We start from the raw sequence: 56521 nt of genomic DNA on the forward strand, positions 1-56521 counted from the left end.
GAAGTATTGATAAAAAGAGAAGCGTAGAGGTGATTCATGATTGAATCACCTCTACGCTATTATTCTGGGATTTATGTCCCCGACTCTCTCTTATTTTCTTATATATCAAAAATTCTTCATCTAGATATTAAGATTCACTATCTGTGTCTTCATCTTTACGTGGTAATGGATAGAATCCTTCATTGAATTGTTTCCATAAATTTGGTGGTAATTCATGGTTGTCTTCACGTTTTGGATCGAAGTAAGAGATAATCTCGTCTTCGTTACCTTCTTTAATTTTGCTCACAAAATTATAATCTAATAAGATTTCACGACCTAGAGCCACAAGTTCAATACCTGTTGTCTCAACTGCATCTAATGCATCGTCAGCAGTAAATACTGAGCCAATACCTATAACTGGCACTCGTCCATTAGTCCATTCATGAATTAATTTCAAGCGCTCTTGACCTGCATATTTACCTTCACGTGTTTCAGAGTGAATATCACCAAGTGAAATGTGAATATAATCTATCGCTTTTTCAGTGATAGTATTCACTAATTGTTCAGTGATTTCCATTGATATTCCTGGTGATTCCGCTTCTTCAGGAGAAAGTCTATAACCTACGATAAAGTCATTATTCGCATGTTGCTCTTTAGCTTTTAGAACTTCATCAATAACTGCTGTTGGGAATTTCATGTGATCTGCCCATTCATCATTTCTTCTATTGTAATAAGGAGATACGAACTGATGAATAAGATAATGGTTAGCACCGTGGATTTCCACACCGTCAAAGCCCGCTTCAATCACACGACGTGTTGCTTCACCAAAGTCTTTAATTGTTTGTTCAATTTCTTCTGGCGTAATCTCTCTAGCTTGATGTTCTTCCTGTTGTCCGAAACTTTTTAAAGAAATAGGACTTGGGGCAACAACATCGCCATTTGGTGTTAAATTAGGTAACGCTTGCGCACCGCCGTGGTGAATTTGAACTAGCGCTTTGGCACCATTTTTCTTCATTGCAGTAGCTAAACGTTTTAAACCGTCTAAATCTGAATCGTGTGCTACTGATGGTTGACCTGGAAAAGCTTTCCCAATGTCGTTAACGTTACTAGCAGCGTTAATAGCTAAGCCAACATCTTTAGAACGCTTTTCAATATATGGAATTTCTACATTAGAAATTGTACCATCGTCATTTGATGATACGTGGGTAAGTGGCGCTAATACGAAACGGTTTCTTAGTTCAACGCCGTTAGGTAATGTAACAGTTTCAAATAACTTCTCATATTTATTATTCATAACTATTCTCTCCTTCTTAATCATGAACACACTATAGCATGGAGAAATAATTACCCTCTAATTATATGCTTATATGTGCCTTACTACTAAACCTTTTCTTCCCGAAAATAAAAAAATCATTCATAAAATATAGTTTCTTCCAATATAAAAAAGCTAACACTACTGTTGATAAGTAATGTTAGCTAAGCGTGTTGACAGTCAATTAATTATTACGAATCGCACGTTTAGACTGCTTAATCCAGACCGGTAGGCGTTCTTCGAGTGTTTGAAACCCATACTTTTCTGTTTCTTTAATTTCATCTAATACTGACTGCTTTTCTTTTTTTCGTTCGTAGTTCTTAAAGTAATCATTATCTTTAAGTGACAAATTAAGTTTTCCTTCATCGTCAATTGATAAAATCTTCGCTTTAACAATTTGCCCTTCTGATAGAAATTTTTTTAGGTTATGGACATAATCATCCATGATTTCTGAAATGTGGATTAGTCCTTCAGTATGGTCAGGGGTCTCAACAAAAGCGCCATACGGTTGAATTCCAGTCACACGCACTTTAATATGCTGACCTTCTTTATAGTGATTATTCAACTTGATAACCCCTTATTTCGATTTCTTAACATAATAATAATAGCATAAATCACAAACTTGGACTAATCATAAAACGAGAAAACTCTATTATTTTTCAGAAATTTAATATTTTATGAATTATTTTAAAATTAAAAGTTCGCATTTATTATATTTTAAGAAGTTGATTGATTATACAAAATTGCATCTTTCACACGCGCTAGTAGCCATATTTACTCGATTTCAGTTTATGATTATTTTCAATAAAAAAACCTAAAATGATTCATGACAGTTAATGTACTTAACATGACATCATTTTATGATAAAATAAAATGAATATTTATATGTTGACTGTCTAACGCTATTGGCTAGACTTACACTTATTTTTCTTCAACGTCGATTGATTCGATGACAACATCATGAACTGGTTTGTCTTGAGCGCCTACTTTAGTGTTAGCAATATCTTCTAGAGTTGTTTCGCCTTCAATTAATTGACCAAATACAGTATGTTTTTGATCTAACCAAGGTGTACCGCCCTTTTCAGCATAAGCTTCAGCAATTGGTTTTGGCCAACCACCATCTTCTAATTGATTTAACATCGTTTCAGGTACTTCTTTCATTTGAACGACGAAGAATTGTGATCCGTTAGTATTAGGACCAGCATTGGCCATTGATAAAGCGCCATATAAGTTAAACGCTTCTAATGAGAACTCATCTTCAAATGATTCACCATAGATACTTTCGCCGCCCATACCTGTTGCAGTTGGATCGCCACCTTGAATCATAAAGTCATTGATGACACGATGGAATGTTATGCCATCGTAATAGCCATTTTTCGCATGTGTCACAAAATTTTCAACTGTTTTAGGAGCGATATCTGGGAATAATTTGAATGTCATATCGCCTTTATTTGTATGCATAATAACTTTAATTTCATTGTCTTGTATTTCTTTAGTTAACTGTGGATAGTTAGTCATTTAGATTCTCCATTCATGTTATGATGATATAGATACATCTTAACATATTTGAAAGGAAGTAATATAGCATGTTATATCGATTCTCACACAAGACAGGCACGTATGGTGTAAGTATTAAGGAAGAAAATGACAACCAAGTATTAGTCCAAGTGGAACAAGTGATTAAACACCCTAAACAAGGTGATTTACATAATCCTGGCAAAGTAGAAGGCGTGTTCTTTCATGAAAGACGTGCGTTAAGTCATTATGAAAAGCGTTATGCTACGCGTTCAAAACTTCGTGAGTTTAATGTTGAAGAAATGAAATATGAAGACTCATTACAACAAGCTATTACGCAAATGGAAAATGATTTAAAACAACAAGATACAGAATTTGCCAAATATGCTTTAAATAACTTAGAAAACTTAAAAAACGATTACTCAATTCAATATAAACAAAAATTTTTCTAGGCATTTTTTAACGTGTTTCTACTTATTTAATAAGTTCTGGAAAATCACTGTCTACAAGCACGATTGACGTTTTTCAGAATAATATGATTCATGTATAATGTATGCCATAAATATTTTTAAAGGAGGCCAACATAGTGAGTTTGTTACATATTGCGGTACTCTTACCGCTAATATTCGCACTCATTATTCCAATCCTTTATCGATTCTTTAAGAAGATTCATTTAGGTTGGTTTGTATTACCTATTCCTGTTGTCTTATTTATTTATTTCATAACTGATATTTCAACTACTCAATCAGGTAATACAGTAATAAAAACTTTGAATTGGATGCCTCATATCGGTATGAATTTTGATTTATATCTCGATGGCTTAAGCGTGTTATTCAGTTTACTTATTACAGGTATTGGGAGCCTCGTCGTATTATACTCTGTAGGCTACCTTAGTAAGTCTGAACAACTCGGAAACTTTTACTGTTATTTATTACTTTTCATGGGTGCAATGTTGGGAGTTGTACTCTCAGATAATTTAATTATGCTTTATTTGTTTTGGGAATTAACTTCATTTTCAAGTTTCTTACTCATCTCATTTTGGCGAGAAAAACAAGCATCAATTTACGGTGCGCAAAAGTCACTTATTATCACTGTATTTGGGGGCTTAAGCTTATTAGGTGGCTTTATCCTTATATCATTAGCAGGCGATTCAATGAGTGTGCATCATTTAATAGATAATGCATCTAAAATACAGCATAGTCCTTACTTTACGTTTGCCATGATATTAATCATGTTAGGTGCATTCACTAAATCTGCCCAAGTACCATTTTATATTTGGTTGCCCGACGCGATGGAAGCACCTACGCCCGTTAGTGCCTATTTACATTCAGCAACAATGGTCAAAGCAGGATTATATTTAGTAGCACGTGTGACGCCTTTATTTGCCATTTCACAAGGATGGATTTGGACAATTACTCTAGTCGGTTTAATCACCCTCTTCTGGGCATCATTCAATGCGACTAAGCAACAAGACTTAAAAGGTATCTTGGCATTCTCTACTGTGTCACAACTCGGTATGATTATGTCTATGCTAGGTACTGGTGCAGTTAGCTATCATTTTGAAGGTCAACAAAGTCAATTATATATAGCTGGGTTTACTGCCGCAGTCTTCCATTTAGTTAACCATGCGACATTCAAAGGTGCTCTATTTATGGTAACTGGTGCGGTTGACCATGCGACTGGTACGCGTGATGTGAAGAAACTTGGTGGCTTACTTACTATCATGCCAATTTCATTTACAATCACTATTATCACAGCATTAAGTATGGCTGGTGTACCACCTTTTAACGGTTTCTTATCTAAAGAAAAATTCTTAGAAGCCATGATTGAAGCATCTCACGCAAATCTTTTCAGTCTCAATACATTAGGGATTATCTTCCCAATTTCAGCTATTGTAGGTAGTATCTTTACATTTGTATATTCGATTAAATTCGTCTTACATATATTTTTCGGAAAACATCAACCCGATGCTCTACCTAAAAAGGCGCATGAGGCTTCAATATTAATGTTAATCTCTCCAATTATCTTAGCTGCACTCGTTATTATCTTTGGATTAGTCCCTGGATTACTAACACAATCTATTATTGAGCCAGCGACAACAGCAATTAGTGGAGCGACAAATGTACATGCAGAATTCCACCTATTCCATGGTATTACGCCTGCATTCATTTCAACATTAGTGATTTGGATTATAGGAATTATATTATTATTAACATTTGGCTACTGGATTCGTTTATTACAAGCGCAACCTACACGCCTTACATTTAACCATTGGTATGACTCAGCCGGAAAATGGCTTCCATCATACTCAGCAAATATGACGAACAGCTACGTCAATGGATATGTTAGAGATAGCTTAGTTATTATCTTCGGCATGTTAATTATAGTCACTGCTGTCACACTATTAAGCGTGCCTTTCAGCTTTGATTTTAAAGATATCAATACGATACATCTCTACGAAATTGTCATCTTAGTCTTACTCGTAGTAGCAGCATTTATGGTAGTGATTGCTAAATCTCGTTTATTCAGCATCATCATGCTTGGTGTAGTCGGATATACGGTGTCAGTGCTATTTGTATTCTTTAAAGCACCTGATTTAGCCTTAACACAGTTCGTAGTTGAATCAATCTCGACTGGATTATTCTTATTATGTTTCTACTATTTACCAAACCTAAATCGCTATAATGAAAAGACTTCATTTAAACTAACGAACGCAGTGATTTCAATTGGTGTAGGATTAGTCGTCATTATCTTAGGCTTAATTGCTTATGGCAACAGACATTTTACTTCCATTGGAGAATATTATAAAGATCACGTTTACGACTTAGCTCATGGTAAAAATATGGTCAACGTTATTCTTGTAGACTTCCGTGGTATGGATACGTTGTTCGAATCATCAGTATTAGGTATTGCCGGATTAGGCGTCTATACAATGATTAAACTACGTCGTAAACATAAAACAAGTGAGGTGAAGCGTGATGAACAGACAGAACAATAATTTAATGTTTCAATATGCTGCTGTTATTATCGCCTTTTTAATTGCCTTATTTGGTATTTCTTTATTCTTCGCCGGTCACTATACGCCTGGCGGAGGTTTCGTAGGAGGATTACTTTTATCTTGTGCGTTAACCATTATTGCAATAGCGTTTGATATTAAAACGATGCGCAAAGTCTTCCCTTGGGATTTTAAAATTCTAATTGGTATTGGCTTATTATTCTGCGTCGGCACACCTATTGCAAGTTGGTTCTACGGCAGCCAATTCTTTACTCATACAGAGTTCAATATTCCGTTGCCCCTACTCCAACCTGTTCATATGAATACGCCTATGTTCTTTGACTTTGGTGTTTTATGCGCAGTAGTTGGTACGATTATGACAATTATTTTAGCGATTGGAGAGAACGAATAGTGGAAATAATTATGATATTTGTATGTGGCATTCTCACAGCAATCAGTGTCTATCTCGTTTTATCTAAAAGTTTGATACGAATTGTTATGGGGACGACTTTAATTACACATGCATCAAATTTATTTTTAATTACAATGGGCGGATTAAAACATGGTGAAATGCCAATTTATGAAAAAGGCATCTCTCAATATGTTGATCCTATCCCACATGCATTAATACTTACAGCTATTGTTATTGCCTTTGCAACAACAGCTTTCTTCTTAGTCTTGGCTTTTAGAACCTATAAAGAATTAGGTACAGACAACGTAGAACAGATGAAGGGAGTGCCTAATGATGATAGAAACTAATTTAGTTGTTCTGACATTAGTAGTGCCGATTATTACTGCTATTATCCTTATATTTTTAGGACAACGTTATCGAATTAAACGCTATGTCACATTGATAGGCCTCGCCCTTACCTTCGTAGTTGCCATCATCAATTTAAGAAACGTAGTGGTCGATGGCCCATTGAAAGTCGAATTAGGTTCTTGGCCAGCACCATATGGCATTATCTTTTTACTTGATAGTTTTAGTGCCATGTTAATCGTAACAAGCATTATTATCACAATACTTATTACTGCCTATTCGATTACGACTGCTGGAATTGATAGAGAACGCTATTACTTCCACTTTTCAATAACGTTTATGTTAGTGGGTATTATTGGTGCGTTTACAACTGGAGATATCTTTAACCTGTTCGTATTCTTTGAAGTATTCTTAATGTCTTCATACGCCTTACTAGTACTAGGTGGCACACATATTCAACTACGTGAAACGGTAAAATATCTACTCGTCAATATTGTGACATCTACATTCTTTGTTATTGCAGTAGCGATTTTATATTCAATCGTTGGCACACTTAACATGGCTGATATTAGTGAGAAATTGACTAGTCTATCTAGTACACATGGTGGACTTTTAAGCATAGTATTTATTCTTTTCATCTTTGTGTTTGCAACTAAAGCTGGTGCCTTCCCTATGTACGTTTGGTTACCTGGTTCATACTATGCCCCACCTTTTGCTATTATCGCTTTCTTCGGCGCATTACTTACAAAAGTGGGTGTCTACGCGATTTTAAGAACGTTGAGTCTATTCTTCAACGATACGATGAGTTTTTCACACTACACAATTTTATTCTTAGCATTATTAACGATTATCTTTGGTTCAATCGGAGCCATCGCCTATTACGACACTAAAAAAATCATCATTTACAATATTATGATTGCTGTCGGCGTAATTTTAGTCGGTGTCGCAATGATGAATGAAGCGGGTATTGTAGGGGCAATTTACTATACGCTCCACGATATGTTAGTGAAGACTTCCCTATTCCTATTAATTGGTGTGATGTATCAAATTACTAAATCCACTAACCTTAAAGAATTCGGTGGTCTCATTAAAACGTACCCAGTCCTTGGTTGGTCATTCTTTATAGCTGCCTTAAGTTTAGCCGGTATCCCGCCATTGAGTGGTTTTTACGGTAAGTATTATATTGTACAGGCTACTTTTGAAAAGGGCTTTTATGTAAGTGGCGTGATTGTCTTACTTTCAAGTTTAGTAGTATTGTATTCAGTTATTCGTATTTTCTTAAAAGGCTTTTTCGGAGAGCCAAAAGGATATGACGTACAACGCAAAGTAAATGTTACACATGCTATGACTATTTCTATTGCAGCAGTCGTCATTACAGTATTATTCGGTTTATCTGCCGATTTACTCTATCCACTTGTTTCTGAAGCAGCTAAATCTTTCTATGATCCTAGCTTTTATATTAAAAGCGTATTAGGAGGTAAGTAATCATGGCCATTCAAATCATTTTAAATTTTATATTAGCTTTTATATGGATATTCTTAAGTGGTAGCTATACCCTAAATAACCTTTTATTAGGATTTATCTTAGGGATAGGTTTGGTCTACTTATTTAATAGAGTCCTACCTGGCAGATTTTATTTAATTAAAGTGTACAAGATTATTAAACTTGTGGTAGTCTTTTTCATCGAATTAATTAAAGCCAACATCGATGTGTTAAAAATCGTCTTACAACCTACATTGAAAAATCAACCTGGTTTCTTTATTTATGACACGGATTTAAAGACTGATTGGCAAATTGTATTATTATCTAATTTAATTACACTTACGCCTGGAACAGTAGTACTTGGGATAAGTGATGACAGAACAAAGATTTATATCCATTCAATTGATTTTAGTACTAAAGAGGAAGAAGTTGAAGGTATTAAATCTTCACTTGAAAAAGTAGTTAGAGAGGTGGGCGAAGACTGATGGTAAAAATTATAATTATTATTGCTTTAATCATTGTTGTAATATCAATGTTGGCAATGTTCATTCGAATTATCAAAGGCTCCTCTTTAGCAGACCGTATATTAGCACTTGATGCGATAGGTTTACAATTAATGGCATGTATCGCTTTATACAGTATTTTTATAGGCGCGCAATATCTACTTGTTGCTATATTATTAATTGGTATTTTAGCGTTTTTAGGCACAGCGGTCTTTTCAAAATATATGGATAAAGGTAAGGTGATGGAACGTGATAGCAAACATCATCATTAGTTTAGCGCTTATCTTTGTTATCTTAGGCGCTTTAATAAGTGCCGTGACAGCCATTGGTATTATTCGCTTAAAAGATATTTATTCACGTGGTCATGCTGCCGGTATATCTGCTACACTAGGTGCAATCTTTTTATTATTTGGAACGTTCTTATACTTTATTGGTACAGAGGGTTATATTAATATGCAGTTGATATTAGGTATTGTATTTATTTTAATCACTGGCCCACTTTCAAGCCATTTAATTATGAGAGCTTCGTATAATAATAGAACACCTTATACTAAAGATACGAAAATAGATGAATTTAAAGACGAATTTAAGGATAAGAAAATATAATTTAGTTTCTCTTTAATAATAAAAACAAGAGCTAAATCTCCATATAGGCGTAGAGGTGAATTCAAATATGAATTCACCTCTACGCTTTTTTTATCAATACTTCGTATTGTTTCGCTCGCATTTTCTGGGGGACTGGCTAAGCCACGGTCTTAGCCTAGCCCTGACCCTTCAAGAGTCTCGCCCACAATACTACATTGATTATGTGTAACTTTATATTGGCTTTAAGTTAAAAACATGTTATTATAAATCGTAATAATTACGTTTTATAAGAAAGAAGTGTTTTTATGCATTGGACTATTATTGGTGGTGGCATTCAAGGTACGACCATCGCACTAAAATTACGTGAAGCAGGTCTTCCTGTTGAACAATTAACTATTATCGACCCTTACAATTCTTTATGTGAACAATTTAATGACTTTACGCATAGGATTAGCATGCCGTTTTTACGCTCACCTATTGTACATCATATTCATCCTAATCCATTCCACTTAAAGCAATTCGCTAAAGTGCAACAATATACAAATGCAACATACGGACGTTATCAACGTCCTCAAACAGATATGTTTATGCATCACGTACACGAACAAGTGCATCATTATCATCTTAACGCTTGTCATGTTCAAGGCTACGTAAAGAAATTGACGCAACATAATCATGGTTGGTCGATCACTTTATCTAACGCTCAAGAGCTTCAAACTGATTGTGTTGTACTCGCACAAGGTTGTAATCATAAACCTTACATTCCTGACTTATATCAACATAAGGATGATGTATGCCACATTTTCAATGAGAATTTCGATGCTACTATGTATGATAAGGCATCGCATGTGGTGGGCAGTGGCATTTCGGCGGTTCATTTAACGTTGAAGTTATTGAATCGATCTCAAGATAAAGTGGTACATTTATAGATGAATAAAGATATAGCAATTCATCATTTCGATGCCGATCCTGGCTGGCTTGGACCTAAAAATATGACTTCATTCTTAAATACTAAATCTGCAGATGAAAAATTTGAAATTCTTTCAAAAGAAAGACATAAAGGTTCTATGCCTCAAGAGCTATATTTGCGCTTGAAAAAGCATGTTCAATCTGGACGTTTAGTGATTCATAAAGAGACAATCACCTCTATTGAGGACCACTCCATTATGACTGAAAATCAGAAGGTAACGTATGATTATATTTTACTGGCAACTGGTTTTGAACCTACATTTTTAAAACAATCAATGATACAGTCACTCATTAAACATGAGCAGGCACCTTTAACATCATGTGGCTTGCCGGACATAAGTTCAGAATTAGAATGGCTTCCTCAACTCTTTGTAGCGGGCGGCTTGGCAGATTTAGAACTTGGGCCGTTTGCGAGAAATATTATGGGTGGCAAAAAGGCTTCATTAAGAATTCATCAAGCTTATCAAAGATTGCATAATAGTAAACGCGACTCAGCATAATACTAGAAGAAAAGAGCGAGGACAGAAATTTAATGTAATTTCTATCCTCACTCATTTTAAAAAAACGCTTATTTATTTTTTAAGGGCTTAATGCCTATTGTCCCTCTCATAATACTAATTAATTCATCATGTTCGCTTTTAATTTCAATATTCCATACTTGTGTGGTCTTACCTTGATGAATAATGGTCGCAGTAGCTATAATGCGACCTTCTTTAACTGAATGGATATGATTTGCGTTCATTTCTAAGCCCAAAGGAATAGACTGTTGAGTATCAATTAGATTTGCAGCACCGATTGAACACGCTGTTTCTCCTAATGCGATAGTTGCCCCACCATGTAAATAACCAAATGGTTGTTTCACTTTATCAGTGACTGGCATCGAAATGACAACTTTACCTTCCTCGGTATCTTCTATCTTCATCTCAAAGGTTTCTAGTAAATTGGTCACGTATTTCACCTCATGATTATTATAATATCATCGTCGCAATTGTACCAAAGATAATTAACGGTACGTTATAAAATACAAAGTTAGGTATACATGTATCTCGAATATGATCGTGTTGACCATCTACATCTAAACCGGCAGTTGGACCTAATGTGGAATCACTTGCTGGAGAACCTGAATCTCCTAGAGCACTGGCTGTACCTACTAGTGCAATAAGCGCCATCGTATCTAAACCAATTGAGACACCAAGTGGGATGAATAACGTTGCGATGATAGGAATCGTCGCAAAAGACGACCCTATTCCTAAGGTCACTACTAGCCCAACAAGATACATTACAATGATACTAATTAATTTATGTCCATTTGTAATTTCGGTTAAACTTGAGACTAATTTTTGAATATCTCCCGTTGCATTCATCACGCCGGCAAAGCCATTTGCCGAAAGAATCACGACACCAATAAATGACATAATCTTAATACCTTCAACAAACTGACTATCTAATTCATTCCATTTGTATACACCTGAAATAAAGAAAACTAGTACCCCAGCTAATGCGCCAAAGATCATTGAATCTGTAAAAGTTTGTACTAAAAATGTTGCTAAAATAGCTACTACGGTAACTACTAATACATATGGTCGAATGGCTGGAATAGCCTCTTCCTTTTCAGAATAAGGTTCTGATTTATACTCACGAGGTTTACGGAAATAGAATATGCCTAATACTAAACCAACAATATAGCCTAATGAAGGGATAAGCATCGCTTTCCATATCATATTAAATTCGATTGGGTGATGTGCTTTATCGAATCCGTTTTGAATAATTTGGTGGAATATTTGTCCAAAACCGTATGGAAGTAAGACATATGGCCAACATAAACCGAAACCAATGACCAAACCAATTAAACGTCTGTCCATTTTCAAATCATTAAAGAGACTTAAAAGTGGTGGAATAACGATAGGTATAAATGCGATATGTACTGGGATTAAGTTTTGGCTCATGATGCTCATCATTAAAAGTGCCACAATAATAATGACTTTAACTTTAATCCTAGATAATCGGCTATTTTCAGAGTGAATTGCGCGTATGATTTTATTAACTAAATAATCCGTAATGCCACTATATGAAATAAGCGCTGCAAAACCGCCGAGTAATGCATAGCTTAAAGCGACTTCTGAACCATCCACAATATTTTTACCAAATACGCTGATGACTTTATTCAAACTCATACCTGAAATAAGTCCACCCACTAAGGAACTAATAAATAAACTAATCACTACATTTAATCTGTATAAACATAAAATAATCATTAAAATAACTGCAATAACTACTGCATTAATCATACACGCTCACCCTTTATCTCTCTACCGAACTAAAGTAAATAATTATGTGATTTATCATACCAACTCGATTAACTATTGTCAATGCGCCAATTTTCAAGAAAGCAAGCATCCTATAAAAAAACAGTAGTGAGGCTTAATCTTAAACACACACTACTGCTCTATACTTTTAATACTATTTAGGCCTGTTGATTAAAATATTTAGTTACGTAACCAATTTAGAACGGTTGTAATCATACTTCCTGTAGGACCTTTAGGCCCTTTAAAACTATTAGTATGAGTTGTAGCTGGTCCTGCAATATCAAAATGGATATGAGGTGTCGTGCCACTAAAATGTGTAATAAATGTGGCTGCAAATAAAGCTTTACCTTGACCATTTGTATGATTGACTAAATCGGCTACGTCAGAACGACGAATTAAACGTTGTTCAGTGTTTGTGATAGGTAACTCAAAGGCCAGTTCATCCATCGCTCTTGCACTAGCTAAAATCTCTTGAATTTCATTGTCAGCATGAGAATTAAACAATGCTGCTTTATCTTCTCCTAATGCTACAATGGCTGCACCTGTTAGCGTCGCAAAATCTAAAATAATTCGTGGTTGGAATTGGTTCGCATAGAATACAGCATCTCCTAATACCATTCGTCCTTCTGCATCGCTATTTAGCATTTCAACAGTTTCCCCGCTTAACGCTGTAAAGACATCGTCGGGTTTCATAGCATTATTGCTAATCATATTTTCAGCGGAAGCAATCACCCCTACAATATTAATTGGTAATTCAAGACGTGAAGCCGCTTCAATCATCCCCACAACATTCGCTGCGCCACACATATCAAATTTCATTGTCTGCATGCCAACTTTAGACTTAATACTGTAACCACCCGAATCATAAGTAATCCCTTTACCAACTAGGGCTATCGGCACCTCATCTTCTTTAGCGCCATTATACGTTAACGTAATCACTGCCGGTGGATTGATTGAGCCCTTACCTACTGCATGAATAAGACCAAATCCCTCTGACAACAAGGTTTCCCCATCTTTAATATCCACTTTGACTTTCGTTTCTTTAAAATGCTCTGCCACTTCCTCCGCAAAGTAACTTGGCGTTAAAATATTCGGTGGCATATTACTGAAATCACGCGCAAGATTGATAGATTGGCCTACAATTATGCCTTGTTTCAATTGCGTCTCAAGATGTGTATCTTGTGTAGTGATATGTAAGTCTAACTTGTACGGAACTTTTTTATCAGATTTATAATTATCAAAAGTATATATCGCTTGTTCACTTTGGAGACCTAATACCTCGATGATTTTATCTTGAGTGATTTGTTTAGAGATAAATGTATCAAATAATAATTCAGCATCCGTGACATGTTCTTCTTTTAAAAATTGGAACAAGTTGCCAAATACTTTTAATAAATCAGTATAATTTAACGTCTTTAAATTACCTAATCCAACTGTGATTAAGCGTTTAGTTTCATCTTCTAGTGGCAAGACGGTTGAAGCGACTTTACCTAGCGTATTGTGAATAATATGATGATGGCGATATTCATCAATACGTTGCGTTAAATCATGATTATTATATTGCACTGTACCAAGTTGGTTAATATGGTCTGGTACGCCTATAATTAATACTTCAGTGTCGATGTGCTCATGTTGATTAAAATTGAAGTTGATCATTGTGTAGCACCCTTTCTGTTGAATAGTAAATGTAATTTCGAAGATTTCGTCGTTCTACCCTAGTAAAGTTGATTATAGATGAATAAAGGATGGTTTCAAAGTCTCTTCATCTTATAAAATTCATACCTAAAAAAGCTGAGACATTTATATATAAACGCCTCAGCTTCTCTATTATATTGATTTTATTAAAACTTAGAATTTACCTTTTTTGAATGCTAAGCCTACGCCACCGATTTTGAATACGGCACGTGTATCAATAACTTTCTTCATGAAGGCAGCTTTTTTACCAGTAATATCTCTACCGTAAACGATACCTACACCGTCATGAGAACCTAATGAACATACTGTACCACGGTCAGCATATTCAAATTCTTCTGCAGCTTGACCGTTTAAGATGTTTTTAATATTTTTAGCAACGTGTTCACCTTGTTGCATAGCGATTTGAGCTGTAGTTGGTAATGGACGTTCTTCACCTGCTGGGATAAACGCAGAAACATCACCGATTACAAAGATGTCGTCATGACCTTCGATTGTTAAATCTTGTTTAGTCACGATACGGCCACGTTTAACGCCTTCAAATGATTCTTCCATTAATTTACTACCACGTACACCGGCAGCCCAGATAGCAGTACCTGCTTCTAATTGTTGTTCTTGATCGTTGATTTTTACAACGAAACCTTTTTCGTTACAAGCAACGATTGGTGTAGCGATTTTGAATTCAACGCCACGATCTTCTAAATAGTTAACTGCATAGTTAACTAATTCGTCAGAGAACATTGGTAACATTTTTGGAGCAGCTTCAACACAAGTTAATTTAACTTTGTTTTGATCTACGCCGTATTTGCTACATAATTCAGGAATTCTTTCAGTTAATTCACCTAAGAATTCAATACCTGTAAAGCCAGCGCCACCAACTAAGATAGCTAAGTCTTTATCGTCTTTTTCTTTAGAAGCTGCATAGTTTGCGAATTTATCTTCGATGTGACGAGATAAACGACGTGCAGTTTCGATGTTTTCAATTTGGAAAGCGTGGTCTTTCATACCGTCGATGCCAAATGTTTCACTTTCGAAACCTAATGCTACTACTAAAATATCGTAGTCATAGATACCGTGATTAGTTTCTACTTTTTTAGCATTACGGTCGATTTTAGTTACTTCAGCGTTGATAAATTTAACTTTATCTTCTTTAATAACACTTTCAATTGGATAAATTAAATCTTCATAATTTAATGTACCAGCTGAAGCTTCATGTAACCAAGTTGCTTCATAGTGATATTTGTTTTTGTTGATTAAAGTGATTTCTGCTTCGTCTGCAGAAAGTTCTTTTTGTAATTTAGTTACTGTTTGTAAACCAGCGTAACCAGCACCTAGTACTAGTACTTTTTTACGATCTTGTGCCATTTCATTCACCTAAGCTTTCATAATTATTTTCTTAAATGTAGATAAAGGCTACAAATTTCAGAACATAACAAAGCTCAGACCGTACATTATATTTCATTCAATATCTGTTAGTCTGATTTACCATAAACTTTGCACTTAACCTAACTGTTCATCCCTATTTATAGTCTTAGTCAACACTTTGTTTTTCAATTCAGTTTTATGAACTTTAGTTCACAAAAAAGACAAAGTTCAATCCATATTCAATTTTATAGCTTTTACACTACATTTTCAAGCAACAACAAGACTATATTTAAAATAATCGTCTTATACTTAAATCTAGAATATATAATCGAACTTTTTAAAATTTTTTCATTTTAAAATGGTTTAACAATTTTCAGGATTTCCTGCCACTTTAGCAGTTCTAAATGAACTACCACAACCACATGAAGCAATAGCATTTGGGTTGTCGATTTGGAAACCGCCACCCATTAATGATTGTTTAAAATCAACAGTTGTCCCATTTAATACAGGTACATCATATTTATCGACTAATACTTTTAAGCCGTAAAACTCTAAAACTTCGTCATTTTCGCCTGGTTGTTCTTCTGCAGACATTCCATATGTTAGTCCAGTACAACCACCGCCGTTGACTTTAATTTTTAAATAGCCGTCTTCCATATCATTGCTTTTTAACATGTCTTTTACTTCGTACGCAGCAGCTTCAGTTAATGTTACAGTTGGCATCATTGTTCCCCCTATAATAGATTTGTAAAATCATTGTCTTCTATATGTTTATAAATATTCTTTAATAAATCATCTGGTGTGTCACCTTCAACAGTATCACCATCTACTAACGCATACAACCCACATGAGCATGTACCACAATTGTTCAAGCATCCATATTCTAACACATCCACGTCCGGATCATTGTCTAATTTATCATAAACATAGTCTCCGCCTTTTGCCATATTCGATATGCAGAATTCAACTAATGGAAACATACTTCACCTTCTTCATGTTTTTAATTACATTATTATAACAAATCTTACTTTCTACTGCATTAGACTAGCTCAACTTTTCATTTGCCAAAGTGTAAAAAATCTAATGGTAAATGTTATGATTCCTTTATTATTGTACTCAGGACTTTGATTGTAGTCATTCTAAAAAACAGATATAATAAATTTATATAAATAATACATTTAATTGTAAGGGGCAATGAAATGTAATCTATAAACAACTTTATCCATTGGTTATTTTAATATCGATGATGAAGCAATTTAACACATTTTTTCTTATTTAAAGGGTAGTCGTTTTCGTTTCATAACGGAATCGCAAATCATATAAAAAGGGGTATAACATATGAAAAATTTAGTATTACTTGGTGGCGGTTATGGCAATATGCGCATTATGTCGCGAATTCTTCCTGAGGCTTTACCGGAAGACTATACATTAACATTAATTGATCGCATGCCTTTCCACGGATTAAAACCTGAGTTTTATGCGCTAGCTGCGGGCACAAAATCTGATAGCGATGTATGTATGAATTTTCCAGATTTCGAACGTATTAACACTATTTATGGTGAGATTAGCGATATTGACTTAGATTCTCAAATCGTTTCAGTTGGAAATACTAAAGTTGACTATGATGAATTAGTTATCGGCTTAGGTTGTGAAGATAAATATCATAATGTTCCTGGCGCTGAAGAATACACACACAGTATTCAAACATTATCTAAAGCACGTGAAACCTTCCATAGTATTAGTGAATTGCCAAGTGGCGCTAGCGTTGGTATTGTTGGTGCTGGCTTAAGCGGGATTGAACTAGCTAGTGAATTACGTGAAAGTCGTGAAGATTTAGAAGTGATTTTGTATGATCGTGGCGAACGAATTTTAAGAAATTTTCCGGAAAAATTAAGTAATTATATTGCGAAATGGTTCCGTGAAAATAAAGTTAAAGTTGTACCGAACTCACTTATCGACAAAGTAGAGCCGGGTAAAATCTATAATAATGGATCACCTGAAGAAGTAGATTTAGTCGTTTGGACTGCCGGAATTCAACCGGTTGAAGTAGTAAGACACTTACCTATCGATATTAATCGTAGTGGTCGCGTAATTATTAACCAATATCATCAAGTACCTACATATAAAAACGTCTATGTCGTAGGTGATTGTGCTGACTTACCTCACGCGCCAAGTGCTCAACTAGCCGAGTTACAAGGCGACCAAATTGCAGATGTACTTAAAAAACAATGGAACAATGAAGCATTACCAGAGAAGATGCCTGAACTTAAAGTACAAGGTTTCTTAGGTTCGCTCGGTGAGAAGAAAGGCTTTGCCTATATTATGGACCACACTGTTACAGGTCGTTTAGCCCATATTCTCAAATCAGGTGTACTATGGTTATATAAATATCATAATGGTTAAGGCATATTAATCATTTATAAGATTGAAAATGATAAAAGCGAGGTCTAGACAGAATAACTAAGATTTACCTACTTACGTTGTTGCTCAAATTTTGACGTAAGATAAAGCGTTTAAACGCTCTTCAGGTTTTAAAATCAAGGTTAAAAAGTCTAGCCTCGCTATTTTATTTATTATCTATTTATTTTCATTATTCGCAAAGTGTTTATCTACAAAGTTGGTTAATTGCTTTGTTTGAATATATCCGTCCGCAACATATTCATCGTTCATGGTAATTAATGGATAAAATAATTCATCTTCTTCTAGTTGCTCGATATAGTGTTGGTCATGGTCGCTAAGATTTTCAGTTTGCTTTTGAAAATCGATATACGTATATTCAAACTGAATATCTGGATATTTTCTTTCTAATAAAGATTGAATCCATTCAAATGTATTTCTAGATGTTGGTGCGTTCACACAACTGGCACAGACCACATCAGCACCGTACACTACTACACTCACTTTAGTCATACTTAAATCCCCCGTCTTGTTTTATAGATTTTTCTTACTTTATCTATTATAATAAATAAATAATGGAATTATGAAGTAATATACTTGAAAGGAGACATATCTCATGCCTACTGAGAATGCAACAATGTTTGATCAAGTAGCTGAAGTTATTGAACGTTTACGTCCTTTTTTATTACGTGACGGCGGAGACTGTACATTAATAGATGTTGAAGACGGCATCGTGAAATTACAATTACACGGAGCTTGCGGTACTTGTCCAAGCTCGACAATCACATTAAAAGCTGGTATTGAACGCGCACTACACGAAGAAGTTCCAGGCGTTATCGAAGTAGAACAAGTCTTCTAAGCGTCTCGTATTATATATTTATGGTAAGACCAATATGACTCCTATCAAAGTAACTTATACTTCGATGGGAGTCATTTTATATCTCGCATTTCTAAAATAATAGAATACCTTATATTAAAAAACTGGGAATGGGACATAAATCTAGGGAGCGGGACAGAAATCTAATGCAATTTCAAAGATTTCGTTGTCCCGCCCCGGCAAGGTTGACTAGAAATGAAGGAAGTGAGGCTCGAACGCATCTTCATTTCAGACAACTACTGCCATAAATAAAGGCTGAACCATTTTTTTATTAATGGCTCAGCCTCAGTTTTTTATTATTGTTGTTTATGTGACGTTTTAGATTCATCATCTTTCATATGTTGAGCGATATGTTCATTCATATATGCCCAACCTTTCCAACCAACGTGAACGACATCACTAAGAACATATTTTTCATAGTCTTTGTCTGACATGTCATAAACTTTACCACCATGATTTACTACAGTTTGATGGATTTTATTATAAACAGGTTCACGTGTTAAACGATGAATATTTAAATGATCATACCATTTACCATTAACAGGTAAAATCACGTATTGAACATCGGCACCCGCATGATGCATCGTATCTACAAGTAATGATAAATCATTAAATTCTGGAGAATTCATTTTAAATTCATATTTACGATGATTCATCGGTTTCTTATGCGTTAATTTGTTCCAATATTCATTACGGATACCATAGTCATTAGAAGAAGAACGTTTTTCACCAAGTTGAACTGCTTTATCTTGCATAGTTTCCCAAGATGCATCCGGTTTAGTCATCGGACTTACATCTGATAAAGGTGATTTATCTAAAGAGAAATATGTTTTTATCGCTTCAATTTTTAGAAGTTGGTTCTCTTTGAAACGAGAAACATAATTACCATCTACTTCTCCATGACTTTTAACAACTTCTTTTAAAAATGGTTTGTTCGTTGTACTTTTGAATTTCAATAGACGTTTCGCATATCTTTCTTTTAATTCAGAAGGCATATCTTTTTGTTGAAATAACTGATTAATTTGATTTGGTGTTGTACGTGCAGCAATATCTCTATCGTTGACGCCATGCGTACTAAACCATTGAGGTGAAATAATAAATGTCATCTTTTTCCCTTTTAACTGATCATATTGACCGGCTAATTCAATCGCATTAATTAAGTCTGTGTTCCCACCAGTCCCAACTAAGAAGACGGGTTTCGTATCTTTTCTATTATGTAATGCTATCGCTGGGTTAAATGGATCTTTTTTATTTAATTCACTCGATCCATAAACAGGATAATATTTATTACTACTGAACATTTTATTTTGAATGAGCGTACCTTTGAGTACTTGGTCAGTTAAAGAAATTCTATTATCAGCGACTGCTTTATTAGTTACTAAACCTGTAAACCAACTTGCAGGTAATAGTACAAACGCTAAAAATAACGCGCCGCTGATAATAATTGGTAAAAATGGCTTTATTTTCATCTTAGTTCTTCTAAAGCTTCAACAATTTTATTAGGAGTTGCCCACTCATCACGATCAAAGTCCATAATTGATACTTCGATACCTAGTCTATTTTGAATTTCAAGTAATAAACCTACTGTTTGGAATGAATCAATGATGCCCTCTTCAAAAATTTCAACATCAGGGTTTTCTTTTACCACATTATTTTCCGCAACATCAGCTAATAAATTTAATACTTCTTCTCTAAATTCCATAATTTATAACTCCTTTTATATTAATTTTCCTGAAAAGATTAAAAATCCAAATGCTACAAAATGGAATGTGATGATGATACTCAAAGCTGTAGTAAAACCATTTTGCCAACGAGCTGGATGTTTCTTTCTCCAACGTTCATAGTATCCATAGCCAATAAACATAAGGCCATGATAGATACCGTATACAATATAGAATAACTCTAGGCCATGCCATACGCCCATGATGAAAAAGTTTAACAAGAATGCGAAATTAGACATCGCAAACTGACTTTTCATTAATTTCTTACGTGACATGTAGAAGAGCGTACGCATATAGATACAATCTCTAAACCAGAATGATAATGACATATGCCATCTATTCCAGAAGTCTTTAATATTACGTGCTTTAAATGGTTGTTTAAAGTTTGGAGGCGTATTAATACCATAAAGATAACTAATCGCTACCGCAAATAAACTGTAACCTGCAAAGTCAAAGAATAAATAGAAACTATACGCATACATATATAACCATTTATGTGTGAAACCATGTAAATCCATTAGTAATGGATGAATTGCGTAAGAATTAATTAAATAAGCAAGAATATATTTATAAAGGAAACCAAGCATAATCATATGAATTGCTTTAGCTACTAACGCTCTATACTGTTCTCCTGTAGGAACCTTCTTATCGTCTTTAACAAAACGTTTGTATCGGTCAATAGGTCCAGAAGACACGGTTGGGAAGAAAGAAATAAATTGAAGTAACTTACCTACTTTAATTTCTTTTATTGAACCATCTCTAATTTCCATGATAAGTTGAACGCTTTTAAACGTAACGTATGAAATACCTAAGAAACCTACAAATTCAATTAATTTATGCTCATGGAAGTGAATTTGATGTCCACCTAGCCATGAACTTTGTAAAACCTTAACAATTGCTAATGGCAAGATAGATAATACCATAACAATAACAAATTTAGTGAAGGTATTATTCTTTTGTCTTGAATGATAATAACCCATGATGAGTGCTACTTGCCAAATCAGATAAATTACGAAACACAGTAACTGAATACTTAAGTATTTATTATCAAACAGGTTATGTTTATCTGATGAAAAAATAATGACTATCATAATTGCTGTACTTATACCGTTGTAGATATAACTTCGCTTACCTAAAAATCCGAGTATGATGACTGGTAAAAGTACTATAAAAGCAACTAAGAAGAAGGTAAACGTGCCATAAGGGATCATGCGTTAATATCCTCAGCTACTTGTTTACGATCAAGCTTTCCGTTTGAAGTTAATGGAAGTTGGTCCATCCAAACAAATTTTCTTGGAATCATATATTCTGGTAAGCGAGATTTGAGTTCGGATTTAATTTGTCTGGTCATTTCTAAATCATCTTTAACTTCTTCAGTAGGCACAATAGCCCCTACCAAGTGAACAACTTTATTATTTTTATAAATTGGTACGACGATTGTTTCTCGTACGTATTGTGATTGTCTAAGCTGTGTTTCAATTTCTTCAAGCTCCATACGATAGCCGTTGAGTTTAATTTGGAAGTCGATACGTCCTTGAATAAACCAAAGGCCATCCTTTTCAATAGCTTTATCACCTGTATGATAAAGTCGAATACCATCTTCAAAGTTAAATACCGCTTCAGTTTTAGCTTTATTATTTAAATACCCTAAGCTGACACTGTTACCTTTAATGATAAGTTCTCCTTCATCTGTTGTAGATAACGTCGTGTTAGGTCGGGCTACGCCCACTGGTAGTGGATTATACGTTTCAATGATGTCTGGCGTGATTTTGACACTAGTCACAGCTACAGTCGCTTCAGTCGGACCATAAGTATTATAAACCACTGCATGAGAATATCTGTCTAATAATGCTTTTGCTGTTCTATGCGGCAAGATTTCTCCACAGAAGAAGAAGTGATTCAAACTTGGATAGGCACTTTCATTAAGATTTGGAAGCAATAAACACATTTCCATAAATGACGGTGTTGATACCCAAGCATTAATTGGTGTGTTAACTAACATGTCGTTTAACAATTTAGGTTTATTAATCATATCTTTATCTACTAAGTTTAAAGTACCACCAGATGTTAAGCATGGGTAGATTGCCATTACTGATAAGTCAAATGAGAATGGTGCTTGGTTAAGCCACTCTTATGGTTCATTAGATTCATTTAATGAGACCATCCATTCTGCAAACTCTACTAAACTTGCATATTCAATTTGAACACCTTTAGGTTCTCCAGTAGACCCTGAAGTAAAAATAGTATATACCACGTTTGTAAGCGCCATTTGGCTATCAAACACCGTTGGATAGTCAGAGTTTTGAACATCTTGAATAGTGATTTCTTTAGCCTCATGATTAGCTATTGACGTTTCCGTTGTATTCAAAATAAATTCTGGTTCTACTTGCTTGATAATCATGTGAACACGATCAGTTGGAACCGACGTATCAATTGGCACATAGCCACAACCGGCTTTAATCGCACCTATCATTCCCACTATCATATAGGGTGACATATGACCATATAGAACTAGAGGTTTATGCGTATCTTGTAGTAAATGTGCTAATTTACTTGATTCATCTATTAACTGTTGATACGTTAATTCATCATCTTTATGTCTAATTGCAATACACTCAGGATTGTTTTGACTAAAGTCATTTATTAAATTTATGATATCTGACATAATTTGACTCCTTATTAGAATTCGTTATATATGAAATTATTGTGTGTGTCGCCGGATCCATAAATAAGATACAACGCAATAAATATAGCTAAATACAGTAGGGTTAATAAGTATGGTTTAGCTTTTTCGAAAAATAGCATTGCTTTGTTATTATTTTCTTTCAATGCAAAATTGCACCTCACTATCATTTTCTAGCGTATGAGTTTTAAGTTCTTAGAAAGCTTCATTTCCCAGAAGGTATTGTAAAACAAAGTTTTTAAATACAAAATTTATATTTTATTTTTACACCTTATTATAAGCAATACCTATTTCTATGGCAAATTAAATTTTAAAAAAGTTTATGTAGAGTCACTTAAAATTATTGTCAATCACTATTGTTGCAAGCATTAACTCTAAATATAATTTCTTGTTTTACCACTTTAATGATATTCATTATATTAGTACTTATTCGTCTACATCACAATGACATAGCGCATAACAAAACTGTTAGTTGAACCAAGATAGAAAAAACTTCTTATTGTTTTAGATGGAATATCTACCACTACAATAAGAAGTTACTTGCATGACTATTTAGTTTTAACTGGCGTTTCAGGTGCTTTCCCTTGGAGAACAGCTTTAATATTGTCTATACATAATTGAATCATTCGATCTCGCGTCTCTACCGATGCGCTACCAATATGTGGCAATATTACAACATTTTGCATTTTGAGCAATGGATGGTCGAGACGAATAGGTTCTTCTCGCAGTACATCAAGTCCACAACCACCAATCTCATTATTATTCAATGCATTAACTAGAGCTTCCTCGTCTACGATTGCCCCACGACCAATATTGATAAAGATGGCATCATTTTTCATTTTTGAAAATGCTTTTTCATCTAATTTATTTGCCGTTTCTGGGGTTAATGGAGCCGTACAAATTACAAAGTCGCTTCGTTCTAATAGTTCTTCAAATGAGACATATTGTGCATTTAACTGACGTTCAGCATCTTCATGTCTTGAACGATTATGGTAGAGAATTGTAGTATTAAAGCCTTGAAGTCTACGTGCAAAACTTCTACCAATATCGCCCATACCATAAATACCTACAGTCGAACCGTGAACATCCTTTCCGGATAATAAATACGGTCCCCAACTTTTCCATTGGCCATTTTGCACATATTGTTGTGCCTCAATTATACGACGCGCAACCGTTAACATTAAAGTGAATCCTAATTCCGCAGTTGTTTCCGTTAACACGTTAGGCGTATTAGTAATTACGATACCATTTTGATTAGCCAATGCTACGTCAATATTATCGTAACCTACTGCCATATTAGCGATTATTTTAACGTTCTTCGCATGTTCAATACTTTCTTTATCAATTTTTTCACTTAAAGTAATAAAACATGCGTCTGCATCTTCTAATTCAGTTAAAAATTGTGCGCGTGGCATAGGTTCAAATTCGTCATCCCACATGCGAACGTCACCTAATTGTTCTAATTGCTCGATAAATTGCTCAGGTATTTTACGTGTGACTAATATCTTTCCCATAAAAACGTCACCCCTTTGATTTATTTCAATGCTTTTTCTAATTCAGAAATAGCTACATTTAAATCTTTAAATGAATAAGTTGGTTGTTTGTCTTTTTCTAAAAGTTCTTCATATGATGTAACGCCAGTTTGAACATGAATCGTATCGACGCCTACGTTCATTCCAGACATAATATCTGTATCGTATAAATCACCAACCATGGCCACGTCAGATTTATCTAATTTCAAAATGTCTAACGCAATATCCATGATAACCGGTTCTGGTTTACCAATGAATTGTGGTGCTTGACCAGTTGAAACACTCACTACACTAGTAATGGCACCGTTACCTGGTAAGAAACCACGTTCTTTAGGAATTGAAACATCTGGATTAGTAGAAATAAATCGTGCGCCTTTACGAACTGCTAACGTTGCTACTGCTAACTTTTCATAAGTGACTTGTTCATCCAATCCAATAACAACATAATCTACGTTCTCATCATCTTTAACTGTCAAGCCTGCTTCAGTCAGCGCTGTTCTTAAACCACTACCACCTAGCATATAAACCGTCGCATCGCTTTGTTCTTGAGCGATAAAGTTAGCCGTCGCTAAAGCAGACGTTACTACTTCATCAGGTTTCGCATCAATATGCATCTCTTTTAATTTTTGAGTTACTTCCTCAGGCGTTTTAGTAGAATTATTTGTTACATATAAGTGAGGAATATTATTGTTATTTAAATAATCGATAAATTGTGCTGCGCCATCAATTTCATCTGTGCCTAAATACATTGTTCCATCTAAATCGATTAAATAACCTTTATAATTTTTCATTACTTATTTTCTCCTTTTCCAAAAGCAGTAACTGGAACACTCTCTTTCTCAAGAAATTGAATTACTTCTTGAATAAATTGTTTATAATAAGGGAGCGTTTTATCGAAAAGTGGTCGAATAACATTATTATCAAGTTCAGTATAATTATGAGCAAACTGTTTTCTAACTTCTACAGTTTCATTGATATGTTGCTGTGTCTCTTTAGTAATAACGTCTTCTAACTCTAAGATATCAATTACGTCTTTATAATTTCCGGGGTCTCTTAGTATAAAACCATCAATAATCATATTGCCAATATCAACAGAAGATTCAATTAACATTTGTGCAATACGTTCAAATGCATAATGGTTGGCTTTGTGCTCTTCATAATCTTTAGTTAACTGGTTTAAATATTCAAGTTTTAACGTTAGTTTATCTTTATCTACAAAATACATGTCTGTCACCTCTTAATATGTCTATCATATCACAGTTTTGCATAGGTATTCATTTGTCGTTATACTAAATTTAATCACATTAATAGAAGGAGTTTTATCTCTTATGATAGATATGTATTTATATGACGACGAGGAGCAAAGCCAAGTACAATTTGTAGGCTTTGTAGGTGAACATAGCCGTTATGATTTAATGCTAGTTCAAACCGATCGTCATTATGGCAAAATGCTAGTTCTCAATATGCAAACCAATAAATTTGGAATTATAGGAACTGATGATATAGAAGAAGAAGGTTATATTGCACATATTTTAGGTGTAAGCCAAGAAGAAAGTGATGAAATTATTGAATACTTAAACCAAGTGATTCAATAGCCTTCTTAAATTTTTTAAAATAAAAGCTTTTAAACCACGAGATTGGATGATATTGTACGGTTAACCTATGAATGCTCTAGTCTCTATTTGGTTTAAAAGCTTTTTTAATTAGTTAATATTTAGTTATTGTTTTTCACTTCTTGAATACTAGGTTTTATCTTTACATCTTGCAATTTATCTTCTGCTTCCCCTAATACGAGGTCATCATTCTCTTGTTCTATTCTCTGTATCTCTTTATTTGATAAATGTCTTAATACAAAGTAAGGGCACCCAAAGTTACAATATTCTAAAATGTAATCTTGTATACTTGAGAAACGCTTAGAGATTTCCGCTTTTTTATTAGCATCTTTATAGAATCCTTTTAAACGTAGCTGATCATAGCCGAAATCGCCTACCACATAATCATACTTGTCTAAAATATCTGAGTATCTTGTCGCAAATAATTCTTCATCAAAGCAATCTCTATAGTCTTCAATTATTTCAAAATACTGTTGATCTACTTTAATCATAATTTGTCACCTTTAATTCGTATAATAAAAACTTAGATCACACCATTTCATTTGAAATATGCAACCTAAGCTTTAAATAATCAGTTTAAATAAACTATATTAGTTTTGTTGTAATTGTTCTTCGCCTAAACGGTGTTTTTCTTTAGCGGCTTCATTAACTTGTTCATCTGCGTGGTATGAACTACGTACCATTGGTCCAGCTTCACAATGTTTGAAACCTTTATCCATAGCTACTTTTCTTAATTTACCAAATTCTAATGGTGTATAGTATTTTTCAACTTTTAAATGCTTACGAGATGGTTGTAAGTATTGGCCAATTGTTAGAATGTCTACATCATTTGCACGAAGATCGTCCATTGTTTCGTAGATTTCTTCTAATGTTTCTCCTAAACCAACCATGAAGCTTGATTTAGTAGGGATATCTGGTTGTAATTCTTTAGAACGACGCAAGAATTCTAAAGTTCTGTCGTAAGTCGCACGTGCACGAACTCTTGGAGTTAATCGACGAACTGTTTCGATGTTGTGGTTTAAGATATCAGGTTTAGAAGCCATTAATGTTTCAAGTGCTTCATAGTCACCACCCATATCTGATGGTAAGATTTCGATTGTAGTGTATGGATTACGCGCACGTACTTTACGTACTGTTTCTGCATACACGTTTGAACCTGCGTCTCTTAAATCATCACGCGCAACAGCTGTGATAACTACGTGTTTAAGATTCATTAATTCAACTGATTCTGCTACACGTTCTGGTTCGTTTAAATCTAATTCATTTGGTAGACCTGTTTTTACTGCACAGAAACGGCAAGCTCTTGTACATACCGCACCTAAAATCATAAATGTAGCTGTACGTCTAGCTCCCCAACACTCATGTATATTTGGACATTTTGCTTCTTCGCAAACTGTATGTAGATTTTTTTCGCGCATCATTTTCTTGAGGCCAATATAGTTTTCGTTCGTGTTAAGCTTAATTTTCAACCAATCTGGTTTACGTAAGATTTCTTCATTTTTAGTAGCCATAACAACGTATACCCTCCTGTATAATCTATCTTTAACTATTATAACGAAATTTACATTAAATTAAAATGTAATAACTTATAATTTTCAAACTCTCTTCAATATTCTCTGTCTTAACCGCTAATCACATTAACAAAGCAACGTTTTACATTCTTACTAATTTGTCTTTAAAGATATCTCTTAAAAATTGTGGCATTAAATAATCGATGGATAACCCTTTTAACATTGGGAAATATCTGCCGAACGTGTACATATCGACTGTACCGAGCGTATACGTTGCATTGTCTTGGATTTCCTCTCCATTAACGAAGAAACGCTGCTCAGATTCGATAAATCCACAATTATATAAAATATAACCGCCAAAAATATCGCCTCTGAAACCAAGACCTTGTGCATGTTCTCGCATATATTCTTGTTTCTGACTTTTAATAATCACATTTTTAAGTTCTGAACCTTTAAGTCTTATTCGTACTAAATTAATTGGATGTGGTAGCATTCTGTGAATATCATATTCTGTTAATTTATCCGCTTCGACACCCTTCACGATAAGACCAGCATTTACTATTGTACAGTCTGCGAGCGTAAATTCATATACACTTTCTGCTAGTAAATATGACGTTTTTGTGATGACATCTGTTTTACTGGTTAAATTTACCGGATGATCGATGACTGGCTCACTCATTAACGCCTTGCCTTCAACGTCATAATCGGTTTCAACTTCAGGTAAGGTATCAACTGGATAAAGTGTAGCTGTCTTATTAACAACTTGCTTGTTTTCAATGGTTAAACTCACTTCACCTAGGTAGTAACCATATTTTCCGGCCGCTGCCATGAGTACACCATTATTCACTTGACCATGATCAAAATGGTGATGTGTATGGCTACCTAATATGACATCAATTTCAGGTATTTCTTGGCATAACTTTTCATCAAAAAAGACACCTACATGACTCATCACAATAAGGATGTCGTAGTTACCACGTTGATTAGCAATTTCGTCTTTAATCGCTTCTAAAGGATCAGTGACAATCCAGTCTAATGCGCGATAAAACGGTGTAAATGGCGCAGTAGCAGCTACAAATAAAAAGCGTACGCCTTCAATTTCTTCTATATGAGAGGTCGCAATATTATGCGGTAAATGTCCTTCTTCATCGATGACATTTGTACATATCACTTTAAATTTCGCCTCATTATATAAATTGTTTAAGGCTTCATGAGAAATAGTCATGCCTTCATTGTTACCTATCATAGCAATATCACACTGCGATTCATTAAGAAGTTCTACATTTTTTCTACCTAATGTCGCTTGTGTGACTGGCGCTGATAAATCTACATGGTCACCAATATCTAAATAAAGTGAGGGGTGTTGAAGTTTCGGTCTATGATCTGCCATATATGATGCAATACGCGCATATTCGTTTAAATGACTGTGAATGTCATTAGTATGATAAATTGTTAACTTCAATTAAATGCCCCCTATATATATTTAAAGAAAAGATTTAATGATTAAATAAACACCCATAATTAATAATACTGTGCGTAACAATGTAACCACGGTTTCCGATTTAATTGAACGGTTCACTCTAACGCCAATTTGGGCCCCTATATAACTAGAGATTATCAGGACAATTGAATATGACCAAGCCACATGCCCTTGGAAGATATGTCCTATTGAACTCATCACGCTTGAAAAGAAAATCATCATCATGCTTGTACCCACTGCCACATGAGGTGGGAAGCGAAATACTATTAACATGAGTGGCGTCATCAAAGCGCCTCCGCCAATTCCAAAAAGACCTGTTAAAATACCAATCAATAATGTAGCACAAAAGGCAAATACAGGTGGCACGCTATAATGATAAGTTACACCCTCAGCATCGATATACGTTCTACGATATTTTTCTTTATCAAAAATTTTAAATGGTTTAATTTTATGTCTGACCATTAATAATATCGATACTATAATCATAAAAATACCAAAATATAAGTTGAATGAATCTAGCGTTAGATATCGACTTAAAAAAGAACCAAGTAATGACCCAGGTAATAAACCAAATAGAAAAATAGAACCATTTTTAATATCAACTTGCTTCGTTTTTAAATAGCCTATAGATGATGACAAGCCTGTAACGATTAAGATGACAGATGACGTCCCAATAGCTATTTGTGTGGTAATACCGTGTAATATATGGTGTGTTACACCTAAATAAACAAGTGTCGGAACAATAATAATTCCTCCGCCTATGCCTACTAATGAACCTAAAACTGCTGACAGTAGCCCAATGATAACTAATAAAATAATTGTTACTAACATTATATTTCGCCTCTTAGAATAATTTTAATTGTTGTGGTGCTAATCCTGTATATTCTATATCTAATAGATCTTGGTATGTTTTCGCATTTTGGGCAGCATGGCCTCCGGAATTATTATTAAACACTACATAAACTTGTTTAGCTTTATGTTCTAGTATCTTTACTTTATTCGCTAAGTCAGTCAGTTCTTGTTTATTATAATTGTATAAATATCGCACATCGCGCCATTCTTGGTCGGTCATATCCTTTTTAGTCCAACCTTGTTTATTTCTACCGTGGTAGCGAACAAACGCTTTCTCAGTGGTAATACGGTTGATTAAAGGAACGGAACCTTCTTTAACTTGAGGTTCATCTACTACCGAATGAATAATTTGATGTTCTGTTAAAAATGCTAATGTCTGCTCTTTAAATTGCTCATTAAACCAAGATTGATGTCGGAACTCTACACACATCGGTATATCTGCTAATTGTTGTCTTACATATAAAATGTATTTAATATTTTGAGCAGTACAATCAAACCAAGGTGGAAATTGTACTAATACCATTGCTAACTTTTTGTGCTTAATCAGTGGCTGAAGCATGAGCCTAAACTGTCCAAATAACTCCGCCCGTGACTCAGCAAATTCTTTATAATCTGCGTGTAGCGTTAACGCTTGATGAATCTTCACTATAAATTCAAATCGGTCAGGTGTTTCTTTGATCCATTTTTGTATATTTCGTTCTGGTTGGATGGCATAATATGAGGCATCGAGTTCAACAATAGGAAAGTGACTGGCATATGTCTGTAATTTATCCGACTGTCGCTCCATATCTTCATATAAGGAGTAGTGATCTCCCCATCCGGTAAGACCTATGTTAATCATTTTTATCACCAGCTATATGATACCACATTCATTTTTAAGTTATCATATGTTCAATACAATCTTTACATAACTTAAACTTTAGGGACTCGAATAGTGTTTGTTATTTCATTTTCAAAAAAATAATTATTAATGCATTGTTTGTAATAGAGACTCAACTTGAGAGACGAGCCCATCAAACAATTGGTTCCCTTGTTGACGCTTAGCTAAACGAGGTGATTGACCACTCCACATATGCGTCCATTCGCTATTCCCTTTCGCAACAGCTGTCTTTCTAATCGTATTAGTCAATTGATTCTGCACTGGATAAGGTGGTATCTCACCGTCATATTTAGACAATGATTCTGCAAATTCATTATTAATCCCACGTGCTAATTTACCGCTAAAGACATCTGTCACGCGTGTATCTGTTTCTTTACTGTTAAGAATTCCATGTTTCACTACTTCATTAGCACCACTTTCTTCAGTTGTTAAAAATGCGGTACCCATCTGAACGCCTTGCGCACCAAGAATTAAACTGGCTAATATACCACGGCCGTCCATAATACCACCTGCTGCTATCACAGGTATTGAGACGTGTTCAGTGACCTGAGGTACTAATGACATTGTGCCTATTAATGGTTGAGTCTGTTGATTCTTAGATAAGAATGATCCTCTATGACCGCCAGCCTCACTACCTTGTGCCACCACTACATCCATACCTGCACGTTCATTCTCAATGGCTTCTTCAACCGATGTAGCGGTGCCGACTAATTTCACATTAGCTTGTTTAAGTTTAGAGATAGTTTCTTGACTTGGAAGTCCAAAGGTAAAACAGCAAATCGGCACTTTATGTTTAATAACCATATCAATGGCGTTACTAAATTGCTGTTCTTCAGTAATATTTACGACCGGTTCTTCAAGGTCTAGTGCTTTACGATACGGTTTCAGCCAAGCATTCATATATTCAACTTGATCCTGGGTATAGTTATTGCGACTTGGCACAAATAAATTTACACCAAATGGTTGAGTGGTCATTGAACGAACTTCCTGTATTTCTTGCTCTAACTTATCGGCAGTAAAATACCCTGCTCCGATACAACCAAGCCCGCCTTTATTACTTACTGTCGCTACTAATTCAGGCGTTGTGCTTCCTGCCATGCCTGCTTGAATAATTGGATATTTAATATTTAGCGTCTCTGTTAATGCATTTGAATGCCACATATAATATTCAACTCCTTTGTCTCTCTTGCGATTATAATATGTACATTTTATTAAAATATTCCCTACCCTATTTTTTCATAAACTTTGAGAATTAGAGAAGATTGGGACATAAGTGTTTAGGATTTAAGCAAAACTAAGTGGTGAGCAAAAAAACTGAGAGGTCGATGTCTACTAGTTTATCATCTCATCTCAATTAACTACTTCCAAAATTAAAAGTTATACAAATTTTATATTAATGTCTCACTCTTGATTTTATTACCTTTGAAAATCAATGCTTAATCACATTTACATAAAATTAATTGGTTATTTACAAAAAGTTTCAAACAATACATCGTAAATATATAAAGGTTTGCTTATAATATAGTTATGCAGAAAAGCAATATTATAATTTTATTTTAAAAAGTATTGAAATAAATAGTCATTAAGATTAGCTAGTTTGCACAAAATAACAAAGGGGACAACGTAAAATGAAAAAGGTTTTAGCTTTAATATTTGCTAGTTTATTAGTTTTAGGGGCATGTGGTCAAAAGGATAATGAGGCAAAATCCAGTGATAATCATAAAAAATCCAGCGACCTAGTGAACAACGCCGATGATGAAAAAACTGAAGATAGCAAATTAAGTAAAAAACATAAAAAAGACAAAGAAGTGGAAGAGAATAACGAAGATAAATCAAACAGTTCAGAAGATACTCAATCTACAGATGATAGTAATAATAATGATGATAAGCAAGCTAATAATACTGAGGAAGAATCCAATGACGATTCGTCTAATACAAATAATACGTTAAATAATGATAAAGATAATAATACGGAACAGTCTAATACAAATAATAATTCACAACAGAATCAAAATAATCAACAGTCTAATGCTCAAAACACTTCTACTAATAATCAATATATGAGTCAACAAGATATAGATGAATGGAATAAAACTAAAACTACTACTCATGATGAAGGTCAAATGGGATATGGGTATAGTGATTATCTCGCTGCAAAAGAAGCTACTGAGCAAGGCAAAGCTCAAAACGGAGGTAAGATAGAAGGCGTAGGAGGCTCTTGGCCGGTACAAGATGGACAAAATTATAATTCATGGAAAGACGCCCAAATAGAATGGCAAAATGCCGTCAACTCTACAAGCCAAGCAGTTGAATAATGTTCAAGGGTACACTTATGCTCTTTTTATACTTTTTAACAAATATTCACTAACCTTATTGAAATAAATTTCATGAAAAAGGTGTCCATCGATAAACGATGGACACCTTTAACTATAACTCTATAAGCATATTTGAAAAGTAGATAATATCGATAGATTAACCGATAGAACCTTCCATTTCAAATTTAATTAAACGGTTCATTTCTACTGCGTATTCCATTGGTAATTCTTTAGTGAATGGTTCGATGAAGCCCATTACGATCATTTCAGTCGCTTCTTCTTCAGAAATACCACGGCTCATAAGGTAGAATAATTGTTCTTCAGATACTTTAGATACTTTCGCTTCGTGTTCTAATGAGATATTGTCATTAAACACTTCGTTGTAAGGAATTGTATCTGATGTAGATTCATTATCTAAGATTAACGTATCACATTCAATGTTTGAACGTGCACCTTTCGCTTTACGTCCGAAGTGAACGATACCACGATAGATAACTTTACCGCCATTTTTAGAAATAGATTTAGACACAATTGTTGAAGATGTGTTTGGCGCTTTGTGAATCATTTTAGCACCAGCATCTTGAACTTGTCCTTTACCTGCGAAAGCGATTGATAATGTACTACCTTTCGCTCCTTCACCTAATAGTACACAGTTAGGGTATTTCATTGTTAACTTAGAACCTAAGTTACCGTCAACCCATTCCATGTTACCATTTTCATGAACAAACGTACGTTTAGTAACTAAGTTATAAACGTTGTTAGCCCAGTTTTGGATCGTAGTATAACGTACGTGAGCATCTTTATGAACGATAATTTCAACTACTGCTGAGTGTAATGAACTAGTTGTATAAACTGGTGCAGTACAACCTTCAACGTAGTTTACTGATGCGCCTTCGTCAGCAATGATTAATGTACGTTCGAATTGACCCATGTTTTCTGAGTTAATACGGAAGTACGCTTGTAATGGCGTATCTAATTTAACGTTTTTAGGTACATAGATGAATGATCCACCTGACCATACAGCTGAGTTAAGTGCAGCAAATTTGTTATCAGCAGCTGGAATAACTGAAGCGAAGTATTCTTTGAATAAATCTTCGTTTTCACGTAAAGCACTATCAGTATCTTTAAAGATAATACCTTTTTCTTCTAATTCTTTTTCCATGTTGTGATAAACAACTTCTGATTCATATTGTGCAGATACACCTGCTAAATATTTTTGTTCAGCTTCAGGGATACCTAATTTATCAAATGTACGTTTAATCTCTTCAGGTACTTCGTCCCAAGAACGTTCAGTATGTTCTGAAGGTTTAACGTAGTATGTGATGTCATCAAAGTTTAATTCTGATAAGTCGCCACCCCATTGAGGCATTGGCATTTTATAGAATAATTTTAAAGCTTTAAGTCTGAAGTCAAGCATCCATTCTGGCTCTTCCTTCATATTTGAAATTTCTCTAACGATATTTTCTGTTAAACCACGTTCTGATCTGAAAATGGAAACATCCTCATCATGGAAACCATATTTGTAATCTCCAACATCAGGTGCTTTTTTAGCCATTTCAATCACTCCTTAAATATATTTAAACGACGTGCGCGAGATTTTTAATAGTTATGTTATTGTCTATTGTCATTGTAACAATATGCAACCTTCATAAAAAGTCACAAGTGTAAAAAGTTAAATGTGTAAGAAAAAAGAGCTTAAACTAACTGTGAGATTGGGACAACGAAATCTTTAACTTACATTAGATTTCTGCCCCACATCCTAAGTTATTTGACTACTCTTCAGTAGTGCCCTCTGTTTTACCTTCTTTTTCTACCGTACCTTTTTCAAGAGCTTTCCAGGCTAATGTTGCACACTTAATACGTGCTGGGAATTGAGATACACCTTGAAGTGCCTCAATATCGCCCATTTCTTCAGTAATTTCATAGTCTTCACCAAGCATCATCTTAGTGAACTCTTGACTCATTTGCATAGCTTCACCTAATGAATGACCTTTAACTGCTTCTGTCATCATTGATGCACTGGACATTGAGATTGAACAACCTTCACCTTCGAATTTAGCATCATTGATAATGCCATCTTGAATATCGAACGTTAATCTAATACGGTCACCGCAAGTTGGATTATTCATATCTACAGTCATTGAGCCATTGTCTAAAACGCCTTTGTTTCTTGGATTCTTATAATGGTCCATAATTACAGATCTATAAAGTTGATCTAAATTATTAAAATTCATAAGAGAAAAACTCCTTCGTTTGTTTCAATGCTTCAACAAGTTGGTCTACATCTTCTTTAGTGTTATAAATATAGAAACTTGCACGTGCAGTAGATGAAACGTTTAACCATTTCATTAGTGGTTGAGCACAGTGATGTCCAGCTCTAACCGCTACACCTTCTGTATCTACTGCTGTAGCCACATCGTGTGGGTGAATATCAGTTAAATTAAATGTAATCACGCCAGCACGACGCTCTTTAGGTGGCCCGTATATTTCAAGCCCGTCAATGGATGACATTTGATCGTATGCATATTCAGTAAGTTCTTTTTCATGTTGATGAATCGCATCGAAACCTAATTTTTCAATATAACGGATAGCTTCTGCTAGGCCAATTGCTTGTGCGATTAATGGCGTACCTGCTTCAAATTTAGTAGGTAAATCAGCCCATGTGGCATCATATTTACTTACGAAATCAATCATGTCGCCACCAAACTCAACTGGTTCCATGTTTTTAAGTAAATCTCGTTTACCATATAACACGCCAACACCAGTTGGACCTAACATTTTGTGTCCACTGAAACTAAAGAAATCTGCATCTAAATCTTGTACATCAATATCCATATGTGGCGCAGATTGAGCACCATCAACACTTATAATCGCACCATGTTCATGTGCAATCTTAGCGATTTCTTTCACATCATTGATTGTACCGAGCACATTAGATACATGTGCAATAGCGACAATTTTAGTATTATTGTTAATTGTCGCTTTAATATCTTCAAGTTTTAATTCGCCTTCATCAGTCATTGGAATGAATTTTAAAGATGCATTTTTACGTTTGGCAAGTTGTTGCCAAGGAACAATATTCGCATGATGTTCCATTTCTGTTACAACAATTTCATCGCCCTCTTGTACATTCGCATCGCCATAACTATGAGCTACAATATTAATTGATGCAGTTGTACCTCTTGTGAAGATAATTTCTTCAAAATATTTAGCGTTAATGAAACGACGAACCGTTTCACGTGCGCTTTCATAGCCGTCAGTAGCTAGTGAGCCAAGCGTATGAACACCACGGTGAACGTTTGAATTATAGCGTTTATAATAATCATCTACTACATTCAACACTTGTACCGGCGTTTGGCTTGTCGCTGTTGAGTCAAGGTAGGCTAAGCGTTTACCATTAACTTTTTGTTCTAATATTGGAAAGTCTTTAATGATTTCCTCAATATTTAATGAAGTTTCGGCCACTTTGTTCACGACCTTTCTTTTATTAAAAATCTCGTATGATTTATTTGTTTACTTTAAGTTCGATTACTTCTCTTAATTGACGTTTAACATCTTCAATTGGTAATTCACGTACAACTGGATCTAAGAAACCATGAATAACTAAACGTTCAGCTTCTTTTTGTGAAATACCACGACTCATTAAGTAGTAAAGTTGTTCAGGGTCTACTCGGCCAACTGATGCTGCGTGTCCAGCTTCTACATCATCTTCATCAATTAATAAGATTGGGTTGGCGTCACCGCGTGCATTTTCAGATAACATTAATACACGTGATTCTTGGTTAGCAATAGATTTTGTACCACCGTGTTTAATATGACCAATACCGTTAAATACTGATGATGCACTTTCAAGCATTACACCGTGTTTTAAGATATAACCATTTGTTTCTTTACCGTATTGAACGATTTTAGAAGTTAAGTTAATTTTTTGTTCGCCAGTACCAACGACTACTGATTTAAGTTCACTTGTAGAACGGTCACCAATTAAGTTAGTAGTATTATCAATAATTTGACTACCTTCGTTCATTAAACCTAACGCCCAGTTAATAGAGGCATCAGCTTCAGTTGTACCACGGCGAATAATATGACCAGTGAAACCTTTATCAAGGTAATCTACTGAACCATAAGTGATATTTGAGTTTGCGCCAGCAATAACTTCAGAAACAATGTTAAGTTGGTTACCTTCACCACTTACTGTTGATAGATAGTTCTCAACGTATGTGATTTCAGCACTTTCTTCAGTTGCGATGATTACGTGGTTATAGAAACTAGCGTTTTCATCGTCGTGAAGTACGACATATTGAACTGGGTCTTCGACTACTACGTTTTTAGGTACGTAGACGAATGCGCCACCATTAATTAATGCTGCGTGTAACGCTGTTAAACGATGTTCATCAACTGTCACTGCATCAGTCATTAGATATTTTTGTACTAAGTCACTATGGTTTACTAATGCTTCGGCTAAGCCTTCAATAATAACTCCATTATTTTTAGCTTGTTCTGATACTTGAGCATATGCTAAAGCATTGTTGTGTTGCACGATTAAGTTTTTAGAGTTTTCAACGTCAATGATTTCTTTAATGGCTTCAGGAAGCTCAGATAAATCATTAAATACTTTTCCTTCAACGCTATGTTGTTTGAAAGTATCGAAATTCCATTTTCTTAATTTAGTTTTATCCGGTTTAGGCATTTCTAAAGTTTCTGTTAATTTTAACGCTTTTTGACGTAATTCTGTCATCCAAGAAGGTTCATTGTGCGCTTTAGAATAATCAACAAGTTGTTCTTCAGAAATGTTCAAAGTTTCGGTTGTCATAACTCTTTTTCCTCCTACTTGATGAAAATTTTAACGACTGTAGGAAGTTCATACCTTTTCTCTCATACCTTAAAGTATTATTCCTCAGTCTTATATAATTCGTTGCGTTTAATTTAGCAAGTATATTAAGTAAGTTATGTCTTGTTTCATTATTTAAATGAACAATTCATAGACTATTCTGTAGCACCAAATTCTTCTTTAACCCATTCATAACCTTCTTCTTCAAGGCGTTTAGCTAATTCTGGGCCACCTGATTTAACTACTTTACCGCCATACATTACGTGTACTTTATCTGGAGTAATGTAGTTTAATAAACGTTGATAGTGAGTAATCATTAATGCGCCGAAGTTTTCCCCACGCATTTTGTTGATACCTTTAGATACTACTTTTAATGCGTCGATATCTAAACCTGAGTCGATTTCATCAAGAATCGCAAATTTAGGTTCTAACATCATTAATTGTAAGATTTCGTTACGTTTTTTCTCACCGCCAGAGAATCCTTCATTTAAGTAACGTTGAGCCATATCTTTATCGATATCTAAATAGTCCATTTCTTGGTCTAATTTTTTAATAAATTGCATTAAGTTAATTTCTTGTCCTTCTTCACGTTTCGCATTGATTGCTGAACGCATGAAGTCTGCATTAGTTACACCAGTGATTTCTGATGGATATTGCATCGCTAAGAAAAGACCAGCTTTTGCTCTTTCGTCAACTTCTAATTCTAAAATGTTAACGCCATCTAATAATACTTCACCTTGTGTTACTTCGTATGTTGGGTGCCCCATAATTGCAGATGATAATGTTGATTTACCAGTACCATTAGGTCCCATAATTGCATGTATTTCGTCTGTCTTAACAGTTAAATTAACACCTTTTAAGATTTCTTTATCTTCAATAGATACATGTAGATCTTTAATTTCTAATGTTGATGCCATTTATATTCCCTCCGTCATATAAAGTTTCTTAACTAGTTTATAATAATTTTAATGTGTAGTCAAAAAGCTCTGTATACTTTAATACACCTCATTATAACGCATATATCCCGTAATATAAACTTATTAAAACTCCAAATTAGACTTATTATTTATCTAAAATGATTTTTATCTAGCAAACATTAATCGATTTCAACTGATAATGATGCGCGCATTGTTCTCAATAGAAACAATTTAGACACAAATGTGCTTGGCTAAGGCTTTGTATATTTTTAATAACTTCTCATCCCCTTTCGTTCGAATTCTGCAGATTATTGGATGACATTTGCTAAGAAAATTTAATTTTGGAGTAAAATAAATCAAACTTTCAATGTTATTGAATTTTATAATTCAATTATTTTCTTATTTTTGAGAATTTTGTTATGATTTTCTTTCAATTAACAATAGAAAGGAAATGCTCATGAAAAATTTTAGGTGGAGCAATATTTTAAAAGGATTTGGTATGGGCACGTCGGATTTAGTTCCCGGAATAAGCGGAGGTACAATAGCCCTATTATTAGGTATTTACGATGGCTTTATTTCCTCAATAAGCGGACTATTTTCTAAAAGATTTTGGCCTAGTTTAAAATTTATACTTCCTATATTAATAGGTATGGGCTTAGCAATCGGGGTATTAAGTAACTTAATCAATTATCTATTAGAACATCATCATGTGGTAACTATGTTCTTCTTTACTGGATTAATTATCGGTATCATTCCCTACTTATTAAGAACTGCCCATGTTAAAAAGACATTTTCTGCTAAACACTACATTGTAATGATTATCGGAATCGCTATACTAATTGCAATAACTTTATTAAATTCAGGTGACCAAAGCGCAGACACATCACTTCATTTATCTTTTGGTCTTATTATTAAATACTTTATAGCTGGTGTATGTGCTTCTAGTGCTATGTTATTACCAGGAATTTCTGGTTCATTTATGTTATTAGTATTTGGTGCTTACGGAACAGTTATGTATGCAATATCAGATTTAGTTAAACTTAACTTTGACGGACTTCCACTACTTCTAATTGTAGGACTTGGTATTTTAACAGGTTTCTTACTTTCAAGCCGTATTATTAAGTATTGTTTAACACATTACTTTTACACTACATTCGCCTTAATTATTGGCTTCGTGGTAGGATCTATTTTTGCGGTTTTCCCTGGCCTACCAAGCTCAGCAACCGAGTGGATTATTTCTATTATCACTCTTGTTTTAGGCTTTATCGCAAGCTATGTTTTAGGCCAAGTAACAAGTAGTGTCGATACTCCAGAATAATATTTAGTTATAATTTAAAGGTCAACAAAGCCCAATTCTTTGTTGGCTTTTTTATATGGAAAATGTGAAGTGTTGAGTGGTTATAACATGAGTATGCATTAACACACGAGACGTTTAAACTTTCTCTTTATAAACACAAAAAAACGCATGTGCAATGCACATGCGCTCGTTCTATAACACGACTTTATTTATTGTTATCGCCTTTTACTTTATCGATTACATCATTAGCTTTGTCTTTTACATTATCGACAACTTCTTTAGCTTTACCTGATGCTTTATCGTTTTGACCTTCTTTTTCTAAATCTTTATTGTCAGTTGCGTTACCAACTGTTTCTTTAAGGTTACCTTTTGCTTGTTCAAATTTATCTTCAGCCATTTAAAATTCCTCCTTGGTAGACTGTCATTTACATAGATACTATACCCCGCCAAATTACTTATAAACATAAATAACAAAATATTTTAATTAAGCTCAACGGAAATATTCTACTAATAATATCATTTAGCACTATGCTACACTTAATCATAAGAAGGAGTTGAATATTATGAAATTTATAAATTTTAGTGCTATGACAGAAAATGGCTTAAATAAAAAAGTAAATAACTTTTTAGAAGAGCATCCTTATATTGAAATTATTAAGTTTGAGTATGCCGTCGCTCAAAACAAGTTTGGCGTCGGTATCCTCTATAGTGATACGAAAACGATTTAAAACATACTAAAGCTCCGTAGCCAATAAAATCACTACGGAGCTTATTTCAATATTTATTATTTAGCAGGTACAACGGCACCTTTGTATTTATCTTTGATGAAGTCTCTAATTTCTTTAGATTGTAATACTTCAACTAAAGCTTTTACTTTTTCATCGTCTTTATGACCTTTTTGAACGGCAATTAAGTTTGCGTAAGGGTTGTTGTTCGCTTTTTCAACTGCAATTGAATCTTTTTGAGGGCTTAAGCCTTGATCGATTGCATAGTTAGAGTTAATGATTGCTGCATCAACATCTTGGTTTTGATAGATTTTAGGTAGATATTCAGCTGATTGTTTGTTGTTAAATTTAATGTCTTTTTTGTTTTCAGTAATATCTTCAAATTTAGCGTCTTCAATTTTAACGCCTTTTTTAATTTTAATTAAACCTTCGTCAACGAAGAATTTTAAGAAACGACCTTGTTCAGCTGGGTTGTTAGACACGTAAACTGTAGCACCTTTAGGAAGGTCTTTTAAGCTTTTATATTTTTTAGAGTAAACAGCCATTGGTTCTAAGTGAACTTTACCAGCATCTTCAATTTTATAGCCTTTTTCTTTACTTTCTGTTTTTAAGTAAGGAACGTGTTGGAAGTAGTTAGCGTCAATTTCACCTTTATCTAATAATTTGTTTGGCGTAGTGTAATCATTGATTGTTTTGATTTCTAAGTCATAGCCTTTCTTTTTAAGTAAAGGTTTAGCTTTTTCTAAAATTTCAGCATGAGGCGCTGGCGATGCACCGACTGTAATTTTTTTATCTTTTCCACCATTGCCATTACCACAAGCTGCTAAAACGACTGTTAATGTAAGTACTAAAAATAGACTAAAAAGTTTTTTCATTCATTCCATCCTCTTTTCTTTAACGTTTGTCAATTTTATTTGTAATCCAATCCCCAATAAATTGAATTATAAATACAATAATTAAAATAAATACTGTTGAAACTAAAATGACATCATTTTGGTTTCGAGTAAAACCAGTTAAGTAAGCTAAGTTACCTAAACCACCGGCACCAATAACACCGGCAATTGCAGTAGAGCCAACTAAAGCGATGGCAGTAACTGTAATACCTGATACTAGCGCAGGCATTGCTTCTGGAATTAATACTTTACGAACGACTGTCCAAGTATTTGCCCCCATAGACCATGCCGCTTCAATAACACCTTTATCTATTTCTTTAAATGCAATTTCAACTAATCTTGCGTAGAATGGTGCTGCCCCAATAACTAAGGCAGGTAGCGCACCAGTCGGACCACTAATTGTTCCTAATAGGACACTTGTAAATGGAATTAATAACAAGATTAAGATGATAAATGGTATTGCACGGAACAGGTTAACAATGAACGACACAATACTATAGAACACTCTTGCGTCTGTAGAATTACTTTTAGCAGATAAGAATAATAACACCCCTAAAATTAGTCCAAAGATAAACGCAAAGATGGTAGACACAATCGTCATATAAAGTGTTTCGTAAATTGCTTGCCATACTTCTGGCCACTGAACATTAGGCATTGTGATCATCTCGTGGAAAATATCACCATAAGACTTATCCATGTTTAATCACCTCCACATTGACATGTTGCTGATGTAAGTCGTTTTTGAAATTTTCAAAATCTTTTTCCGCAATATGTGGGACGTGGATAACTAAGAATCCTAATGAACTACCACGCGTATTTTTAATATTTGCTTCAAGAATATTAAAATCAATATTATGTGTTTTAGTTATGTAAGAAATAACTGGTTCTGTAGTATTTTCACCATTGAAGTTAAGTCTTACGATGTAAGCGTCTGGATCTAAAGGCTCTAAATGTTTAATTGATTCTTCAAAATCATCATCTAAGTCTTCTTTTACAAAGCGTCTTGTCACTTCGTGTTGTGGATTTTCAAATACTTGAGTGACATTGCCTTGTTCAATCACGCGACCATTTTCCATTACTGCTACTTCATCACACACACGTCTGATTACATGCATTTCGTGGGTAATGATAACAATCGTTAAATTCTCGCGTTCTTTAATTTTCAATAATAAATCTAATATTTCATCAGTCGTTTGTGGGTCTAGCGCACTTGTGGCTTCATCACACAATAATACGTCTGGTTCATTGGCTAATGCTCGAGCGATACCTACTCTTTGTTTTTGACCACCAGATAATTCTGAAGGGTAAGCACTTTCTCTACCTTTCAAGCCAACTAATTCTACGAGTTCTAACGCTCTCTTTTTAGCTTTATCTTTTGAAAAGCCAGCAATTTCAAGTGGGAACATAATATTACGTAAGACGGTACGCGACCATAATAAATTAAAATGTTGGAAAATCATGCTTACTTTTTGACGTTTTTGTCGTAAGTCTGATTTAGACAATTTATTTATATTGTCACCATCAATAATGATATCGCCTGACGTAGGTTCTTCTAAATGATTGAACATACGCACTAACGTACTTTTACCAGCACCAGAGAATCCAATAACTCCGAAAATTGTGCCAGTTTCTATTTTTAAATCAACGTGATCAACAGCGAGTACATCTTTATTCTTTGTGTGATAACGTTTAACAACTTGATTCAACTCAATCACGTTAAATGCCTCCTTAAACCTTTATGTAATTAAAAAATGCTTTCCCCACTTTAGTCGGTGGAGAAAGCATTGAATCATCTTTCTCTCATCTTCTAAAGTGTGGCACTTTATGTGAATTGGCACCATTTCTATAATAAGACGGTTGCCGGGCTTCATAGGGCACATCCCTCCACCTCTCTTGATAAGAGTTTTCGCACTATTTAATTAATTTATATCCTACCATTGCACTCTAGTTTCGTCAACAACTATTTTAAATTTTCTAACAAATAAGGAACCGATTGAAAAGCATAAATTCTATCGGTTTCCTGATCTTTGTTCATGACTATGAGTACAGGCACAGACATAATTTTATTTTTTTCACTAAATTCTGGATGATAATTTAAATCTATCTTCTTAATTGGTAACTGTAAAATTTCATTCGCTATATCTAACATCCGTTCTGAAATTTTACATGTTCCACACATTGGTGTGTAACCAAAAATTAAATGTTTATCTTTATTATAATGTTCACTAATATCTTCAATTTCTATAGAATTATTCATGCATAATTACTAACCTTTCAGTTCTTAAATTAGGAATTAGACTTTTTTCTTTACGAACTGTAAAGCCATGTTTACTTAATACGTGAGCAAGATAGTTCTTAGGGCATCGTGCTACTTCACAATACGTTTTATCCACGTAGATGTGTTCACTTTCACTAAGATAACGTTTAAACCATTTTCTAATCTTCTCGCCTTCATTATCCGAATCTGCTAACACATACACTTGCTTATCATATAAAGTTTCAATCATATCGTCTAATTTATCGATACTCATTGTACCATGTGTGCAAATGATATTCACAGGTTCAGCAACGACTTGTTGTACTCTCTTCTTATCAGATTTACCTTCAACAATAATAACCTTATTTAAAATTGCCATGTTCATCCACCTTCTAAGTCGATAATAAACAATCATTTACTTCTTCACAGAAACTCAAAAAGCTAAACATTTATTATAATTCAATACTTTTGAAAATGAGTAAAAATATAAAGCTAAGACATTATTAGTTAGAACAACACGCCATAAAATATAAGATAAAACAAAAATTAAGCTATTTATGTATAGCTATAAGTACAATTTTATATTTAAAGGTTTAATACAAAACCTAATTTTCCAGAAATAAAAAACTCCCAGATATATAATCAAGGAGTTTAAGTAAATTATTCACCAATCATTTCTTTATATTGATCAGCAGATAATAATTCGTCTAATTGACTTTCATCGCTAAGTTCAACTTTAACCATCCATGCTTTTTCGTATGGTGATTCGTTAACGAACTCAGGGCTATCTTCTAATTCGTCGTTAGTTTCAACAACTTTACCAGATACTGGCGCGTATAATTCAGATACTGTTTTAACTGATTCTACACTACCAAATGTGTCCCCTTCATTAATTTCATCATCAACGTCTGGTAATTCAACGAATACGATATCACCTAATTCACCTTGTGCGTATTCAGTGATACCGATTGTTGCAGTGTTGCCTTCAACTTTTACCCATTCATGTTCTTTTGAATATTTAAATTCGCTCGGTACTGCCACGAAAATCCCCTCCTAAAAATAATTACAATTTAATGATGCCATACCGTTAAGTTTCATTCAACTATTAATATAAAAATTCGAATAATTTATAAAATTAAAATTTGTAAATTTAACCTATAACCACGTTTCTTTATATTGGTCTTCTTTGAAACCTAAAGTAATTTTTTCGCCTGAAATAGCTAATGGTCGTTTAACCAACATACCATCAGAAGCTAATAAATCTAACTTTTCATCTTTAGATAAATCTTTCAATTTATCTTTTAGGTTTAATTCTCTATATTTTGCTCCGTGTGTATTAAATAATTTATTTATTTCAACACCTGTTTTATTGATAATTTCTTCAAACTCTTTTTTAGTAGGCGTGTGTTGAACAATGTCGATAGGTTCATAACTTACGCCGTGGTCATCTAAAAATTTTGCAGCCTTCTTGCAAGTCGTGCAATTTGAATATTGATAAAATTTAATCATGCAGATGTAACCTCCTAATTAGACTTATCCTAAATATATCAGATAATTTATGGAAACGCTCTATCTTTTAAGCTTAATTTTTCAAATAAAGTAATAATTTAGTTATAATACCTTTAGCATTTATTAAAAAAGGAGCGTTATATATGGAAAGTATTAATACAAATGAACAATTTAACTCTACAATTCAAAGTGATAAACCTGTTATCGTGAAATTTGAAGCAGGTTGGTGCCCTGACTGTAAAGCGATGGATATGTGGATTGATCCAATTATGGAGAAATATAATGACTACGAATGGTATACAGTTAACCGTGATGAGTTAGAAGATGTTGCGGCAGATAACGATGTAATGGGTATTCCAAGTTTATTAGTTTTTGAAAATGGTAACAAACGTGCACATTTACATTCAGCAAATGCTAAATCTCCAGAACAAGTTGAATCGTTCTTAGACGAAACATTTAATAAATAAAGAACACAACTCACAAATCCAATAATATATGAAAAGTTAGGATCCTTGTATATCAGGGTCCTAGCTTTTTTTACATTTAATATTCAGAAACTAGATTTTTATTTTTACGAGGTGCTTTTGTTGGCACATCTTCTAAATCAGTTAAGTAGAGTAATCCAGCAATAGCTTCGTCGCCCTTAATTCCATATACTTTACGTACTTTAGGGTCGAAGATATATGGTGGAGTCTTCCAGCATGTGCCAATGCCTTTTTCATGTAATAACAACATTAAATTTTGAGCATAGGCACCCATCGCAAAGAAATTCTCACTATTTTGGCGTTGTCTTGGATCAGTTTTAACTACTAATACCAACATTCCGCCTAATTTAGTTACATTGTTATAATGATCTTCTTGTTTTTCAGGACTATTTGGAAATGCAAAATACGTTACATCTCTACTCATTTCTCCTAATTTCTCTTTAGGTATATGAATAAATCTCCATGGTTCTCTCATTCCATGGTTAGGAGCATCAGTAGCTTTCTCAATAGCCTCAAATAAGTCATTATTATCTATCGTCATATCATGTTTAAATTTCTTAATACTTCTTCTTGAAGAAATTGCTTCTTGTAGTTCCACAATTATCGCTCCTTCATATTGATAACTATTATCAATTATAAAGCCTCACACTACTAAATTCAAATAGTTCCTACGTATTTTCGTAAAATGCCAACTGCTCTTTTAACGCTTTTACATGAATTTGACCTGGTGCTTGTGGCTCACCTAAACATCCATAAGATATAGAACCTCCAAACACGCCTTGTGCAGTTCGGCTAACTAATCCTAAATCAGACATTGAAATACCTATCATGCGACAACTCACTGCATCCACGCTAGAAGCCATCGCTTCCAATAGAATAGCCACATCTTCTCGAGAATTAGGCATAACCGCAATTTTAATAAAGTTAGGGCTCAACTGATGCATTTTATAATAAATAAATCTTAATTCATCTATACCAGGCGTTTCTGAAAAATTATGATACGACACTATAACCTGTTTATAATTTTGTTGTGCCAAACGAACGATATCACGAAGTGTTTGAGGTGGTATATCGCTATCCCACTCTATATCAAGCATATGGAAGTCATCTACTATGGCTATGTCTCGTAATAGTTCAAGATAATCTTCAGATGACAAGTTCCCTTTACCGCCTTGAGATGCGGTACGATATGTCACTAAAACTTTAAAGTCAGAATCTACTTGTTTTAATAAAGAAAGATTTTGTCTTAACAACTGAAGATGATGATGTGCCCATTGATCTATACGTAATTCAATAATGTCTATATTCGATTCATGTTCCTTAATATCATCAATAGTTGTATTTTCGAGTAATCCCTCTGGCGCTATGGTTGCAGCTACATCTACAGTTGTCATGGGTTTCCCTACTTTCTTAGTATAATTTGTTTATATTTTAAACTATTGCACTACTCTAGCCAATCAATGTGAGCAATACTTTTCAAAAAATAAATTTAAATATGGTTTAAAAATTGTAAGTTGGGTAAACAATAGTTGTATTAGATTTATAGGAGGTAATAATAATGGCAGTTCAATATGAAACAAAAGCGACAAACGTTGGTGGACGTAAAGGACATGTACACACTGACGATAAAGCAATCAACGCAGATGTATTACCACCACAACAAGCGGACGGCAATGCGACAAACCCTGAACAATTATTCGCAGCAGGTTATGCTTCATGTTTTAATGGTGCATTCGACCTTATCTTAAAACAAAATAAAGTTCGCGATGCTGAACCTGAAGTAACATTAACAGTACGTTTAGAGGACGATCCAGATGCAGAAAGTCCTAAATTAAGCGTAGCAATCGACGCAAAAGTTAAAAACGTCTTATCTCAAGAAGACGCTGAAAAATATTTACAAGATGCACACGAATTTTGCCCATACTCAAAAGCAACTCGTGGCAATATCGATGTAGACTTAAACGTTCAAGTAGTAGACTAATATAGCTTTTACTTGTAATTTAATATATTTAGAGGGACAGAAAGATTCTTGGAATTTTTCTGTCCCTTTTTTTGTATATTTTGCGATTTTAAGTTATTCTATAAATACAGTAATTAAAAAACTTTATAAAACATTTATACTTATAGAAATGGAAATCATTTTACATAAATTGTTTTTTACTCTATCAAATTTTCTTTTATTAAATTTTAAATTTTCGAGTACTAATCATTTAGATTAAAGTTATCTGTTTTATGAGGAGGATAAAATGGCAGAAATAAGAATATTAAACACAAATGATTTAGATGACTATACCTCATTATTATCAAGCAATTCACATACTTATTCTTGGGATAAACTATATTTAGAACACGTGACACACGATTGTCTTAATTATATTTTATCTCCAGAAACTGACTATTGGAATATCTTTGGAAGTTTTAAAGATAATGAACTTGTCGCTTGTGTGACACTTCGTCAGCTGAAACAAGTAGGAAGTCAACATAAAGCAATGATTGAAAATTTATTTTTAAAAGATAAGGAAGAGGAAGATTCAGTTCGCGACTTAATACGTGAAGTGATTGAATTCGCTAAATCTCGTGGTGTGGAAAAACTAATGACTAGTGTAACTTCTAATAACATTAGTGGTAAGATATTCTTCTCTTCTTTAGGGTTTGAAACATTAGGCTTAGAAACTAAATCAACTAAAATTGGAGACGAATACTTTGATGTGCATTGGTTACAACATGATATGGTTTAAATATCAGTAAATAATGCAAAAACTATTTCCCCGTTTTATAAATGCCTTTAACTATTATCCACGTAAGTTGTATATTTTACATTTTAATTTTTAGAAAATTAGCATTTTATTATATTGTTTATTCATTTAATAAATATGCTCCTTACAAAGTGATTAGATGTTCACGTCAACTTTGAAAGGAGCATAATATTAGCTATATTTTCAGTTATTACTCTGCAATGGGATCTACTTTTTCAATTAATTTAAATTGATGATGGTTGTATTCAAATTTTAGAATATGACAATTTCCGATAAAATAATCATTTCCTGCGCTAACCCCTATCCATTTTCCTAAAAAAGCGTGAATCGCTGTTCCGTGCAACACGGCTAAAACCGTATCGCTATTTGATTTCTCCATAATATCAATTAGCGTACGATTCAAACGTGTTTCAACCTCTTGATGAGTTTCTCCACCGAAAGGTACTAAGCGTTCGCCAAATATATCTTCACTTTCCCACAAAGCATCAAGTAATTGCTTACTATCCCCTTCGAATAGTCCAAAACTCCATTCTTTAAGTCCTTTTACCCGTTGATATAACGTATTAGGTACTGCATTCTCTAACGTATCACAGGCGCGTTCGGAACTTGAAGCATATAAATGATCGAAGATGATATTGTTATTTTTGAAATATTGTCCTGCTTTTTGAGCTTGGGAAATTCCTAATTCGGTTAATGGAGAGTCGCTGGCCCCCTGTACTTTGCCTCTTAAATTAAACATTGTTTGTCCATGTCTCATTAAATAAAGTGTTTTAGACATTGATTGCACCTCATTTTTAGATAAAAAAGCTTATGCTTAAGATAACTTTTTCATTTTACTAACTATTAAAACTCTCGGTTTCATAATTATTTATTCATATAATAGTATACATTAATAGCTTAATTTTCAAAAAGTAGAAAAAAGAAAATCGCGAAGAAGTAGTTTTATCCCGAATGTGTTGGGTATAAAGATTATAGGATTTGGAATCACTAAAGGAGTGTTAATTATGAGTGATTATAATGAATATAATTATGTCAATCCTAATAAACTCTCATTAGATTGGGAATGTTTAATAGTTAGTAAAACAGACATGGTACTTGATGGCGTTCCTAATGAACTTATTAATTCATGGATGGACAGAGAAATTATTCAGCCTTTTTCAATAAAAAATAATGAAATTAATTTCAGAACAAAAGATGTATGGGATGCGCTTAACACCCAAAATTGGTATTAATATTTCTTAAATTAATTTATATAAACTAATCGCTCTATTGGCGCTTTCAATAATTTGATGGTCTACGTAGTTAGACATAACGTAAGCTCTTATAGCTTTGTTGTTTTGCTCGTGCTTTGGAAATTGGCAATCATTAGCGATATAGTTCGCTAATCTTCCAAGAGGCGTATCATCATTTATAAAACCTATAATAAAATCATAAAATGTCATAATTATCCTCCTTAGTATCTCTAGCTGGGGCTTTGGAAACGTTGATTGTTAAAACATATAGGATTACTCGTAATTATATGTAAATATTTTGGTATATTCAATAAAATCAATCTATGTGGAAATGTTGATTATTGTTTATTACTTAAATATATAATGCAAAACTATTTGCTATTTAAAATAATTAAACCATTTAATTTTTAAATAAGCACTAATTTATTTTTTGCTAAATGTGACATTTTTGTGAACTTTATCTATTTGTATATTTAGTTTAAAATTGAATTATTTATACTAATTGTCGAATTTCACTATTTACAATTCTTCGATTGTGGCTAGGATTTATTAAAACAATGTCGTACTGTCGGTTTAGACTTGGTCTAAGCAGGCAGTTTTTTTATATTTTTATAGTTAAAGACATTATTGTTACTAAACGAATAACTCATTTTACCTTTAGAAAATAAGTGATATTATTAAATTAAAGATTTTACTTAAAATGAGGAGAGACCTATGAAAATAAATAAAATATTTTGGCTTAATATTTTTATGACAATTTTATTTTTAGGTTTTAATGTTATCGTCACCTACTATCCTGAATTAGACGATTATTTCTGGCTCGTACCAGAACTAGTAATCAGTGGCATAGCCATCATTTTAAGTTTAACTATTGCTATAATGTGTAAGAATCTTATTAATGAAATCATTTTTCTAGTTAATGTGATTTTACTGTTATATTATGTATATCCATTGATATACACTTTTTTCTAAATTAACCATTAGGAGGCTTGGAACATGAGTATGCATTTAACCATTTTATTATGGCTGGGTATCATTTTCGTAGTAGCAGCCTCAATTATATTAGGCTTATTACTTAAATCTAAAAAAGAAGAACGCAAAGAATCATATTTAGGTTTTACAGTGATCTTTTACATTTTCGGCTTTGCATTACTGATTTATGTGCTAATATTTGGCGTATTATAACCTTCATTTTTGAAAATGAGCTAAAAGGCTTGTTTAATTTTGTCGGAGTGAGAGTATGAAATCTTTAAAATTACATTAGATTTCTATCTTGCTCTTTTTTTATTTATTGAATATAAGTGTTCTTTTAGATAAATTAGTAAATATCAAGTTTTAAAAAACTAGGGAGACATACATTGAAATTCATAAGAACCTATATATACAAAGTTGTACTTATCATGCTACTTACTTTCTTGTTTATCTCGCCACTAACTGAAGCTAACTCTGACTACTCAGAACTTACTACCACTACTAACGATGACTTTGATTTAAAACCAGGTGACATTATCCTCACAAAAGGCCCTGTGTTATTCGGATTTTTTGGTCACTCTAGCATTGCCCTTGATCATGACACTGTATTACAAATTGAAGGGCCTGGCGACAAACCTATTACCGAATCTTTCGAATCGTTTAAACAAAGATTTGGTGAAGGTGAAGACGATTGGATTAAAGTTTATCGTTGTGCTAAACCCGGAGCTGGTCAAAAAGCGGCCGATTGGGCTAAAAATCATTATAAAGATAGCGATAAAACCTATTTAGTAACATTAAATCTTAAAAGCGAGCGCTTTACATACTGTACAAAAATTATTTACCAAGCATATAAATATGGCGTAAGCAAAAATGCAATTAATGATCATGGATTGCTCATTATTTCACCTTATGCCTTAGTCGATAATTTTACAGATGAGTATCAATTAAAATTAGTTAAAAAATATTGAGGTTGAGAGATTAGTAGCTCAAGTTTTTAATCTTGAGTAATTATCTCCAACCTCTTTTTCTATTTAGCCTTTTAAACCGTCTCTTTAAAGTAATTTACAAAAAACTCATTTTCTTCTAATAAATCAATATAAGAAATAGAACTAAATGGGATGATACGCGTACAATTCTTTAATGGATAAATGATAATTTCATTTTCGTAATCTACATGAATATCGTTCTCTAACACTATCTTCTTAGAACCAAATACAATCGCAATTGCTTTGAAATCATTGTTATTAAAGTACTTTTTCAAAATTTCCTTTTTCATTCATATCACATCCTATTCACTTCATATTTATCATATCTATGTAAATAAACCGTGAAGTGAATGTGTGATTTATGTAAACGCTTTTACGATATTTTATAAATTTATAAAGATTTATGTAATTATTTTATAGTAAAATAATAATATCTGGTGAACAAGGAGAGATTAAATTGAAAAAAGTTTTATTTACATTATTTTTAAGTTTTTTAGTATTAACAGGATGCAGTCAAGTTGAGGACACCAAAGATAATGGTAACGATGATAAAAAGTCTAACTCAAAAACTACTTCTTCATCTGATTCAAAAGAACAAAAATCTTCTAATAAGAAAGAAAACAGTAAAAAAGAGAACAGTAAGAAAGATGAGGATAAAAATCAAGCATCATCAAATACTAATGATGACAAACAAAATCAACAAGAGAATGTAAATACCTCAAATAATGAGAACGAAAGTAATAATTTACAAAACACTACTAAAGTAGATGTAAGTAATATTACTGACCGTGCCACTTTAGCTTCGATCATTAATAGTAATAACTATTCAGAATCTGATAAAATTCTTGCATATAATAGTGCAGTTTCAAATGGTGTGATACCTCAAGAGAATGTCATGGAAGGACCAGCAAGTGCAGCTTATGCTAGCTCATTACGCGTAGAAAGCGGAAAAGAAAAATCAGTTTATGAACGTAGCCAAGATAATTCTAATGTTTCTTCTCAAGATAATGAAAATCAAGATCCTAATGCTGAAATTAATGCTGCCACGACTGAAGATGAATATGTAGATGCGTTACGTAAAAAATATCATGGTGGTTTATCGTCAGCTGAACTCCAAACTAAAACTGCAATAGAGCAAGGATATTATGATGGTGATGATGCCGACGAAGTATATAAAACAATTCAAGAACGAGAGCAAGATATAGCAAACGGCAAATATGATCAATATAAACAATAATTATCTTTAAAAGAAGTGCGAATTTAATAGCACTTCTTTTAATTTATATTTTTTCTCATTTGATAAAGATAGAAAGGCTTTTTATTTATTTCGCCTATTATTTCAAAACCTTGTTTTTTGTATAAATTTAATGCTTTCTCATTATCTTTAACTACGGTTAATGATATTTTACTATATCCCGCTTCTTTGGCTTTATTTTCCGCAAAATTCAATAATTTTTGTGCGACGCCTTTATCTCTAGCATTAGGCATAGTGGCTAACATGCTTATATGGTAGTCGCCTTCTTCCCCTTCATCCATTGTTACTAAAGAATAAAATTTCTTTGGATGTTTAAAAATAGAAAGAAATGGTCTAAGTTTATTCATTGAAATAATTTGAAATACTGTGGGTGTCATTCTTTCTTCTATCTCTGTTAAAGGCCCACACGTTATCGCGCCAAGCACTTCATTATTTTGAGTAGCTACATATGATATATCATGACTAAATCGATTTGCGCGATTTTCCCATAACTGTTGTAAATCAGCCTCAATAGCCTTATCTTTATACGTACCAAGTATAACTTCGGCCATGTCATCTATAGCAGCATAGGTTAATTTGCCACCTTCTTTATGTTGAGGTTGTGCTGCTTCTATTTGAATATTACTCATTTAAATATCTCCTATTGTATTATTAACTTTATTTTTGAAAAACAAACAATATTTGAGCTCTTTAATAAAATAACTTATAATGTAAAAGCTAATTTATAAATGATTAATTTAAATTTATTCCCCTACTAAATAAGGATATAAGGAAGGTCCTATGAAAAATAGAAAAAATTGGTATTCAAAGTTATATTACCTATTTATCATTTTATTGATAATCGGTGTAGTCCTTGTCGCATTTGTCATTTATAAAACTCGCGAAGAAAAGAAAAACCATTCTTCAGATTACTATTCCAATTTTCAAGATTTAAAAAAACATACAACTGAAGGTGAAGATTGGAGAGTTAGAACTAAAAACAGAAAGAACAACCATATATTGATTACTGCAATTCATGGCGGCGGTATTGAACCAGGTACTACTGAATTAGCACGCCGTATTTCAAATATTGGAAAATATGACTACTACACCTTTGAAGGGCTTCTTCCTGATCATAATGAACAACTTCATATCACTTCGACCGTATTTGACGAACCTACATTATTAAAAATGTTAAAGCATACAGATGAAACAATATCGATTCATGGCTATGCTGGTGAAGACCCTATCGTCTATGTTGGGGGCAAGGATAAGAAACTAGCTAATTCCATTAAAAGTTCTCTTAAAGATAAAGGCTTTACAATTCAAAAAAGTCCTAAAGGTGTCGAAGCAACCTCAGATGAAAATATTATCAATAGACATAACGATAACGGTGTTCAACTCGAATTAACTACCGGACAAAGAGCACTATTTTTCAAAAATAAAAACCTAGATCAAAAAACCAGAAGCAATTACGACAACTATACAAAGACATTCTACAAATTTGCAAGAGCCGTTGATGAAGGTATTAAAGATGCACAATAAATCAATATTACCCCATCAATTCTCTAAGTAAAGACGTTTTTTTAACCTATAAAATGGGGTATAACTAATTAATTATGAGGGAGGAATTTCAATGTTAGATGAATTAACAAAAGAACAAAAATATACAATCGCAAAATTTTATAAATTGTATATGGAACGTTCTAATAGCGGGCAAAGCGAACATGAAGCTAATGATTTTAAAGATAGTATTATAGCTCAAGATGACTATTTTTGCGATAGAGAGTATAGCGACTTTTTAGAAAACTGCAAAGTATTCATTGACTACGGCTATTTAGACGGAAAAATTTCGGCAGATAGAATTGATAATATTAAAGTAACTAATAAAGCTTTTACAGAAATTGAAAGAAGCTTTAATTAGGATTAACCCTCTTACTACGTTAGAATGACGCTGACGTAGTTTTATTTTTGAAGAAAAGGTGAATATATGAATAACTGGAAAATAAATAACCACTCACAAAGACGTTTAATGATTCAAGAAAATAATAATGAAATTTCCATAGTTGAGCCACTAGATAATGGCGCTTTTAGAATTTTAGCAGAAATTAATTTAAACACTCAATCTGAACAAACCCACATTTATGATGACACTTTATATGTTTCTGCTAGTGAAGAAAATGAAGAATTGAACATTTTCGATAAGACACATAGTTAATAATGTAAATATTCTATCCCCCTATTTACACAATTGTTTTCAAAAATTAATTAGATGTTAATTACACATTAATATTTATTGTTTTATAAGTATAGTACAATATAATTAATGATTTAAAATAAACGGAGGTAAGATATGGATAAAATGTTGTTCTACATAGGCATGGCTCTTTTACTGATAGCATTCATAATCATTTTATTCGCTATTGTTGCGGTTTTTAAAAATAAGAATTACTTAAAATACTTTGCAATGGCTATTACAATTATCCTATTAAGTATGCTGGCTCTAGGTATTCATAAAATGATTGAAAGCAATAACCCATCTACGAACAAAGCTGTAGAAACGAAAGATAAAAAATCACATGAGGACAAGTCATCTAAAGACAAGGATAAGGACAAAGATAAAGACAAAGACAAAAATGATTCAAAAGATGATGATAAATCCAAAGATAATGAATCATCCGAAGACAATAGTAGTGTTGAAACTCAAGAAGAACAAAATAGCACACAAGATAATGGTAGTGAAGAAAATGCAACACAAGAACAACAGCCTACTCAAGAGCAACAACCAACGAACGCCCAATCTACTTATCAACAAAATGACGGCCAAGGCCAGTCTAATGGCGATTTAAATAACCAAAATAGTAATCAAAACACTGCTGAACAAAATACTAATAACCAAAACACAAATCAATCTAATAATACTGGTCAAACTTATAATCAAACAAGCGAAACTACAAATAATAATACTGGTAATAATAATAGAAATGACGATGCTTCAACAGAGAACAATACAAATACTGATGATCAATCGTCTAACTCAGAAATTCAAACATATTCAGCTAATAGTAGCGAAGACAACCAAAGTAGTGAAGACACAACGGGCTCA

General features: G+C 33.6%; 68 protein-coding genes, 2 pseudogenes and 1 riboswitch (1 of these 71 cut by a window edge). Of the genes and pseudogenes, 27 read left to right on the forward strand and 43 right to left on the reverse strand.

From position 1 onward, the window contains the following. Positions 1–127: 127 nt before the first annotated feature. From FH144_RS06225 to FH144_RS06235, 3 genes are all read right to left on the reverse strand, one after another. On the reverse strand, positions 128–1273 hold the full coding sequence (locus FH144_RS06225; protein ID WP_242314446.1) for an NADH-dependent flavin oxidoreductase: 1146 nt from the start codon (positions 1271–1273) through the stop codon (positions 128–130). A gap of 202 nt (positions 1274–1475) precedes the next feature. Continuing rightward, positions 1476–1856, reverse strand: coding sequence for a S1 domain-containing post-transcriptional regulator Ygs (gene ygs, locus FH144_RS06230; protein WP_011276262.1), 381 nt, complete (start codon positions 1854–1856; stop codon positions 1476–1478). Between the two features lie 356 nt (positions 1857–2212). Next, on the reverse strand, positions 2213–2809 hold the full coding sequence (locus tag FH144_RS06235) for a peptidylprolyl isomerase (RefSeq protein WP_242314448.1): 597 nt from the start codon (positions 2807–2809) through the stop codon (positions 2213–2215). A gap of 68 nt (positions 2810–2877) precedes the next feature. Here FH144_RS06235 and kapB point away from each other — a divergent pair, with 68 nt between their 5' ends. From kapB to FH144_RS06280, 9 genes and pseudogenes are all read left to right on the forward strand, one after another. Continuing rightward, positions 2878–3258 (forward strand): sporulation phosphorelay system protein KapB, encoded by a 381-nt coding sequence (gene kapB / locus FH144_RS06240; protein WP_107507436.1) that lies wholly within the window; start codon positions 2878–2880, stop codon positions 3256–3258. A gap of 134 nt (positions 3259–3392) precedes the next feature. Beyond that, complete coding sequence (locus FH144_RS06245) at positions 3393–5804, forward strand: Na+/H+ antiporter subunit A (RefSeq protein ID WP_242314449.1); 2412 nt, start codon at positions 3393–3395, stop codon at positions 5802–5804. Beyond that, positions 5785–6213, forward strand: a complete 429-nt coding sequence (locus FH144_RS06250; RefSeq protein WP_107507434.1) for a Na(+)/H(+) antiporter subunit B — start codon at positions 5785–5787, stop codon at positions 6211–6213. The genes FH144_RS06245 and FH144_RS06250 overlap by 20 nt, the downstream gene beginning before the upstream one ends. Next, complete coding sequence (gene mnhC1 / locus FH144_RS06255) at positions 6213–6560, forward strand: Na+/H+ antiporter Mnh1 subunit C (protein ID WP_103166386.1); 348 nt, start codon at positions 6213–6215, stop codon at positions 6558–6560. The genes FH144_RS06250 and mnhC1 overlap by 1 nt, the downstream gene beginning before the upstream one ends. Beyond that, positions 6547–8043 carry a Na+/H+ antiporter subunit D gene (locus FH144_RS06260; RefSeq protein WP_242314451.1) on the forward strand — a complete coding sequence of 499 codons (1497 nt, stop codon included), beginning with the start codon at positions 6547–6549 and terminating at the stop codon, positions 8041–8043. The genes mnhC1 and FH144_RS06260 overlap by 14 nt, the downstream gene beginning before the upstream one ends. A gap of 2 nt (positions 8044–8045) precedes the next feature. Beyond that, a complete protein-coding gene (locus tag FH144_RS06265) occupies positions 8046–8525 on the forward strand; it encodes a Na+/H+ antiporter subunit E (protein ID WP_107507431.1) in 480 nt (159 codons plus the stop codon). Next, a complete protein-coding gene (locus tag FH144_RS06270; protein WP_242314453.1) occupies positions 8525–8815 on the forward strand; it encodes a Na(+)/H(+) antiporter subunit F1 in 291 nt (96 codons plus the stop codon). The genes FH144_RS06265 and FH144_RS06270 overlap by 1 nt, the downstream gene beginning before the upstream one ends. Further along, on the forward strand, positions 8793–9149 hold the full coding sequence (locus FH144_RS06275) for a Na+/H+ antiporter subunit G1 (RefSeq protein ID WP_242314455.1): 357 nt from the start codon (positions 8793–8795) through the stop codon (positions 9147–9149). Before FH144_RS06270 ends, FH144_RS06275 begins: the two co-directional genes overlap by 23 nt. A gap of 284 nt (positions 9150–9433) precedes the next feature. After that, a pseudogene (locus FH144_RS06280) lies at positions 9434–10597 on the forward strand (NAD(P)-binding domain-containing protein). A gap of 68 nt (positions 10598–10665) precedes the next feature. Here the strand turns inward: FH144_RS06280 and FH144_RS06285 are convergent. From FH144_RS06285 to FH144_RS06310, 6 genes are all read right to left on the reverse strand, one after another. Further along, entirely contained in the window at positions 10666–11046 is a 381-nt protein-coding gene (locus FH144_RS06285; protein ID WP_242314457.1) for a PaaI family thioesterase, read from the reverse strand. A 19-nt stretch (positions 11047–11065) separates the two neighbouring features. After that, positions 11066–12385 (reverse strand): Na+/H+ antiporter family protein, encoded by a 1320-nt coding sequence (locus FH144_RS06290; protein ID WP_242314459.1) that lies wholly within the window; start codon positions 12383–12385, stop codon positions 11066–11068. A 198-nt stretch (positions 12386–12583) separates the two neighbouring features. Further along, a complete protein-coding gene (locus tag FH144_RS06295) occupies positions 12584–14056 on the reverse strand; it encodes a M17 family metallopeptidase (protein WP_458383784.1) in 1473 nt (490 codons plus the stop codon). Between the two features lie 195 nt (positions 14057–14251). Continuing rightward, entirely contained in the window at positions 14252–15460 is a 1209-nt protein-coding gene (locus FH144_RS06300; protein WP_242314463.1) for an NAD(P)/FAD-dependent oxidoreductase, read from the reverse strand. Positions 15461–15823: 363 nt separating this feature from the next. Beyond that, a complete protein-coding gene (locus FH144_RS06305) occupies positions 15824–16183 on the reverse strand; it encodes a HesB/IscA family protein (RefSeq protein WP_107507424.1) in 360 nt (119 codons plus the stop codon). 11 nt (positions 16184–16194) lie between these two features. Next, a complete protein-coding gene (locus FH144_RS06310) occupies positions 16195–16440 on the reverse strand; it encodes a YuzB family protein (protein ID WP_242314465.1) in 246 nt (81 codons plus the stop codon). A 358-nt stretch (positions 16441–16798) separates the two neighbouring features. Here FH144_RS06310 and FH144_RS06315 point away from each other — a divergent pair, with 358 nt between their 5' ends. Continuing rightward, a complete protein-coding gene (locus FH144_RS06315; RefSeq protein ID WP_242314467.1) occupies positions 16799–17863 on the forward strand; it encodes an NAD(P)/FAD-dependent oxidoreductase in 1065 nt (354 codons plus the stop codon). Between the two features lie 174 nt (positions 17864–18037). Here FH144_RS06315 and FH144_RS06320 read toward each other — a convergent pair whose 3' ends face one another. Beyond that, positions 18038–18370, reverse strand: a complete 333-nt coding sequence (locus FH144_RS06320) for a YuzD family protein (RefSeq protein WP_242314469.1) — start codon at positions 18368–18370, stop codon at positions 18038–18040. 103 nt (positions 18371–18473) lie between these two features. Here FH144_RS06320 and FH144_RS06325 point away from each other — a divergent pair, with 103 nt between their 5' ends. Beyond that, complete coding sequence (locus FH144_RS06325) at positions 18474–18716, forward strand: NifU family protein (protein ID WP_103166400.1); 243 nt, start codon at positions 18474–18476, stop codon at positions 18714–18716. Between the two features lie 314 nt (positions 18717–19030). Here the strand turns inward: FH144_RS06325 and dltD are convergent, their stop codons facing one another. The 8 genes and pseudogenes from dltD to FH144_RS06365 form a co-directional block, all read right to left on the reverse strand. Continuing rightward, entirely contained in the window at positions 19031–20203 is a 1173-nt protein-coding gene (gene dltD / locus FH144_RS06330; RefSeq protein WP_242314471.1) for a D-alanyl-lipoteichoic acid biosynthesis protein DltD, read from the reverse strand. Next, complete coding sequence (dltC, locus tag FH144_RS06335) at positions 20200–20436, reverse strand: D-alanine--poly(phosphoribitol) ligase subunit 2 (RefSeq protein WP_103166402.1); 237 nt, start codon at positions 20434–20436, stop codon at positions 20200–20202. Before dltC ends, dltD begins: the two co-directional genes overlap by 4 nt. A gap of 15 nt (positions 20437–20451) precedes the next feature. Next, positions 20452–21666, reverse strand: coding sequence for a D-alanyl-lipoteichoic acid biosynthesis protein DltB (dltB, locus tag FH144_RS06340; RefSeq protein ID WP_198611021.1), 1215 nt, complete (start codon positions 21664–21666; stop codon positions 20452–20454). After that, a pseudogene (gene dltA / locus FH144_RS06345) lies at positions 21663–23120 on the reverse strand (D-alanine--poly(phosphoribitol) ligase subunit DltA). The gene dltB and the pseudogene dltA overlap by 4 nt, the downstream one beginning before the upstream one ends. Before the next feature lie 14 nt (positions 23121–23134). Then, entirely contained in the window at positions 23135–23260 is a 126-nt protein-coding gene (locus tag FH144_RS06350) for a teichoic acid D-Ala incorporation-associated protein DltX (protein WP_167409772.1), read from the reverse strand. 426 nt (positions 23261–23686) lie between these two features. Continuing rightward, positions 23687–24652 (reverse strand): 2-hydroxyacid dehydrogenase, encoded by a 966-nt coding sequence (locus FH144_RS06355; protein WP_242314473.1) that lies wholly within the window; start codon positions 24650–24652, stop codon positions 23687–23689. A 20-nt stretch (positions 24653–24672) separates the two neighbouring features. After that, positions 24673–25461, reverse strand: coding sequence for a TIGR01457 family HAD-type hydrolase (locus FH144_RS06360; protein WP_242314476.1), 789 nt, complete (start codon positions 25459–25461; stop codon positions 24673–24675). Next, complete coding sequence (locus FH144_RS06365) at positions 25461–25895, reverse strand: DUF86 domain-containing protein (protein WP_107507415.1); 435 nt, start codon at positions 25893–25895, stop codon at positions 25461–25463. The genes FH144_RS06360 and FH144_RS06365 overlap by 1 nt, the downstream gene beginning before the upstream one ends. A gap of 103 nt (positions 25896–25998) precedes the next feature. Here FH144_RS06365 and FH144_RS06370 point away from each other — a divergent pair, with 103 nt between their 5' ends. Further along, positions 25999–26265 (forward strand): DUF3055 domain-containing protein, encoded by a 267-nt coding sequence (locus FH144_RS06370; protein ID WP_242314477.1) that lies wholly within the window; start codon positions 25999–26001, stop codon positions 26263–26265. Positions 26266–26384: 119 nt separating this feature from the next. On the opposite strand, the gene FH144_RS06375 is transcribed toward FH144_RS06370, so the two are convergent. The 6 genes from FH144_RS06375 to FH144_RS06400 form a co-directional block, all read right to left on the reverse strand. Next, positions 26385–26774, reverse strand: coding sequence for a YutD family protein (locus tag FH144_RS06375; RefSeq protein WP_198611015.1), 390 nt, complete (start codon positions 26772–26774; stop codon positions 26385–26387). Between the two features lie 99 nt (positions 26775–26873). Then, positions 26874–27794, reverse strand: coding sequence for a lipoyl synthase (lipA, locus tag FH144_RS06380; RefSeq protein WP_103166410.1), 921 nt, complete (start codon positions 27792–27794; stop codon positions 26874–26876). A 142-nt stretch (positions 27795–27936) separates the two neighbouring features. Continuing rightward, a complete protein-coding gene (locus FH144_RS06385; protein ID WP_242314479.1) occupies positions 27937–29256 on the reverse strand; it encodes a bifunctional metallophosphatase/5'-nucleotidase in 1320 nt (439 codons plus the stop codon). A 21-nt stretch (positions 29257–29277) separates the two neighbouring features. Then, on the reverse strand, positions 29278–30105 hold the full coding sequence (locus FH144_RS06390; protein WP_198611013.1) for a sulfite exporter TauE/SafE family protein: 828 nt from the start codon (positions 30103–30105) through the stop codon (positions 29278–29280). A 13-nt stretch (positions 30106–30118) separates the two neighbouring features. After that, complete coding sequence (locus tag FH144_RS06395; RefSeq protein ID WP_242314481.1) at positions 30119–30967, reverse strand: DUF72 domain-containing protein; 849 nt, start codon at positions 30965–30967, stop codon at positions 30119–30121. A gap of 126 nt (positions 30968–31093) precedes the next feature. Then, the gene (locus FH144_RS06400) at positions 31094–32167 is read right to left on the reverse strand and encodes an NAD(P)H-dependent flavin oxidoreductase (protein WP_242314483.1); all 1074 of its coding nucleotides are present in this window, start codon (positions 32165–32167) and stop codon (positions 31094–31096) included. A 467-nt stretch (positions 32168–32634) separates the two neighbouring features. On the opposite strand from FH144_RS06400, the gene FH144_RS06405 reads away from it, so the two are divergent. Further along, positions 32635–33321, forward strand: a complete 687-nt coding sequence (locus tag FH144_RS06405) for a hypothetical protein (RefSeq protein ID WP_242314485.1) — start codon at positions 32635–32637, stop codon at positions 33319–33321. A gap of 157 nt (positions 33322–33478) precedes the next feature. On the opposite strand, the gene sufB is transcribed toward FH144_RS06405, so the two are convergent. The 5 genes from sufB to sufC all read right to left on the reverse strand — a co-directional run bounded on the left by sufB (position 33479) and on the right by sufC (position 39069). After that, positions 33479–34876: a Fe-S cluster assembly protein SufB gene (sufB, locus tag FH144_RS06410; RefSeq protein WP_107507407.1), complete on the reverse strand. Its 1398-nt coding sequence runs from the start codon at positions 34874–34876 to the stop codon at positions 33479–33481. A gap of 217 nt (positions 34877–35093) precedes the next feature. Then, positions 35094–35555: a Fe-S cluster assembly sulfur transfer protein SufU gene (gene sufU / locus FH144_RS06415; protein WP_103167020.1), complete on the reverse strand. Its 462-nt coding sequence runs from the start codon at positions 35553–35555 to the stop codon at positions 35094–35096. Continuing rightward, entirely contained in the window at positions 35545–36795 is a 1251-nt protein-coding gene (locus tag FH144_RS06420; protein WP_242314488.1) for a cysteine desulfurase, read from the reverse strand. The genes sufU and FH144_RS06420 overlap by 11 nt, the downstream gene beginning before the upstream one ends. A gap of 31 nt (positions 36796–36826) precedes the next feature. Then, positions 36827–38134: a Fe-S cluster assembly protein SufD gene (sufD, locus tag FH144_RS06425; protein WP_242314490.1), complete on the reverse strand. Its 1308-nt coding sequence runs from the start codon at positions 38132–38134 to the stop codon at positions 36827–36829. Positions 38135–38307: 173 nt separating this feature from the next. Next, a complete protein-coding gene (sufC, locus tag FH144_RS06430; RefSeq protein WP_107507404.1) occupies positions 38308–39069 on the reverse strand; it encodes a Fe-S cluster assembly ATPase SufC in 762 nt (253 codons plus the stop codon). A 457-nt stretch (positions 39070–39526) separates the two neighbouring features. Here sufC and popT point away from each other — a divergent pair, with 457 nt between their 5' ends. Beyond that, on the forward strand, positions 39527–40387 hold the full coding sequence (gene popT / locus FH144_RS06435; protein WP_242314492.1) for a polyprenyl-phosphate transporter PopT: 861 nt from the start codon (positions 39527–39529) through the stop codon (positions 40385–40387). A 184-nt stretch (positions 40388–40571) separates the two neighbouring features. Here popT and FH144_RS06440 read toward each other — a convergent pair whose 3' ends face one another. After that, positions 40572–40763, reverse strand: a complete 192-nt coding sequence (locus FH144_RS06440; protein WP_107507402.1) for a CsbD family protein — start codon at positions 40761–40763, stop codon at positions 40572–40574. Between the two features lie 166 nt (positions 40764–40929). Between FH144_RS06440 and FH144_RS06445 the strand changes: the two genes are divergently transcribed. Further along, complete coding sequence (locus tag FH144_RS06445) at positions 40930–41094, forward strand: hypothetical protein (RefSeq protein WP_242314494.1); 165 nt, start codon at positions 40930–40932, stop codon at positions 41092–41094. Between the two features lie 56 nt (positions 41095–41150). On the opposite strand, the gene FH144_RS06450 is transcribed toward FH144_RS06445, so the two are convergent. From FH144_RS06450 to FH144_RS06480, 7 genes are all read right to left on the reverse strand, one after another. Continuing rightward, a complete protein-coding gene (locus FH144_RS06450) occupies positions 41151–41966 on the reverse strand; it encodes a MetQ/NlpA family ABC transporter substrate-binding protein (RefSeq protein WP_198611004.1) in 816 nt (271 codons plus the stop codon). Positions 41967–41985: 19 nt separating this feature from the next. Beyond that, positions 41986–42681 carry a methionine ABC transporter permease gene (locus FH144_RS06455; protein ID WP_242314496.1) on the reverse strand — a complete coding sequence of 232 codons (696 nt, stop codon included), beginning with the start codon at positions 42679–42681 and terminating at the stop codon, positions 41986–41988. Continuing rightward, positions 42674–43699, reverse strand: coding sequence for a methionine ABC transporter ATP-binding protein (locus tag FH144_RS06460; RefSeq protein ID WP_242314498.1), 1026 nt, complete (start codon positions 43697–43699; stop codon positions 42674–42676). Before FH144_RS06460 ends, FH144_RS06455 begins: the two co-directional genes overlap by 8 nt. A gap of 82 nt (positions 43700–43781) precedes the next feature. Then, positions 43782–43887, reverse strand: a riboswitch (SAM riboswitch). 57 nt (positions 43888–43944) lie between these two features. Further along, the gene (locus tag FH144_RS06465) at positions 43945–44241 is read right to left on the reverse strand and encodes a thioredoxin family protein (RefSeq protein WP_107507398.1); all 297 of its coding nucleotides are present in this window, start codon (positions 44239–44241) and stop codon (positions 43945–43947) included. Then, positions 44234–44620: a toprim domain-containing protein gene (locus FH144_RS06470; protein ID WP_103167034.1), complete on the reverse strand. Its 387-nt coding sequence runs from the start codon at positions 44618–44620 to the stop codon at positions 44234–44236. The genes FH144_RS06465 and FH144_RS06470 overlap by 8 nt, the downstream gene beginning before the upstream one ends. A 281-nt stretch (positions 44621–44901) precedes the next feature. Further along, positions 44902–45282 (reverse strand): glycine cleavage system protein GcvH, encoded by a 381-nt coding sequence (gcvH, locus tag FH144_RS06475; protein WP_107506208.1) that lies wholly within the window; start codon positions 45280–45282, stop codon positions 44902–44904. A 114-nt stretch (positions 45283–45396) separates the two neighbouring features. Then, entirely contained in the window at positions 45397–45750 is a 354-nt protein-coding gene (locus FH144_RS06480; RefSeq protein WP_242314499.1) for an arsenate reductase family protein, read from the reverse strand. 143 nt (positions 45751–45893) lie between these two features. On the opposite strand from FH144_RS06480, the gene FH144_RS06485 reads away from it, so the two are divergent. Continuing rightward, on the forward strand, positions 45894–46217 hold the full coding sequence (locus FH144_RS06485) for a thioredoxin family protein (protein ID WP_107507396.1): 324 nt from the start codon (positions 45894–45896) through the stop codon (positions 46215–46217). 76 nt (positions 46218–46293) lie between these two features. Here FH144_RS06485 and FH144_RS06490 read toward each other — a convergent pair whose 3' ends face one another. Continuing rightward, positions 46294–46833, reverse strand: coding sequence for a nitroreductase family protein (locus FH144_RS06490; RefSeq protein WP_242314501.1), 540 nt, complete (start codon positions 46831–46833; stop codon positions 46294–46296). 70 nt (positions 46834–46903) lie between these two features. Further along, positions 46904–47629 carry a type I 3-dehydroquinate dehydratase gene (gene aroD, locus FH144_RS06495; protein ID WP_242314503.1) on the reverse strand — a complete coding sequence of 242 codons (726 nt, stop codon included), beginning with the start codon at positions 47627–47629 and terminating at the stop codon, positions 46904–46906. A 164-nt stretch (positions 47630–47793) separates the two neighbouring features. On the opposite strand from aroD, the gene FH144_RS06500 reads away from it, so the two are divergent. Continuing rightward, positions 47794–48216 (forward strand): organic hydroperoxide resistance protein, encoded by a 423-nt coding sequence (locus FH144_RS06500; protein WP_242314505.1) that lies wholly within the window; start codon positions 47794–47796, stop codon positions 48214–48216. Positions 48217–48481: 265 nt separating this feature from the next. Beyond that, positions 48482–48973: a GNAT family N-acetyltransferase gene (locus FH144_RS06505; protein WP_107507392.1), complete on the forward strand. Its 492-nt coding sequence runs from the start codon at positions 48482–48484 to the stop codon at positions 48971–48973. Positions 48974–49181: 208 nt separating this feature from the next. Here the strand turns inward: FH144_RS06505 and FH144_RS06510 are convergent, their stop codons facing one another. Further along, complete coding sequence (locus tag FH144_RS06510) at positions 49182–49769, reverse strand: histidine phosphatase family protein (RefSeq protein WP_242314507.1); 588 nt, start codon at positions 49767–49769, stop codon at positions 49182–49184. 226 nt (positions 49770–49995) lie between these two features. On the opposite strand from FH144_RS06510, the gene FH144_RS06515 reads away from it, so the two are divergent. Further along, positions 49996–50223, forward strand: a complete 228-nt coding sequence (locus FH144_RS06515; RefSeq protein WP_107507390.1) for a hypothetical protein — start codon at positions 49996–49998, stop codon at positions 50221–50223. A gap of 6 nt (positions 50224–50229) precedes the next feature. On the opposite strand, the gene FH144_RS06520 is transcribed toward FH144_RS06515, so the two are convergent. Beyond that, positions 50230–50433, reverse strand: a complete 204-nt coding sequence (locus FH144_RS06520) for a sterile alpha motif-like domain-containing protein (protein ID WP_107507389.1) — start codon at positions 50431–50433, stop codon at positions 50230–50232. Between the two features lie 504 nt (positions 50434–50937). Here FH144_RS06520 and tsaA point away from each other — a divergent pair. From tsaA to lnsA, 3 genes are all read left to right on the forward strand, one after another. After that, positions 50938–51195: a type II toxin-antitoxin system antitoxin TsaA gene (gene tsaA / locus FH144_RS12110; protein WP_423585904.1), complete on the forward strand. Its 258-nt coding sequence runs from the start codon at positions 50938–50940 to the stop codon at positions 51193–51195. 24 nt (positions 51196–51219) lie between these two features. Next, complete coding sequence (tsaT, locus tag FH144_RS06525; RefSeq protein WP_103167556.1) at positions 51220–51408, forward strand: type II toxin-antitoxin system toxin TsaT; 189 nt, start codon at positions 51220–51222, stop codon at positions 51406–51408. Between the two features lie 215 nt (positions 51409–51623). Next, entirely contained in the window at positions 51624–52163 is a 540-nt protein-coding gene (lnsA, locus tag FH144_RS06530; protein ID WP_242314741.1) for a lipoprotein N-acylation protein LnsA, read from the forward strand. A gap of 71 nt (positions 52164–52234) precedes the next feature. On the opposite strand, the gene FH144_RS06535 is transcribed toward lnsA, so the two are convergent. Beyond that, positions 52235–52471 carry a hypothetical protein gene (locus FH144_RS06535; protein ID WP_242314509.1) on the reverse strand — a complete coding sequence of 79 codons (237 nt, stop codon included), beginning with the start codon at positions 52469–52471 and terminating at the stop codon, positions 52235–52237. A gap of 167 nt (positions 52472–52638) precedes the next feature. On the opposite strand from FH144_RS06535, the gene FH144_RS06540 reads away from it, so the two are divergent. Further along, the gene (locus FH144_RS06540; RefSeq protein WP_242314511.1) at positions 52639–53418 is read left to right on the forward strand and encodes a hypothetical protein; all 780 of its coding nucleotides are present in this window, start codon (positions 52639–52641) and stop codon (positions 53416–53418) included. A 38-nt stretch (positions 53419–53456) separates the two neighbouring features. On the opposite strand, the gene FH144_RS06545 is transcribed toward FH144_RS06540, so the two are convergent. Then, a complete protein-coding gene (locus FH144_RS06545) occupies positions 53457–54065 on the reverse strand; it encodes a GNAT family N-acetyltransferase (protein ID WP_242314513.1) in 609 nt (202 codons plus the stop codon). A gap of 151 nt (positions 54066–54216) precedes the next feature. On the opposite strand from FH144_RS06545, the gene FH144_RS06550 reads away from it, so the two are divergent. The 4 genes from FH144_RS06550 to FH144_RS06565 form a co-directional block, all read left to right on the forward strand. After that, complete coding sequence (locus FH144_RS06550; RefSeq protein ID WP_242314515.1) at positions 54217–54960, forward strand: poly-gamma-glutamate hydrolase family protein; 744 nt, start codon at positions 54217–54219, stop codon at positions 54958–54960. Positions 54961–55051: 91 nt separating this feature from the next. Then, the gene (locus tag FH144_RS06555; protein ID WP_242314518.1) at positions 55052–55339 is read left to right on the forward strand and encodes a hypothetical protein; all 288 of its coding nucleotides are present in this window, start codon (positions 55052–55054) and stop codon (positions 55337–55339) included. 66 nt (positions 55340–55405) lie between these two features. After that, the gene (locus FH144_RS06560; protein WP_107507519.1) at positions 55406–55633 is read left to right on the forward strand and encodes a hypothetical protein; all 228 of its coding nucleotides are present in this window, start codon (positions 55406–55408) and stop codon (positions 55631–55633) included. 135 nt (positions 55634–55768) lie between these two features. Beyond that, on the forward strand, positions 55769–56521 hold the 5' portion of the coding sequence (locus FH144_RS06565) for a hypothetical protein (RefSeq protein ID WP_242314520.1). It continues 54 nt past the right edge of the window; the window shows 753 of its 807 coding nt (coding positions 1–753); it begins with the start codon at positions 55769–55771; its stop codon lies beyond the right edge, outside the window.

Source organism: Staphylococcus sp. acrmy, assembly GCF_022690565.1.
In the GTDB taxonomy this organism is placed as follows: domain Bacteria; phylum Bacillota; class Bacilli; order Staphylococcales; family Staphylococcaceae; genus Staphylococcus; species Staphylococcus caledonicus.

Excerpts from the sequence above, each read along its gene's own strand:
- FH144_RS06225 (WP_242314446.1), bottom strand. The coding sequence starts at position 1,273 with ATGAATAATAAATATGAGAAGTTATTTGAAACTGTTACATTACCTAAC.
- FH144_RS06235 (WP_242314448.1), bottom strand. The coding sequence starts at position 2,809 with ATGACTAACTATCCACAGTTAACTAAAGAAATACAAGACAATGAAATT.
- kapB (WP_107507436.1), top strand. The coding sequence starts at position 2,878 with ATGTTATATCGATTCTCACACAAGACAGGCACGTATGGTGTAAGTATT.
- FH144_RS06250 (WP_107507434.1), top strand. The coding sequence starts at position 5,785 with ATGAACAGACAGAACAATAATTTAATGTTTCAATATGCTGCTGTTATT.
- FH144_RS06260 (WP_242314451.1), top strand. The coding sequence starts at position 6,547 with ATGATAGAAACTAATTTAGTTGTTCTGACATTAGTAGTGCCGATTATT.
- FH144_RS06265 (WP_107507431.1), top strand. The coding sequence starts at position 8,046 with ATGGCCATTCAAATCATTTTAAATTTTATATTAGCTTTTATATGGATA.
- FH144_RS06270 (WP_242314453.1), top strand. The coding sequence starts at position 8,525 with ATGGTAAAAATTATAATTATTATTGCTTTAATCATTGTTGTAATATCA.
- FH144_RS06290 (WP_242314459.1), bottom strand. The coding sequence starts at position 12,385 with ATGATTAATGCAGTAGTTATTGCAGTTATTTTAATGATTATTTTATGT.
- FH144_RS06300 (WP_242314463.1), bottom strand. The coding sequence starts at position 15,460 with ATGGCACAAGATCGTAAAAAAGTACTAGTACTAGGTGCTGGTTACGCT.
- FH144_RS06305 (WP_107507424.1), bottom strand. The coding sequence starts at position 16,183 with ATGCCAACTGTAACATTAACTGAAGCTGCTGCGTACGAAGTAAAAGAC.
- FH144_RS06310 (WP_242314465.1), bottom strand. The coding sequence starts at position 16,440 with ATGTTTCCATTAGTTGAATTCTGCATATCGAATATGGCAAAAGGCGGA.
- FH144_RS06315 (WP_242314467.1), top strand. The coding sequence starts at position 16,799 with ATGAAAAATTTAGTATTACTTGGTGGCGGTTATGGCAATATGCGCATT.
- FH144_RS06320 (WP_242314469.1), bottom strand. The coding sequence starts at position 18,370 with ATGACTAAAGTGAGTGTAGTAGTGTACGGTGCTGATGTGGTCTGTGCC.
- FH144_RS06325 (WP_103166400.1), top strand. The coding sequence starts at position 18,474 with ATGCCTACTGAGAATGCAACAATGTTTGATCAAGTAGCTGAAGTTATT.
- dltD (WP_242314471.1), bottom strand. The coding sequence starts at position 20,203 with ATGAAAATAAAGCCATTTTTACCAATTATTATCAGCGGCGCGTTATTT.
- dltC (WP_103166402.1), bottom strand. The coding sequence starts at position 20,436 with ATGGAATTTAGAGAAGAAGTATTAAATTTATTAGCTGATGTTGCGGAA.
- dltB (WP_198611021.1), bottom strand. The coding sequence starts at position 21,666 with ATGATCCCTTATGGCACGTTTACCTTCTTCTTAGTTGCTTTTATAGTA.
- FH144_RS06350 (WP_167409772.1), bottom strand. The coding sequence starts at position 23,260 with ATGCTATTTTTCGAAAAAGCTAAACCATACTTATTAACCCTACTGTAT.
- FH144_RS06355 (WP_242314473.1), bottom strand. The coding sequence starts at position 24,652 with ATGGGAAAGATATTAGTCACACGTAAAATACCTGAGCAATTTATCGAG.
- FH144_RS06360 (WP_242314476.1), bottom strand. The coding sequence starts at position 25,461 with ATGAAAAATTATAAAGGTTATTTAATCGATTTAGATGGAACAATGTAT.
- FH144_RS06365 (WP_107507415.1), bottom strand. The coding sequence starts at position 25,895 with ATGTATTTTGTAGATAAAGATAAACTAACGTTAAAACTTGAATATTTA.
- FH144_RS06370 (WP_242314477.1), top strand. The coding sequence starts at position 25,999 with ATGATAGATATGTATTTATATGACGACGAGGAGCAAAGCCAAGTACAA.
- FH144_RS06375 (WP_198611015.1), bottom strand. The coding sequence starts at position 26,774 with ATGATTAAAGTAGATCAACAGTATTTTGAAATAATTGAAGACTATAGA.
- lipA (WP_103166410.1), bottom strand. The coding sequence starts at position 27,794 with ATGGCTACTAAAAATGAAGAAATCTTACGTAAACCAGATTGGTTGAAA.
- FH144_RS06390 (WP_198611013.1), bottom strand. The coding sequence starts at position 30,105 with ATGTTAGTAACAATTATTTTATTAGTTATCATTGGGCTACTGTCAGCA.
- FH144_RS06395 (WP_242314481.1), bottom strand. The coding sequence starts at position 30,967 with ATGATTAACATAGGTCTTACCGGATGGGGAGATCACTACTCCTTATAT.
- FH144_RS06400 (WP_242314483.1), bottom strand. The coding sequence starts at position 32,167 with ATGTGGCATTCAAATGCATTAACAGAGACGCTAAATATTAAATATCCA.
- FH144_RS06405 (WP_242314485.1), top strand. The coding sequence starts at position 32,635 with ATGAAAAAGGTTTTAGCTTTAATATTTGCTAGTTTATTAGTTTTAGGG.
- sufB (WP_107507407.1), bottom strand. The coding sequence starts at position 34,876 with ATGGCTAAAAAAGCACCTGATGTTGGAGATTACAAATATGGTTTCCAT.
- sufU (WP_103167020.1), bottom strand. The coding sequence starts at position 35,555 with ATGAATTTTAATAATTTAGATCAACTTTATAGATCTGTAATTATGGAC.
- sufD (WP_242314490.1), bottom strand. The coding sequence starts at position 38,134 with ATGACAACCGAAACTTTGAACATTTCTGAAGAACAACTTGTTGATTAT.
- sufC (WP_107507404.1), bottom strand. The coding sequence starts at position 39,069 with ATGGCATCAACATTAGAAATTAAAGATCTACATGTATCTATTGAAGAT.
- popT (WP_242314492.1), top strand. The coding sequence starts at position 39,527 with ATGAAAAATTTTAGGTGGAGCAATATTTTAAAAGGATTTGGTATGGGC.
- FH144_RS06440 (WP_107507402.1), bottom strand. The coding sequence starts at position 40,763 with ATGGCTGAAGATAAATTTGAACAAGCAAAAGGTAACCTTAAAGAAACA.
- FH144_RS06445 (WP_242314494.1), top strand. The coding sequence starts at position 40,930 with ATGAAATTTATAAATTTTAGTGCTATGACAGAAAATGGCTTAAATAAA.
- FH144_RS06450 (WP_198611004.1), bottom strand. The coding sequence starts at position 41,966 with ATGAAAAAACTTTTTAGTCTATTTTTAGTACTTACATTAACAGTCGTT.
- FH144_RS06455 (WP_242314496.1), bottom strand. The coding sequence starts at position 42,681 with ATGGATAAGTCTTATGGTGATATTTTCCACGAGATGATCACAATGCCT.
- FH144_RS06465 (WP_107507398.1), bottom strand. The coding sequence starts at position 44,241 with ATGAATAATTCTATAGAAATTGAAGATATTAGTGAACATTATAATAAA.
- FH144_RS06470 (WP_103167034.1), bottom strand. The coding sequence starts at position 44,620 with ATGGCAATTTTAAATAAGGTTATTATTGTTGAAGGTAAATCTGATAAG.
- FH144_RS06480 (WP_242314499.1), bottom strand. The coding sequence starts at position 45,750 with ATGATTAAATTTTATCAATATTCAAATTGCACGACTTGCAAGAAGGCT.
- FH144_RS06485 (WP_107507396.1), top strand. The coding sequence starts at position 45,894 with ATGGAAAGTATTAATACAAATGAACAATTTAACTCTACAATTCAAAGT.
- aroD (WP_242314503.1), bottom strand. The coding sequence starts at position 47,629 with ATGACAACTGTAGATGTAGCTGCAACCATAGCGCCAGAGGGATTACTC.
- FH144_RS06500 (WP_242314505.1), top strand. The coding sequence starts at position 47,794 with ATGGCAGTTCAATATGAAACAAAAGCGACAAACGTTGGTGGACGTAAA.
- FH144_RS06505 (WP_107507392.1), top strand. The coding sequence starts at position 48,482 with ATGGCAGAAATAAGAATATTAAACACAAATGATTTAGATGACTATACC.
- FH144_RS06510 (WP_242314507.1), bottom strand. The coding sequence starts at position 49,769 with ATGTCTAAAACACTTTATTTAATGAGACATGGACAAACAATGTTTAAT.
- FH144_RS06515 (WP_107507390.1), top strand. The coding sequence starts at position 49,996 with ATGAGTGATTATAATGAATATAATTATGTCAATCCTAATAAACTCTCA.
- FH144_RS06520 (WP_107507389.1), bottom strand. The coding sequence starts at position 50,433 with ATGACATTTTATGATTTTATTATAGGTTTTATAAATGATGATACGCCT.
- tsaA (WP_423585904.1), top strand. The coding sequence starts at position 50,938 with ATGAAAATAAATAAAATATTTTGGCTTAATATTTTTATGACAATTTTA.
- tsaT (WP_103167556.1), top strand. The coding sequence starts at position 51,220 with ATGAGTATGCATTTAACCATTTTATTATGGCTGGGTATCATTTTCGTA.
- lnsA (WP_242314741.1), top strand. The coding sequence starts at position 51,624 with ATGCTACTTACTTTCTTGTTTATCTCGCCACTAACTGAAGCTAACTCT.
- FH144_RS06535 (WP_242314509.1), bottom strand. The coding sequence starts at position 52,471 with ATGAAAAAGGAAATTTTGAAAAAGTACTTTAATAACAATGATTTCAAA.
- FH144_RS06545 (WP_242314513.1), bottom strand. The coding sequence starts at position 54,065 with ATGAGTAATATTCAAATAGAAGCAGCACAACCTCAACATAAAGAAGGT.
- FH144_RS06550 (WP_242314515.1), top strand. The coding sequence starts at position 54,217 with ATGAAAAATAGAAAAAATTGGTATTCAAAGTTATATTACCTATTTATC.
- FH144_RS06555 (WP_242314518.1), top strand. The coding sequence starts at position 55,052 with ATGTTAGATGAATTAACAAAAGAACAAAAATATACAATCGCAAAATTT.
- FH144_RS06560 (WP_107507519.1), top strand. The coding sequence starts at position 55,406 with ATGAATAACTGGAAAATAAATAACCACTCACAAAGACGTTTAATGATT.